This is a genomic window from Aristophania sp. ESL1100, from assembly GCF_058511235.1.
In genome coordinates this window covers 2,501-60,171 of the sequence record NZ_CP196394.1, presented here as the reverse complement: position 1 = coordinate 60,171, position 57,671 = coordinate 2,501, and the positions used below count along the sequence as shown (strand labels likewise).

At 50.5% G+C, this 57,671-nt stretch carries 42 protein-coding genes, 1 tRNA gene, 2 rRNA genes and 1 riboswitch (2 of these 46 running past the window's edge); of the genes, 19 read left to right on the top strand and 26 right to left on the bottom strand.

All coding sequences use genetic code 11. The features are described 5' to 3' along the window. Nucleotides 1–511, top strand: partial view of a tyrosine--tRNA ligase gene (gene tyrS / locus ACSYSY_RS00240; RefSeq protein ID WP_491707345.1) — the end only. 746 nt of this gene lie to the left of the window's left edge; 511 of the gene's 1,257 nt are visible here — the last part of the coding sequence; its start codon lies beyond the left edge, outside the window; its stop codon occupies nucleotides 509–511. A 55-nt stretch (nucleotides 512–566) separates the two neighbouring features. On the opposite strand, the gene ACSYSY_RS00235 is transcribed toward tyrS, so the two are convergent. Next, complete coding sequence (locus tag ACSYSY_RS00235; protein ID WP_491707344.1) at nucleotides 567–2,177, bottom strand: heparinase II/III family protein; 1,611 nt, start codon at nucleotides 2,175–2,177, stop codon at nucleotides 567–569. A gap of 6 nt (nucleotides 2,178–2,183) precedes the next feature. Then, entirely contained in the window at nucleotides 2,184–2,885 is a 702-nt protein-coding gene (gene rpe / locus ACSYSY_RS00230; protein ID WP_491707343.1) for a ribulose-phosphate 3-epimerase, read from the bottom strand. Nucleotides 2,886–2,960: 75 nt separating this feature from the next. After that, nucleotides 2,961–3,069, top strand: a riboswitch (TPP riboswitch). A gap of 74 nt (nucleotides 3,070–3,143) precedes the next feature. On the opposite strand from rpe, the gene ACSYSY_RS00225 reads away from it, so the two are divergent. From ACSYSY_RS00225 to pnuC, 3 genes are read left to right on the top strand one after another with little or no spacing between them, the layout of a single operon-like run. Further along, nucleotides 3,144–5,480: a TonB-dependent receptor gene (locus ACSYSY_RS00225; RefSeq protein WP_491707342.1), complete on the top strand. Its 2,337-nt coding sequence runs from the start codon at nucleotides 3,144–3,146 to the stop codon at nucleotides 5,478–5,480. A gap of 3 nt (nucleotides 5,481–5,483) precedes the next feature. Continuing rightward, a complete protein-coding gene (locus tag ACSYSY_RS00220; protein WP_491707341.1) occupies nucleotides 5,484–6,623 on the top strand; it encodes a phosphotransferase enzyme family protein in 1,140 nt (379 codons plus the stop codon). A gap of 21 nt (nucleotides 6,624–6,644) precedes the next feature. Further along, nucleotides 6,645–7,232, top strand: coding sequence for a nicotinamide riboside transporter PnuC (gene pnuC / locus ACSYSY_RS00215; protein ID WP_491707340.1), 588 nt, complete (start codon nucleotides 6,645–6,647; stop codon nucleotides 7,230–7,232). On the opposite strand, the gene ACSYSY_RS00210 is transcribed toward pnuC, so the two are convergent. Genes ACSYSY_RS00210 through ACSYSY_RS00195 form a run of 4 tightly spaced genes read right to left on the bottom strand, consistent with a single transcriptional unit; the run spans nucleotide 7,229 to nucleotide 13,409 of the window. Continuing rightward, nucleotides 7,229–7,594 carry a hypothetical protein gene (locus ACSYSY_RS00210; protein WP_491707339.1) on the bottom strand — a complete coding sequence of 122 codons (366 nt, stop codon included), beginning with the start codon at nucleotides 7,592–7,594 and terminating at the stop codon, nucleotides 7,229–7,231. The genes pnuC and ACSYSY_RS00210 overlap by 4 nt on opposite strands. 21 nt (nucleotides 7,595–7,615) lie before the next feature. Then, nucleotides 7,616–9,112 carry an efflux transporter outer membrane subunit gene (locus ACSYSY_RS00205; protein WP_491707338.1) on the bottom strand — a complete coding sequence of 499 codons (1,497 nt, stop codon included), beginning with the start codon at nucleotides 9,110–9,112 and terminating at the stop codon, nucleotides 7,616–7,618. Further along, nucleotides 9,102–12,278, bottom strand: coding sequence for an efflux RND transporter permease subunit (locus ACSYSY_RS00200; protein WP_491707337.1), 3,177 nt, complete (start codon nucleotides 12,276–12,278; stop codon nucleotides 9,102–9,104). Before ACSYSY_RS00200 ends, ACSYSY_RS00205 begins: the two co-directional genes overlap by 11 nt. A 6-nt stretch (nucleotides 12,279–12,284) precedes the next feature. Continuing rightward, the gene (locus ACSYSY_RS00195) at nucleotides 12,285–13,409 is read right to left on the bottom strand and encodes an efflux RND transporter periplasmic adaptor subunit (protein WP_491707336.1); all 1,125 of its coding nucleotides are present in this window, start codon (nucleotides 13,407–13,409) and stop codon (nucleotides 12,285–12,287) included. 169 nt (nucleotides 13,410–13,578) lie between these two features. On the opposite strand from ACSYSY_RS00195, the gene ACSYSY_RS00190 reads away from it, so the two are divergent. Both ACSYSY_RS00190 and ACSYSY_RS00185 read left to right on the top strand, forming a co-directional pair. Then, a complete protein-coding gene (locus tag ACSYSY_RS00190; protein ID WP_491707335.1) occupies nucleotides 13,579–14,301 on the top strand; it encodes a TetR/AcrR family transcriptional regulator in 723 nt (240 codons plus the stop codon). A gap of 183 nt (nucleotides 14,302–14,484) precedes the next feature. Then, nucleotides 14,485–15,906 carry an amino acid permease gene (locus tag ACSYSY_RS00185; RefSeq protein WP_491707334.1) on the top strand — a complete coding sequence of 474 codons (1,422 nt, stop codon included), beginning with the start codon at nucleotides 14,485–14,487 and terminating at the stop codon, nucleotides 15,904–15,906. Between the two features lie 109 nt (nucleotides 15,907–16,015). Here the strand turns inward: ACSYSY_RS00185 and ACSYSY_RS00180 are convergent, their stop codons facing one another. The 5 genes from ACSYSY_RS00180 to pstC form a co-directional block, all read right to left on the bottom strand. Beyond that, nucleotides 16,016–16,591, bottom strand: coding sequence for a DJ-1/PfpI family protein (locus ACSYSY_RS00180; RefSeq protein ID WP_491707333.1), 576 nt, complete (start codon nucleotides 16,589–16,591; stop codon nucleotides 16,016–16,018). Nucleotides 16,592–16,703: 112 nt separating this feature from the next. Next, a complete protein-coding gene (gene phoU / locus ACSYSY_RS00175) occupies nucleotides 16,704–17,408 on the bottom strand; it encodes a phosphate signaling complex protein PhoU (RefSeq protein ID WP_491707332.1) in 705 nt (234 codons plus the stop codon). A gap of 3 nt (nucleotides 17,409–17,411) precedes the next feature. Further along, nucleotides 17,412–18,218 carry a phosphate ABC transporter ATP-binding protein PstB gene (gene pstB, locus ACSYSY_RS00170; RefSeq protein WP_491707331.1) on the bottom strand — a complete coding sequence of 269 codons (807 nt, stop codon included), beginning with the start codon at nucleotides 18,216–18,218 and terminating at the stop codon, nucleotides 17,412–17,414. A 27-nt stretch (nucleotides 18,219–18,245) separates the two neighbouring features. Next, complete coding sequence (gene pstA / locus ACSYSY_RS00165) at nucleotides 18,246–19,118, bottom strand: phosphate ABC transporter permease PstA (RefSeq protein WP_491707330.1); 873 nt, start codon at nucleotides 19,116–19,118, stop codon at nucleotides 18,246–18,248. Further along, nucleotides 19,115–20,059, bottom strand: a complete 945-nt coding sequence (gene pstC / locus ACSYSY_RS00160) for a phosphate ABC transporter permease subunit PstC (protein WP_491707329.1) — start codon at nucleotides 20,057–20,059, stop codon at nucleotides 19,115–19,117. Before pstC ends, pstA begins: the two co-directional genes overlap by 4 nt. Before the next feature lie 256 nt (nucleotides 20,060–20,315). Here pstC and ACSYSY_RS00155 point away from each other — a divergent pair, with 256 nt between their 5' ends. Beyond that, a complete protein-coding gene (locus ACSYSY_RS00155) occupies nucleotides 20,316–22,859 on the top strand; it encodes a glycosyltransferase family 2 protein (RefSeq protein ID WP_491707328.1) in 2,544 nt (847 codons plus the stop codon). Nucleotides 22,860–22,923: 64 nt separating this feature from the next. Further along, nucleotides 22,924–23,433 (top strand): DNA starvation/stationary phase protection protein Dps, encoded by a 510-nt coding sequence (gene dps, locus ACSYSY_RS00150; RefSeq protein WP_491707327.1) that lies wholly within the window; start codon nucleotides 22,924–22,926, stop codon nucleotides 23,431–23,433. 95 nt (nucleotides 23,434–23,528) lie between these two features. On the opposite strand, the gene ACSYSY_RS00145 is transcribed toward dps, so the two are convergent. From ACSYSY_RS00145 to ACSYSY_RS00090, 12 genes are all read right to left on the bottom strand, one after another. Continuing rightward, entirely contained in the window at nucleotides 23,529–23,981 is a 453-nt protein-coding gene (locus tag ACSYSY_RS00145) for a hypothetical protein (RefSeq protein ID WP_491707326.1), read from the bottom strand. A gap of 33 nt (nucleotides 23,982–24,014) precedes the next feature. Continuing rightward, nucleotides 24,015–25,235, bottom strand: a complete 1,221-nt coding sequence (locus ACSYSY_RS00140) for a glycosyltransferase (protein ID WP_491707325.1) — start codon at nucleotides 25,233–25,235, stop codon at nucleotides 24,015–24,017. 16 nt (nucleotides 25,236–25,251) lie between these two features. Next, on the bottom strand, nucleotides 25,252–26,178 hold the full coding sequence (locus tag ACSYSY_RS00135) for a hypothetical protein (protein WP_491707324.1): 927 nt from the start codon (nucleotides 26,176–26,178) through the stop codon (nucleotides 25,252–25,254). Between the two features lie 142 nt (nucleotides 26,179–26,320). Continuing rightward, nucleotides 26,321–29,260 carry a glycosyltransferase gene (locus tag ACSYSY_RS00130; protein ID WP_491707323.1) on the bottom strand — a complete coding sequence of 980 codons (2,940 nt, stop codon included), beginning with the start codon at nucleotides 29,258–29,260 and terminating at the stop codon, nucleotides 26,321–26,323. Further along, nucleotides 29,253–31,043 carry a tetratricopeptide repeat protein gene (locus ACSYSY_RS00125; RefSeq protein ID WP_491707322.1) on the bottom strand — a complete coding sequence of 597 codons (1,791 nt, stop codon included), beginning with the start codon at nucleotides 31,041–31,043 and terminating at the stop codon, nucleotides 29,253–29,255. The genes ACSYSY_RS00130 and ACSYSY_RS00125 overlap by 8 nt, the downstream gene beginning before the upstream one ends. A 14-nt stretch (nucleotides 31,044–31,057) precedes the next feature. Continuing rightward, on the bottom strand, nucleotides 31,058–32,539 hold the full coding sequence (locus ACSYSY_RS00120) for an HlyD family type I secretion periplasmic adaptor subunit (RefSeq protein WP_491707321.1): 1,482 nt from the start codon (nucleotides 32,537–32,539) through the stop codon (nucleotides 31,058–31,060). Further along, the gene (locus ACSYSY_RS00115; RefSeq protein WP_491708186.1) at nucleotides 32,536–34,749 is read right to left on the bottom strand and encodes a peptidase domain-containing ABC transporter; all 2,214 of its coding nucleotides are present in this window, start codon (nucleotides 34,747–34,749) and stop codon (nucleotides 32,536–32,538) included. The genes ACSYSY_RS00120 and ACSYSY_RS00115 overlap by 4 nt, the downstream gene beginning before the upstream one ends. Before the next feature lie 293 nt (nucleotides 34,750–35,042). Next, on the bottom strand, nucleotides 35,043–35,909 hold the full coding sequence (locus tag ACSYSY_RS00110) for a DMT family transporter (RefSeq protein ID WP_491707320.1): 867 nt from the start codon (nucleotides 35,907–35,909) through the stop codon (nucleotides 35,043–35,045). Between the two features lie 64 nt (nucleotides 35,910–35,973). Then, the gene (locus ACSYSY_RS00105) at nucleotides 35,974–36,534 is read right to left on the bottom strand and encodes an invasion associated locus B family protein (RefSeq protein WP_491707319.1); all 561 of its coding nucleotides are present in this window, start codon (nucleotides 36,532–36,534) and stop codon (nucleotides 35,974–35,976) included. Between the two features lie 36 nt (nucleotides 36,535–36,570). Beyond that, nucleotides 36,571–40,107 carry an autotransporter outer membrane beta-barrel domain-containing protein gene (locus tag ACSYSY_RS00100; protein WP_491707318.1) on the bottom strand — a complete coding sequence of 1,179 codons (3,537 nt, stop codon included), beginning with the start codon at nucleotides 40,105–40,107 and terminating at the stop codon, nucleotides 36,571–36,573. A gap of 327 nt (nucleotides 40,108–40,434) precedes the next feature. After that, nucleotides 40,435–40,920, bottom strand: a complete 486-nt coding sequence (locus tag ACSYSY_RS00095) for a DUF5384 family protein (protein WP_491707317.1) — start codon at nucleotides 40,918–40,920, stop codon at nucleotides 40,435–40,437. A gap of 95 nt (nucleotides 40,921–41,015) precedes the next feature. Further along, entirely contained in the window at nucleotides 41,016–41,537 is a 522-nt protein-coding gene (locus ACSYSY_RS00090; protein WP_491707316.1) for a hypothetical protein, read from the bottom strand. Nucleotides 41,538–41,729: 192 nt separating this feature from the next. Here ACSYSY_RS00090 and ACSYSY_RS00085 point away from each other — a divergent pair, with 192 nt between their 5' ends. The 11 genes from ACSYSY_RS00085 to ACSYSY_RS00035 all read left to right on the top strand — a co-directional run bounded on the left by ACSYSY_RS00085 (nucleotide 41,730) and on the right by ACSYSY_RS00035 (nucleotide 54,612). Further along, a complete protein-coding gene (locus tag ACSYSY_RS00085; RefSeq protein WP_491707315.1) occupies nucleotides 41,730–43,013 on the top strand; it encodes an adenosylmethionine--8-amino-7-oxononanoate transaminase in 1,284 nt (427 codons plus the stop codon). Beyond that, a complete protein-coding gene (locus tag ACSYSY_RS00080) occupies nucleotides 43,010–44,194 on the top strand; it encodes an aminotransferase class I/II-fold pyridoxal phosphate-dependent enzyme (RefSeq protein WP_491707314.1) in 1,185 nt (394 codons plus the stop codon). Before ACSYSY_RS00085 ends, ACSYSY_RS00080 begins: the two co-directional genes overlap by 4 nt. Continuing rightward, complete coding sequence (locus ACSYSY_RS00075; RefSeq protein ID WP_491707313.1) at nucleotides 44,191–44,856, top strand: alpha/beta fold hydrolase; 666 nt, start codon at nucleotides 44,191–44,193, stop codon at nucleotides 44,854–44,856. Before ACSYSY_RS00080 ends, ACSYSY_RS00075 begins: the two co-directional genes overlap by 4 nt. Next, nucleotides 44,853–45,644 carry a methyltransferase gene (locus ACSYSY_RS00070; protein WP_491707312.1) on the top strand — a complete coding sequence of 264 codons (792 nt, stop codon included), beginning with the start codon at nucleotides 44,853–44,855 and terminating at the stop codon, nucleotides 45,642–45,644. Before ACSYSY_RS00075 ends, ACSYSY_RS00070 begins: the two co-directional genes overlap by 4 nt. Beyond that, entirely contained in the window at nucleotides 45,641–46,300 is a 660-nt protein-coding gene (bioD, locus tag ACSYSY_RS00065) for a dethiobiotin synthase (protein ID WP_491707311.1), read from the top strand. The genes ACSYSY_RS00070 and bioD overlap by 4 nt, the downstream gene beginning before the upstream one ends. Before the next feature lie 121 nt (nucleotides 46,301–46,421). Next, complete coding sequence (locus ACSYSY_RS00060) at nucleotides 46,422–47,966, top strand: OpgD/OpgG family glucan biosynthesis protein (RefSeq protein WP_491707310.1); 1,545 nt, start codon at nucleotides 46,422–46,424, stop codon at nucleotides 47,964–47,966. Beyond that, nucleotides 47,963–50,104, top strand: coding sequence for a glucans biosynthesis glucosyltransferase MdoH (gene mdoH, locus ACSYSY_RS00055; RefSeq protein ID WP_491707309.1), 2,142 nt, complete (start codon nucleotides 47,963–47,965; stop codon nucleotides 50,102–50,104). Before ACSYSY_RS00060 ends, mdoH begins: the two co-directional genes overlap by 4 nt. Before the next feature lie 223 nt (nucleotides 50,105–50,327). After that, nucleotides 50,328–51,377 (top strand): NAD(P)-dependent alcohol dehydrogenase, encoded by a 1,050-nt coding sequence (locus tag ACSYSY_RS00050; protein WP_491707308.1) that lies wholly within the window; start codon nucleotides 50,328–50,330, stop codon nucleotides 51,375–51,377. A 119-nt stretch (nucleotides 51,378–51,496) separates the two neighbouring features. Next, complete coding sequence (locus ACSYSY_RS00045; protein ID WP_491707307.1) at nucleotides 51,497–51,919, top strand: organic hydroperoxide resistance protein; 423 nt, start codon at nucleotides 51,497–51,499, stop codon at nucleotides 51,917–51,919. Nucleotides 51,920–52,153: 234 nt separating this feature from the next. Continuing rightward, nucleotides 52,154–53,173, top strand: coding sequence for an alcohol dehydrogenase AdhP (gene adhP / locus ACSYSY_RS00040; RefSeq protein WP_491707306.1), 1,020 nt, complete (start codon nucleotides 52,154–52,156; stop codon nucleotides 53,171–53,173). 83 nt (nucleotides 53,174–53,256) lie between these two features. Further along, a complete protein-coding gene (locus ACSYSY_RS00035; RefSeq protein ID WP_491707305.1) occupies nucleotides 53,257–54,612 on the top strand; it encodes an amidohydrolase family protein in 1,356 nt (451 codons plus the stop codon). 114 nt (nucleotides 54,613–54,726) lie between these two features. Here ACSYSY_RS00035 and ACSYSY_RS00030 read toward each other — a convergent pair. The 3 genes from ACSYSY_RS00030 to ACSYSY_RS00020 form a co-directional block, all read right to left on the bottom strand. Next, nucleotides 54,727–54,803, bottom strand: a tRNA-Met gene (locus ACSYSY_RS00030). Between the two features lie 31 nt (nucleotides 54,804–54,834). Continuing rightward, nucleotides 54,835–54,949, bottom strand: a 5S ribosomal RNA gene (gene rrf / locus ACSYSY_RS00025). Between the two features lie 94 nt (nucleotides 54,950–55,043). Beyond that, nucleotides 55,044–57,671, bottom strand: a 23S ribosomal RNA gene (locus tag ACSYSY_RS00020); it runs 112 nt beyond the window's last position.

Sequence of the window (57,671 nt, the reverse complement as noted above, 5' to 3'; positions counted from 1 at the left end):
TCGTTCAGAAAAACTGCCGGTCTTTGATTACTGGCAGTTCTGGCGCAATACGGAAGATGCCGATGTTGAGCGTTTCCTCAAAATGTTTACGGATCTTCCTATTGAAGAATGTGAACGATTGGGCCGCCTTGAAGGTGCTGAAATCAACGAGGCCAAGAAGATTCTGGCCACTGAAGCGACTTCTATCTGCCATGGTCGCAAAGCAGCCGAAGAAGCGGCAGCCACGGCACAAACAGTTTTTGAACAGGGCTCAAACCGGGTTTCCCTCCCTGAAAAGGAACTTTCAAGCACTTTGCTTGAGGAAGGGCTTCCTGCTTTCCGCCTTCTGACAGAAACAGGCCTGACAGCCAGTGGTGGTGAAGCCAGACGCCTTATCCGCGGTGGCGGCGCAAGGCTGAATGATCAGGTTATTACTGATGAAAACCAGCTCATTACTGAAACTGATTTTCTCGATAACGGGCTGAAACTGTCTCTCGGAAAAAAGAAACATATTCTTGTCCGCCTGATTTAGGTCTTTGCTGAAAATAATAAAATTAAAAGGCAGGGCTGTGTAACGGCCCTGTTTTTCAATCCGGCACCCGTTCCAGAACCCAGATGATTTTCTGCCGATTCCGGGTTTTACCCTCTTCGTTTTTAACAGTGTCTCCCGGCTGCGTTGTCAGGACGATCTGCCTGGTTTTTTCTGATTTTCCCCGCCCCAGATAAAGATCATCCTCAACTCTGAGGCTGCCACCAGACTGACGGAAACGCCAGAGTGCGCCTTCTGTATGAAGAATGATCTCGTCATCTTCCTGCTCGACACGGACCGTAGGGTGGACATGAAAACGCAGGGTGCAGGAAAGGTCACGTTCCCCTTCAATCGTTTCCTGACCTCGCAGATCTTCTCCCTCATTGCCAAGATAAAGACTCCGTGACCACATGGCCCCAAGGGGCGCATGATAGCCATCGTGCGAAAGGTCGATCCAATGTTCCTCTGGCGTGCTTTTAAGATTATGGCTGACATGGGAAGGATGACGGGTAATATGACCGTCATCTCCGAACTCAATGCAGGATTCATCCTCCGCGGTCAGAGCGTTATGAGCAGCGCTCACTCTCAAGGCCTCTTTCCAGTTCCCTCCCCTTGCAGCGCCACAATTTACAAAAAGCCGCTGGGACCCGTAAGAGAACTCAAAGGATAAGGTGCCTGCATGTGTCCGGCCATCAAACCCCAAACCCGGTGGTTTGGCGGCATCAATCAATAAAAGAGACCGCCCCAGCGCAATCCTTGCAAACCCGCCTTGCGGCAGAATAGAGGGAAGAGCCCGATGCCGCCCCATATTTTCAAAAAGGGACTGAATCTCATCACGGGGGTGTTCAAGCGTCCCGTTAAACAAGGCCAACCGGCCATCCCCATGGCGGAAAAACTCAAGAACCGGGCCTGTTTTTTCCAGCGCCTGTGAAATCAGGAATGGGACAGAAACAGTCATGGCATTATACATTTCTGCAAAATTCTGGAGCTCTTCCACAGTTTGCAGCTGTGCCTCCGGGCTGCGTTCAGCCACGGTTCCATCTGCCAGAATCAGGCGTTCCAGCTCAGGTTTGAGATAACGCTGGAACCTCAGTAGAAAACCATGCTGCTCCGGCAGAACCATAAAAGCCGCCAGAAGCCCCCGCAAAGCGGCCAATCCCTCCCATCCATGAGGAGGAAGGGGGAGAAGGGCTGCGAGAATACGCCCTTCCCTGAGCATAACATCAAGAACGAGTTTCTGCGTGGCCTGCGTGGCCGTTTCAAGACAGAACTCATAATGTCCCAGCCAGTTTGCCAGGCGCTGCCCCATGATATAGCCGTCCTGAGCCAATGCATCTTCTGGAGGACGCTCACACCAGGCCTGAATAAAATTCCGGCCACATAACCGCGCCTCATTCGTGCCCAGAGCGCGAAGATCACGCAACCAGCCAAAGCTGTAAAGCCATCTCCTGAGCGCTACCGGCCAGACATTCTGCCATCCTTTATGCGAAGAAAACTCATAACTTTTCTGATCGAAAGAAACGCGCCCTCCCACAAGGCACACACCCTGCTCTTCGTCACCATTTCTGATATCCCTGAAGAGAAAGGTCGGGCTTGAGGATGCTTTATGGTGAATCGGCAAAGAAGCAAAAGCGAGTTTCAGTCGGCGCCAGAAGGTGTGATTATTCATTAGCTTCTATGAGTGACGGGATAGATTTACCAGACGTTCAATAGCCGCTTTACGGTCCGTCTTCCCAAAAATAGATGACCCTGCCACAAGTAATGTCGCTCCGGCTTCCACGACGCGAGGAGCCGTCTCCTCATCAATACCCCCATCGACCCCCAGTACAATGGAACGGCCACTTTGCCTGATCATCTCTGCCAAAGTGCGGATTTTGGGAAGCTGCCCTTCCAGAAAACTCTGCCCCCCAAACCCCGGATTGACGCTCATGACAAGGATAATATCCACAATATCCATTACCTGCGAAAGCGCTTCAGGCGGCGTGGCAGGACAGATCGCAACGCCTGCCTTGCATCCAAGGGCACGAATTGTCTGTAACGTCCTGTAAAGATGCGGATTTCCTTCGCAATGCACCGTAATATGATCTGCCCCGGCTTTTGCCACTTCCTCAAGGTAAGGATCAGCAGGCGTGATCATCAGATGGGCGTCAAATTTTGCCTTACTGAAAGGACGCAATGCCTTGATCACAGGCATTCCAAATGAAATATTGGGGACGAAATGCCCATCCATCACGTCAAGATGCAGCCACGGAGCGCTTGCAACATCTTCAAGCTCATGACGCAAATTGGAAAAATCCGCTGATAACAAACTAGGGGCAATAATCGGCATGCGAACCCGGCCTTTTTCTGCATTACAAGGTGACGAGGGTCCTTTCATCCTATTGTAACTTCATAACAGTTTACAAGATAAAAGCCTTCATGGACTCTGAATTATGGTTTCATTATAAGGCAGACATGTTCCGAGGGGTGTCTCTTGATCATAAAGAGGCTGAGATGGCACGGCCGGACCCTTTGAACCTGATCCGGCCCATACCGGCGAAGGGACGGGAAACATTGCCGGAAAGAACCCGCCGGCCCCTGAACTAACGTCACATACCGGATCTTTTCCATCGTTTGTTCGGGGAGAAGATTCCTTTTGCGCGCATCTTTTTATGTATATTTATGCAGTGTCACGACACTTTATTCCCTGGGTTCTTTCTCTGCACTGGCACAGGACACTACTGAAAAAAATATTTCCTCATCCAAAATAGAAGTCCTGACGGTCAAACGTTCCAGAGACATGCTGCTACGCGGCGGCGGGCTTATGACCCCTCAACACGGGACACAGGCACGCAGCGTTGTAGGGCGCCCTTTGATGGACGTTATGGCGCCGACTTCAACAGCCTTTCAGATCATCAGCACAATGCCCGGGGCCAATATAGCCCTGTCCGACCCCTTTGGTATGTCTCCCCAGACCACTATGAGCCTGCGTGGCCTCAATTCGGATGCCATGGGAGCGGTCCTTGAGGGCATGCCCATGAATGACCTCGCTTATTATGTGCTTTCACCCGGACAGTTTGCCGATTCAGAAAATTATAGCGAAGTTGCGCTTCAACAAGGATCAGCCGATCTGGACAGCCCCGTTATCAATGCCGCAGGGGGGCTTCTATCCATGCATTACCGGGATCCTTCCCTGAAACCGGGGGGAATGGCCTCGTTTTCATATGGGTCCTATAATATGAGGCGCGGTTTCATCCGTATGGAGACGGGCGAACTGGGACATACCGGCCTGCGCGGTTTTATTTCCTACTCCAATAGCCATACCGAAAACTGGCGAGGTGCGGGCGATGATTCACGCCATCACATAGATTTCAAATTCCTCAAGGAATGGGGAGACGGAAACCGGGTTGCCCTGCTGGGCTCATGGAACCATGCTCTCAACAGCTATTACCCTGAAGTGACGCTTACCAGCTGGCAGCAGAACGGTATTCACGGCGAAAATAATCTCGCCGCCCATTATGATAAGAACCACCCTCTTTCTAACGAAAATTACTGGAAATTCTGGCGTGACCCCATGGATACTTTCTATGTCGGCGCGCCTGTCCATGTCCGATTTGATGAGCGATTTTCCCTTGATGTGACGCCCTACGCACAACGTGCCTATGGCAGTGCTCCTTCGGGCATGGTGCTCAACGCGACTGGTAATGCCATGGGCAATGAAGCCCTCAGCCCGATTTCTCTGCCCGGCGGCGCAGACGCTGCCATGGCCCGGGCGGATTATACGCAGAAGAGTTACCGCTCCGGTTTTACCGCGGCCCTCCATGCCAAAGCGGGATGGAATAATTTTGTCATAGGCTATTGGTATGATTATTCAGACGATCATGAGCGCCAGACCTTTAATCTCGCAGATGAAAATGGGTATGCAGACTCTATCTGGGGGCAGACTCACCACCTCCATCTGGCTGACGGGCGGCTTCTGAAAGGGGCCGATTTCCATACAATGGCTCAGGTCAATGCCATTTTCATCGGGGACCATATTTCACTTTTCCATGACTCTCTGGCCATGGATATCGGCTTTAAGGAAGTGATGCTCACGCGCACAGGCAGTAATAACCTGCCAGGGCCGCAATACAGAATCGGCCATAACAGCGCGCAGCCGCTTCCGCGCTTCGGGCTCAGGTGGAATTTTACAAAAAAGGACCAGCTTTTTTTCAACGCAACGACGAATTTCCGTGCTCCCGCCGTTACCGCCTATTATGACAGCTATGAGATCAACTCCACCAGCGCCGTGGGAAAAGGATCCCCTGGTCTCAAGGATGAATATTCCATCGCGGAGGAAATTGGATACCGCCATAATGGTGATCTTATTACGGGAAGCATCACATTCTTTAACTATAATTTCACCAATCGCCAGATCATGACCATTCTCAGGCAAAACGGGTCTGAAGTCTCATCAACCATCAATGCGGGCGGCCAGACATCACGCGGGGTTGATCTTGAGGTCGGGACAAGGCCCTGGCACCATTTCAGCCCTTATCTGTCTTTTGAATATCTTAATGCCACAATTGATAACAATATCGCCGTCAGCGGAGACACGCTCCATACCGCCGGGAAAACGGCTGTTCGCAGTCCACATGTGCAGGGGGCTCTTGGCCTGCGTTATGACGATGGCCATTTGTTTGGACTTTTCACCGCCCGCTATACAGGCAGCCAATATTCGACATTCATGAATGATGAGAAAATGCCCTCTCACATCACGGCTGACTTAAATCTTGGTTATCGTTTCTCTGACTATGCCCGCCTGAAGGCCCCGACTCTGATGCTGAACTTCCTGAACATTACCAACCAGCATTACCTCTCGGGCATTTCGTCTCCCCAGCTCAACGCTCACTCAACAGTGGCCCAGCATGGGACTCTCATCGCCGGGAGTGCGCCACAATATTATATTGGCAGTGGATTTGCGGTTCTCTTCTCAGCCAGAACGGGATTTTGAACAATGTCAGATAAATCTTCCATAAGTGCCTTGGGCCTTGATGACAGGACACATACCAGAAACTGGGATTTACTGACTGAAAACACCATCCGCGATGTTCTAAGTCATTACGTAACAATCCATAACCCTATTGAGATTCTCTGGCACAGCCCGCGTGGATTTTCTTCTGCCGCTCTTGTCTCCATACCCGGGGGAGAGAAAATTTTTATCAAGAGGCACGATTCCCGACTCCGCCCCTCGGCCATATTGCAGGAAGAGCACAACTTTATCACGCACCTGAACCAGAAAGATTTTCCCGTCCTTATGCCTCTGATCAATAAGGCCGGTCAGAGCATCACGGTCACAGAAGCTGGTGTTTTTGAGCTTTACCCCCCCATGCCAGGGCAGGATCTCTATAGACAAACCCTGTCATGGGAACCCTACCATTCCCAACAGCACGCTTTTACAGCCGGGCAGCTCCTGGCACGCCTTCATAAGGCAAGCGCAGATTTCCCGGCGCCCCCGCGCCAGACGAGATTTCTGTCCTCTCCCCTTTTCCCTCTTCTTTCCTCGTCCCCGAAAGAAAGTCTGGAACACTGGATTTCAGAGCAACCCGGCCTGGAAACTGCTTTAAAAAGCTGGAACTGGAAAGAGGAACTCTTCCCGCGCCTGGAAATGTTTCACACCCCCCTGCGCCCTTATCTTGAAACAATTTCCCTTCAGTGGGGGCATGGGGACTGGCATGGTTCAAACCTTGTCTGGCGTGACAATAAAGCGGCCGCTGCCTTTGATTTCGGGCTCAGTGATAAAACCTGCCCGAGTTTCGATATTGCGATCGCCCTGGAGCGTAGTTTTATACTCTGGATGGATTGCCAGAATCATAATGCTGTTACTTTTGCCTTAATGCTGCCTTTTTTATGTGGATATCATAAAGAAAGTTCTATTCAGGAAACAGAAAGGAAGTTAATTTCCCTCTTTCTACCTTTGGCACATGTTACATTTGCGCTTTCCGAAATTGCTTATTACAGCATTCTGGCACAGGACAGAGTAACGGCCGAAATTGCATACAGGAAATATCTTATCGGTCATTTGGATTGGTTCTCTGGTCCTTATGGTCGCTTTTGTCTTTCGAGATTAAACACTATGCTCAAAACCCTTTCTTAAATATAAGAAAGCATCATCAACATGTTTGAATATTTTGGTGTCATTCTTAGTATCGTCGGCGTATTGCTGGCCACACAAAGGTCTCTTTGGGCAGGACCTTTTTATATTGTGGCCTGCATTCTCTATGGATTTATCTATTACCAGGAGAAACTATACGCGGACTCCATTCTTCAGGTCGTCTTCATGGTTATTGCCTTTTACGGGTGGGTCACCTGGATTGTGCAATATCTCTCTCAGAGAGCCCACCCCCGGGCACCTGCCTTACTCGTCGTGCATTCCCTCCCGCAAAACGCTCCCTATATTGCGATTGGCGTAACAATCGTCGGCACGCTTTTATGGGGTGGATTCCTTCAATGTCAAACGGAAGATCCATTCCCATTTCTGGATGCAGGGTTAAGTATTGCCAGTCTGGTAGGGTCTTACTGGACGGCAAAACGTTACAGAGCCTGCTGGCTGCTCTGGATCGTGATTGATACAATCTATTGCGGGATTTATTTCGACCGTGGGCTCTACCCTACCATGGGTCTTTATAGCAGCTTTGTCCTTCTTTCATTCTACGGCTACTGGTCCTGGAATGAGAAGGAAGAAGAGATGGAATCAGCTTCCTAGGGATCTTCCGACAATTTCTGAATCCGCACTAATTTGCCGGACGCATCATGATAAAAAATCACGTCCCCTTTTCGTTCGGCATAGCCATCGGGCATACCGCCTTTTTTAACGAAAAGAAGACGTAATTTGTCAGGCTGTTCCTTTACTGTGTCCCCTTTCGGCACGTAATGAAACATACTGAAATCTGTGTATTTATGGACAAGAGTCGAAGAGCGATAAAGCTGGTCGAGCGATGGTTTCTTTTTAATATCACCAAAAGTCGGCGCAGGGTCATCTGCCAGACAGACAACCGGGGCCATTGCGAAAGAAGAGAAGAGAAACAGATTTGTGACCGTTTTATACATCATTGATCTATTCAGCATAACTCTTCCTTCGCTCTATTATTATCCCTTATGACTCTCTTTAACCTGCTTTCCGGGATGAGCTGAGACCTTGCTGGCGGGCTGGGGTGTTTTACGACTCCATCCACCTCCCAGAGCACGATAGAGTGTCACCATATTCTGAAAACGGGCCGCTTGCACGACTATTTTTGACTGCCGGTCTGTATAGAGCTGACGCTCCTGCACCAGTGTTGTCAGATAATCATCAATCCCGGCTTTAAAACGCATATAGGCCAGATCATAGGCTTTCTGGGATTGCTGAACCAGATTAACCATATGCTGATCCTGCGTTTTGTAGGTTTCTCGCGCCGTTAATGCGTCTGATACTTCCTTGAACGCCGTCTGCACTGTTTTCTGATATTGGGTCACAGATTCAGCAGCCCGTGCCTTGGCGGAACGCAGATTGCCCGAATTCTGCCCCCAGGTCAGAAGGGGAATAGTGATATTAGGTGATACGCCCCATGTCTGAGCCATATTACTGAACAGCTTTCTGAATTGCAGGGAGCTTGTCCCTTCATTGGCTGTCAGAGTCACTTTCGGGAAAAAGGCAGCCCTGGCCGCGCCAATCATGGCGTTTGCACCTTTCAGGGTATGCTCAGCGGCCTGAATATCAGGGCGTTGTTCAAGAAGGTCAGAGGGCAGGCCTGCCGGCAGATCTGCAATCATGGTCTGCTGCCCCATAGGAGCCGGCGCCGGCAGGTTCGCCGGGAGGGGCGCCCCTACAATCAGTTGCAGATTATGCTCATCATCAGCCACAGCGCGAGTCTGCTGGGCAATGTCTGATTGTGCCTGTTCCAATTGCGAGGAGACCTGCGCCAACGTCAGCGCATCTGTCTGGCCATGATCATAATTAAGCTGCGTCAGCTCCATTGTGGCTTTGCGGGTTTTATAGGTCCGCTGAGCCAGATCCAGAAGCTGCTTGTCAGCAAGCCATTGAATATAGGTTTCTGCCAACTGCGAAATCGTCGTAATCCATAAATTACGCAAATTCTCAGCAGCATTAAGGGTCGCCTCTTTCTGGTTACGAGACAAATTGCGGATACGCCCCCACAGATCAATCTCGTAAGAAGAGAATCCGATCGAGGTCTGATAAAATTTCAGCGTGCTGATTTGCTCACCCGATCCTGGAGAGAAGGAGAAACCAGCCATGCTGGACGGGCCCTGATACATCCCGTTCCAACCCGCAGAAATCTGTGGGAAAAGCGCTGCATTCTGCACCTGATACTGGCCTCGTGCCTCAACCACGGCCGCTAACTGACCGGAAAGATCACGGTTATTGGCCAAAGTCAGTTCAATCAGCTTTTTCAGGCGCGGATCCGTAAAGAAATCCTCCCACCCCAGATCAGAAACTTTATAGGCACTTTTCTGGGATTTCACCCCTGTATCAGAAGGATATTGGGGCGAAATTTTTCCCTCAGGGCGGTGATAGGTCGGAGCCAGGTTGCAGGACGACAGTAATAACAACGCCCCCAACCCGAAAGATGACGTTTTACGAAGCATCTGCGGACTCTCCCTCTTCACGGGCTTTTTTAATGTTTTCTTCTTCAATAGCCCGCTTTTCCGACAGACGTTTCACACGGAAAAGACGGAGAATAACCACAAAGAACAGAGGCACGAAGTAAATCGCCAGCAATGTCGCTGTGAACATACCGCCGACCACGCATGTGCCAATCGCCACACGCGCTGCTGACCCCGCACCTGTTGCAATCGCCAGAGGAAACACCCCACAGACAAACGCAATAGAGGTCATCAAGATCGGCCGCAAACGCTCACGACCGGCTTTGAGAACCGCCTCTTCCAGAGTGTCACCTTCTTCATAGAAAGCTTTGGCAAACTCAACAATCAGGATCGCATTTTTCACAGAAAGACCAACTGTGGTCAGCAATCCGACCTGGAAATAGACGTCATTGCTCAGGCCACGACCCAACGTTGCAAAGATTGCTCCCAACACGCCCAGCGGCAACACAAGCAGAACCGAAATCGGAATCGCCCAGCTTTCATAAAGAGCGGCAAGGCAGAAGAGAATAACAATAACCGCCAGAGCGTACAATGGACCTGTGGCATTACCAGATGCCTGTTCCTCGTAAGAAAGACCGGTCCACTCATAGCCAACCCCTTTGGGAAGTTTGGCGATCAGCTTTTCGATCTCCTGCATGGCACGACCGGAACTCACACCTGCTGCCGGCTGTCCCTGAATTTCAAAAGCCTGGTTACCGTTATAGTTCTCCACTTTCTGAGGACCAACTTCCCAGTGACCATCAACAATCGTGTTAAAGGGCACAAGCAGGTTCTGATTATTACGCAGATACCACCGGCCAAAATCCTGCGGATGCATACGCGAGAACGGCTCTCCCTGGATATAGACCTGCTTCACACGCCCTGAACGGGTGAACTGATTGACGTAAATTGAACCAAAAGCACCCTGAATCGTTGTATTGATATCTTCGTTACTGATCCCCTGTGAGTTTGCTTTTTCACGGTCGAGATCAAGCACATATTGCGGCGCATCTTCCATCCCCATAGGACGGACCGCTGAAAGGAGCGGGTTTTTCGCCGCAGCTGCCAGAAGTTGCTGACGCGCCGCCATCAGACCTGCATGCCCGATATGACCACGATCTTCCAGATCAAAGTCAAAACCCGTTGCATTACCAAGTTCCAGCACGGCAGGAGGATTCAGAGCATAGATCAAGGCGACCGGGTCACCCATAAAATGCTTCATGATCTGTCTGGAAATATACATCGTCGTATGCGTATAGCCTGGTCGTTCATCCCACGGCTTCATACGGACGAAGAACGCACCTGCACTCTGCCCCTGACCAGCAAAGCTGAATCCATTCACAGAAAAGACGGACTCAACATCTTTGCCAAAAGTCTTGAAGATATAATCAGAGATTTTCTTGTTTACCGCTTCTGTCTGGGCATTGGTGGCACCCGGACGCATGGTGATCTGCCCGAAAATCAGTCCCTGATCTTCATCGGGCAGGAAGCCATGCGGCACGCGTGTGAAAAAGAATGCTGCAACACCGGTCATGACCAGAAAGACAATCATGCTGATTCTGCGGTGTTTAATGACATGTCCAACGCCATTAACGTAACGGTTGGTAAAACGCTCAAACCATTTATTGAACCAGCGGGCCGGACCAAACTTCACTTCATGATGGACCGGTTTCAGCATGGAACCGCAAAGAGCGGGCGTCATAATCATCGCCACAATCACGGAAAGCCACATAGCCGCAACAATTGTGATAGAAAACTGGCGGTAAATAACACCAGTCGACCCACCAAAAGCTGCCATCGGCAGGAACACGGCTGTCAGAACCAGCACGATACCGACCAGAGCACCTGAAATCTCATCCATGGAAACGCGTGATGCTTCTTTAGGAGAGAGCTTCTGCTCACTCATCACACGCTCAACGTTTTCAACCACAACAATGGCGTCATCGACCAGAAGGCCGACGGCCAGCACCATGGCCAACATGGTTAGAGTGTTAATGGAGAAACCCAGAGCTGCCAGAATACCGAAGGTTCCCAAAAGAACCACAGGCACGGCGATGGTCGGGATCAGGGTTGCCCTGAAATTCTGAAGGAAGACCAGCATCACGACAAAGACGAGGCCAATCGCTTCAATAAGAGTTTCAACAACCTCACTGATAGAATGGGTGATGAAAGGTTCTGTATCCAACGGATAAACCAGCTTCAATCCTGGTGGGAAGAAGGGAGCCATTTCCGTCAATTTTGCCCGAATGGCCGATTCCGTCGTCAGCTGGTTTTCACCCGGAGCCAGCTTGATCGCCATAGCAGAGGCAGGGTGCCCATTATAAAAGGCCGTGTTGGAGTAATTCTGTGCCCCGAGTTCCGTGCGTGCCACATCCTTCAGGCGGACCTGGCTTCCGTCCTTCTGGACCTTCAGAATAATCTCTTTAAACTGCTCAGGATCCGTTAAACGCGTTGGCCCGATGACCGTTGCATCAAAACCGATATTCTTTTTAGCCGGCAGTCCACCAAGCTCACCTGATGACACCTGAATATTCTGGTTCTCAATTGCCTGTTTTACGTCAGGAACCGTCAAGCCGTAATTATAGAGCTTATCAGGGTCCAGCCAGATACGCATGGCATATTCAGCACCAAAGATCTGGTGATCACCCACGCCGGAAACACGTGAAAGCGGGTCAGAAATATTGGACGCAATAAAGTCGGCAATATCATAGTTATTCATGCTTCCATCGGTAGAAATGAACGCAATAACAACCATGAAGTTCTTGACCGCTTTGGTCACGCTGATGCCCTGTGCCGTCACTTCCTGTGGCAGGCGGGGCTCAGCAAGCTGCAGCTTGTTCTGAACCTGCACCTGGGCAATATCCGGGTTTGTTCCCTGTGCAAACGTCAGGTCAATTTCCATATGGCCACTGCCATAAGACGACGCTGACAGATATTCCAGATGGTCGATACCGGTCATTTGCTGAAGGATTGGCTGCACGACCGTGTTATTGACCGTATCCGCTGACGCTCCGGGGTAATCAACCGTAATGGCAATCAAAGGTGGGGCAATACTGGGATATTGGGCGATAGGCAGTTTGAGAATACTCACCCCGCCTACCAGCATAATAATCAGTCCGATCACCCAGGCAAAAATCGGGCGATCAATAAAGAAACGAGACAGACCCATCCTAGATTACTCCGCCTCTGATTCTTTGAAATCAACCATATGAGGCGCCACTTTTTTCCCTGAAGAAATCTTCTGCAACCCGCTTATAACGATACGGTCCCCCACTTTGAGGCCAGATTTTACAAGCCAGGAAGCACCAATTGCCCGGTCAAGCTCGATCACTTTCTGGCTTGGTTTGTCATCTTTATCAAGGATCATGACATAAGGCTGTGCCTTTGTATTACGCTGGACAGAAACCTGCGGCACCAGAAGCGCTGAAGAATCGATCCCTTCCTTGATATGGGCATGCACAAACATTCCGGGAAGGAGGAAATGATCGGGATTTGGCATCACAGCACGCATAACCAGCGTTCCCGTTTCCGGGTCAACCGTCACTTCCGAAAGCTGCAACCGGCCGGCTTTTTCGTAAGAGGAGCCATCAGAGAGTTCCACTGTAACGGCCGCATCTTTTTCACCGACACGCTGGATCTGCCCTTTATCGAGCTCACGGCGGAGGCGGAGCATATCTTCCGCTGCGACATTCACATCCACATAAATCGGGTCAAGCCGTGTCACAATGGCAATAGGCTGGGCCTGATTGGCTGTAACGAGTGTGCCCTCTGTATAAAGTGTACGCCCAATACGGCCATCAATCGGTGAAAGGACATGGGTGTAGCTGACATCAACAGCCGCTTTATCAAGCGCTGCCTTGGCCTGCACCACCTGGGCCTCGGCTTCCCGTGCGGCTGCCAGGGTGTTATCATAATCCTGTTGGCTGACCGCACGCGGGCCAACCAGATAGCGGTATCGTTTTAACTGGGACTCAGCACGGGCGGCCGTTGCCTTGGCCTGCATCAGCACACCCTTGGCCTGATCATAAGCGGCCTGATAGGGAGGCAGATAAATCTGATAAAGCTGCTGCCCTGCCTTGATATCGGTCCCCTGTTCAAAATTGCGTGAAACGATCACTCCATTGACCTGCGGGCGAATCTCGGACTGCTCATAAGCATCAGTCCGCCCCGGAAGTGACGTCTCCAACGTAATTTTCTGCGGTTGGATGGTGATAACATCCACCGTTTGCGGGGGGATTACGGGAGCTGCCTTTTTTTGACATCCTGAAAGCAAGGCTGCCCCGGCGAGCAACACGAACACCTTATGATTCAGTATCTGATTTACTCTTGAAACTGATTTATGTGACACTTCAATATTAGCCATTGGGACAGTATGACTCTCAAAAAAAATCAAAAAAATTGGAAATTCTCTTTAGTTAGGTATGGAAACTATCCGGTTTCCTCGCTAAAGGTCAATCAGAATTTTAAACATGTCCGGGAATTTAATTTTGTCTTCACGTTCTGAAGCCCCCCATGACCCAGCATTACCTAAGACAGCGGAGCCATCAGGCGTATGCCGCTGCCAGAGTGAGTGCCTGAGTGAAGACAGCGAAAAAAGAGAGCGTATTCTCGAAGTCACGTCCACACTTCTTGAAGCACACGGGTTTCGTGATATTTCAATGGATAATATCGCCAAAAAAGCCGGAATGTCCAAAAAGACCCTTTATCTGTATTTCCCATCAAAGAAGGCTCTTCTTGAGCAATTGATACTTGAGAAACTATTTGGCCCCCTTGTGGTTCCCCCCAATCAGGATGAGGGAGATATTGAAGCGCAGCTCTCTCACTTTATCTTTAAGCTCGCAGACAAGCTCTTTCATGAAAAACGCCTCGGCCTGCTCCGGGCCATTATCGGTGAAACAAGCCGCTCTGCTTCAGTCCAGAAACTGATGAACGACCTTTTTCACCTTGCAAGCCCTAATCTGGGACTGCAAAAATGGCTCTCCCTTCAGCAGGAAAAAGGGACTTTGAAGATTCCCTCCCCTAAAGATGCCGCTGATTATCTGTTCGGCCTTACTTTATGCGTCCCGCTTCTCGGGCAACTGTCCCATTGTGGCCCCATGCGGGAAAAGGCCGATTTTGCCCGTTTTATCAGAGAAGGCATCCGCATATTTCTAAACGCCTATCAGGTCAAACCCGAGATACATCAGGATTGACGATTCCTGCCATTTTCAGAACAGGCAAATCTTCATCCCGGCGCACGGATTTTCGTTTTCACTTGCCTTGATAAAGTAGAAAACTTATAACTTATAGTGATATTCTCAAAAGACATAGCTGCTATGACCTCAACGAAGGACCAATGACCCAATGCGTTCAAGACCGCTTTTCGGAATGACACTATGACAGAATCGACTCAAGAGGCACAAAATTCCGATCAGGGTTCCGTTAGTCACGAAGGTTACAACAAACACTTAAGCAGACGTCATATCCAGATGATTGCCTTGGGCGGTGCCATCGGAACGGGTCTTTTCCTTGGTGCCGGCTCGCGCCTTCAGCATGCTGGTCCTTCCCTTGTGATTGTCTATGCCGTCTGTGGTCTCTGTGCCTATATGATTTTGCGCGCCATGGGTGAGCTTGTCATGTATCGCCCGACCAGTGGCAGCTTTGTCACTTATGCGCGGGAATTTCTTGGGGAATGGGCCGCCTATACATCGGGCTGGTTCTCTTTCCTCAATTGGTCCATGACGGGGATTGCTGATATTACGGCCATTGCCCTTTATATGCATTACTGGCCTATTTTCAGTGACATCCCCCAATGGGTGATTGCTTTGGGAGCCCTCGTCGTTGTCGGGGGGATCAATCTGGCAGGGGTTCGCCATTTTGGTGAAATAGAATTCTGGCTGTCTCTCATCAAAATTCTCACACTGATCGCCTTCCTGATTGTCGGCGGGACCATCCTCTTTATGGGCATTGAGGTCGGGCACCATAAACCCGGTCTTTCTCTGATTGCCAATTCAGGCGGGCTCTTCCCCCACGGCATTATTGCCCCTCTCATGCTCGTTCAGGGCGTGGTCTTTGCCTATGCCGGAACGGAAATCATCGGCGTTGCCGCGGGCGAATGTGATGACCCGCATAAAGTGATTCCACGCGCTGTGAACAGTGTTATCTGGCGGATTCTGTTATTTTATGTCGGTTCCATTGCCCTGCTTGTTCTGGTTCTCCCCTGGACCGAATATAAAGCGGGTGTCAGTCCTTTCGTGACCTTTTTCCAGAAGCTCGGCGTGCCTGGAATCGACAATATCATGAATTTTGTCGTTATGATGGCGGCTCTTTCGAGCTTGAACTCCGGTCTTTATTCCACCGGTCGTGTTCTGCGTGCCTTGTCTTTGGGTGGATCAGCCCCTCAGGCTCTGTCAAAGCTCAGCCGGCGTTCTGTCCCTTATCTGGGGATTCTGGCGACCTTGTTTATCTATCTGATCGGGGTCGGGCTTAATTATCTTATTCCTGCACAGGTTTTTGAAGTTGTCCTGAGCCTGTCTTCTCTCGGCATTCTGGGCACATGGGCTTCCATCGTACTCTGTCAGCTGCAACTTCATAAACGAATCCGCTCAGGGGAAATCCCTTCAACAGGCTTTGATATGCCCTGGGCTCCGTATAGCGGCTGGGTGACGATCGCGTTCCTGATTTTCATCGTCGCCATGATGGTTTTCGATTACCCGTCAGGCACCTTCGCCGTGTTCTCTATCCCTCTGCTTGCAGCCTTGTTCTGCGGGGGATGGGCACTGGTCAAACGCAAGAAACGCTCAGAAACGTTACAATAACCGTTTCACTTACAGTTTCGTCCCAAAAGAAAAATCCCCCAATTTTCACCGGGGGATTTTTTTTGCCTTCATTATGAAAGACCGTCTGCGAGGTAACGCGCTTATCCGGTCAATCTGACTTACTCAAAAGCACCAGAAACTGACGTATTAAAGCAGGATGAGCCGGCCAGGCTGGCCCTGTTACAAAATGCCGGTCTGTAATCGCGTCATCCAAAGAGATATTCTGATAATCAGCCCCCGCAAGGAGCATTTCTGCACGGCATGCCGGATAAGACGATATTTTATAGCCCGATATCACATTGGCAGCAGCCAGTAATTGCGGCCCATGACACACAGCAGCGATGGGCTTCCGAGCCTGAGAGAAATAACGGATCAGATCCAGGACACTGTCATTCTGGCTCAATTGCTCAGGACACCGTCCCCCCGGGAGAAAAAGGCCGTCATAATCTTCTTTTTTGATCTCAGAATAAGTCGCATTTAACGTGAAATTATGCCCCCGTTTCTCGGTATAGGTCTGGTAGCCTTCAAAATCATGAATAGCCGTCGCAAGGGTATCGCCTTTAGATTTATCGGGAGAGACAACATCAACCTGATAACCTACCATCAACAACATCTGGTAAGGCACCATCAGTTCATAATCTTCTACAAAATCTCCCGCTACGATCAAAATACGCTTTTGAACCATGATTATCCTCAGCAGTAAAAATCACATCATACTGGCCTGGGACATAAAGACTGATTGGCTCCAGGCACCAGACGAACTAACCGGAAAAGCTGCGCAGACAAGGATCTCCCGATCAGTGTCTGCTCTCGCCCTTGCCCCCTTTCGGGCGTTCTGTCGGGAGGTTATCCCCCGTTACGGCATAATAAATACGCTCGGCAATATTCGTTGCATGATCCCCGATACGTTCGAAATTCTTGGCAACGAACAGAAGTTCCGTGCAAGGGCGAATATTGCGTGGATCTTCCATCATATACGTCACCAGCTCCCGGAACAGGGTCGTATAATATTCGTCCACCCCTTTATCAGAATGCCAGACTTCCACAGCAAGGTCTGTATCCATATGGGTCAGGGCTTCGACTGTTCGGTGGAAATTCTCTTTTACCAGTTTTCCCATGCTGAGAAGACCGGAAAGAGAGACATTCCCTCCTTCTGAGTCAGCTTTTACGACCTTGCGAGCAATAGATGCTGCATAATCGCCAATCCGCTCCAGATCACCCGTATTTTTCAGCGCGGCCACAATCTCACGTAAATCACCCCCCATAGGGCTTCTCAGCGCAAGGAGACGGATGGCAAGCCCTTCAACCTCACGTTCAAGGGCATCCACTTTCGGGTCTTCGGCCACAGCTTTATGGGCTGCCTGCTCATCATGATTGGCGATTGCTTCAAGGGCGAGACTGACCTGTTCCTCAACCTGCCGTCCCATTTGCGTCATCAAGGCACGCAGGTGGTCCAGCTCATGCTCATAGCTTCTGACAATATGCGAACGATCAAGAGACATAATTTATCCAAACCTGCCCGTAATATAATCCTGGGTCTGCTTCTGCCTGGGATTGGTGAAAATACGATCAGCCTGATCAACCTCAATCAGGCGCCCCATATAGAAAAATGCAACCCGGTCAGCACAACGGGCGGCCTGTTGCATATTGTGTGTCACAATGGCGATTGTGAACTCTTCTTTCAATTCGTCAAGCAATTCTTCAATACGTGCCGTGGAAATCGGGTCCAGAGCTGACGTTGGTTCATCAAGCAGAAGCACCTCTGGCCGCGTAGCAATAGAGCGGGCAATACAGAGCCTCTGCTGCTGCCCCCCCGATAGGCCCGTCGCAGGCGCTTTCAGGCGGTCCTTGACCTCATTCCAAAGCGCAACACGCGTCAGAACGTCCTGTACACGGTCATCCATCTCGCTACGGCTGAGGCGTTCATGGAGGCGGACGCCAAAGAGGATATTATCGTAAATTGACATGGGAAAAGGCGTCGGTTTCTGAAAAACCATACCGATCCGCGTGCGCAGAATATCAAGATCAATTGATTTATCGAGGATGTTCCTACCGTCAAAAAGAACCTCTCCCGTCGCTTTCTGGCCGGGATAAAGGTCATACATACGGTTAAAAATCCGCAGGAGCGTCGATTTTCCACACCCGCTGGGGCCAATCATGGCCGTAACCTGCCGGGCCGGGAAATCAATCGAAATATCATGCAGTGCGTGACGGTCACCATAATAGAAATTAAGGTTCTTAACCGCCAAAGCCATTTCTACCGGAACATTCACGTCAGTTTCGACCAAAAACTCTACCGGGTCCTGAGTCATAAATTCACCTTACTGGTTACAGCTTTCTTACTGATGACGTGAAGAAACACGCACGATAATATTGATCATCAAGACACCCGCCGTCACAATCAAGGCGCCCGTCCAGGCGAGCTGCACCCAATCCTCGTACGAGGCTCCGGCATATTGATAAATAACAACAGGCAAACTCGCCATGGGTTTGGAAATATCCCATGACCAGCCCTGATTTCCCAAAGATGTGAAAAGCAACGGAGCCGTTTCCCCGCCCATACGGGCAAGGGCCAGTAAAATGCCCGTCAGAACACCCTGCCTGGCAGAACGAAGGCTTAAAAACATGATAACGCGCCATTTCGCAGCCCCGAGGGCAGCCCCGGCTTCTCTCATGGCCGTCGGCACAAGGCGCAGCATATCTTCAGTCGTACGGATAATGACAGGAACGGCCAGAACAGCCAGTGCCACAGACCCTGAAAAAGCCGAAAAATGCCCAAAGGGTGCGACGAGAATCTGGTAGATAAATAATCCGACAAGGATGGACGGCACTGACATCAATATATCGGCCACAAAGCGGACAATAGCGGCAAAACGATTGCCCTTTCCCCCATATTCAGAGAGATAGATCCCGCATAAAAGCCCAAGCGGGGCTGCAATCAGCAACGCCAGTCCTGTCTGGATCACACTTCCAAGAAGGGCATTTCCCAACCCGCTATGCGTGCCGGGCGGTCCCATGGATTTTGTAAAAACAGACAGAGACAGCCCTGCAAGACCTTTGCTTAATAACATCCATAAAATGGAGAGCAGGGTTACAACAAGCAGACTCCCTGCTGCAATGCTCAACCCTGTTGCACATTGGCTTTTAAAACGGCGATAGGCAGCCCGCCTGTCACCCTGCCAACGGGACTCTCTCATATCAGCCTGGGTCATTGCTGCTTCCCTTTCAAAAGGCGCGCACAGGCAAGGCTGAGGCAGGACAAAATCATCAACACAAACCCCAGGGCCATTAAGGAAGAAAGCCGCAATGAGCCTTCGGGGCTTTCAGGAAATTGCAGGGCAATCAGCGAGGCAACCGTACTGCGGGGGGAAAAAAGAGACCAGCCAATGGAGGTTACGTTCCCGATCACAAAAGTCACCGCCATGGTCTCACCCAGGGCACGCCCCATTCCCAACACGATGGCCCCAACCATGCCCGTTCGGGACCAGGGCACAATAACCTTGCTCATCACTTCCCATCTTGTCGCCCCTAACCCGTAAGCGCTTTCTTTCAACATAGGGGGCACAGCCTTGAAAACATCAATCATCACAGCGGTGATAAAGGGAGCGATCATCACAGCCAGCACGATGCCGGCCGTGACAAGGCCCGTGCCTATGGGGAGCCCTTTTAACAAAGGGCCTATCAGCCATAAATGCGCCGCATGATGGTTGAGAAACGGCTGAACGACGTTAGCCAGAAAAGGCACGATCGTAAAAAAGCCCCACATTCCGAAAATAATTGAAGGAACAGCCGCCAGTAACTGCACCGCCGTGCCCAGAAGGGAAGACAGGCGAAGTGGGGCAATGAATGTCAGCCAGAAAGCCGTACCAAATGCCAGAGGAACGGCAATCATCACCGCAATGACCGTGCTGACCACCGTCCCCAGAAGGGGGGCAAGCACAGCGTAATGATCTGTAACGGGGTTCCAGCTTGTATGGGTAAAAAACCCAAGACCGAAGGTGGAAAAAGCTTTCTCCCCACCCAGAGCCATCAAGGCAATCAGACCGCCAAGTACAAACAGTACAAGAACAGCGCAAAGCCATAATAATCCATGAAACAGCCTATCGGGATTGAGGAGGCTTTTTATAGACCGTGCCCTCGGTGCCATCTTCATCTTTCAGAACCCTATTACCAGCTAATATACGAACCATGCTCTGAAATTCGCGTATCCCTTTCATGTGCTTTAGCGCCCCTGCTCACGAAGGGCAACCATACACAGGCAGCCTTTACGCGCGCTTACTGAAAATAACAGAATAAAACACTTCTCAAAAAAAGATATGGTAATCGAAAACAGGATTTTCACATCATCGTCTGTTATAAAAGAAAAAGCGTTACACTATTCTGAAGACCTTATCCGGGGAGATCATTTTGTGACCTTGAAGCCATCTGACCAGTCTCTTCCAAGCCCTGCCAGACCTCGCGAGGGGAGCCCTTTCAGAGGCTACGTGGAAGGCTATAAAGCAGGATATTTCTATGGATGGGCGTTTGATATGCGCAATCCGTCCGCACCGGTCAGGCTTCATCTGCTCGTGGACCGCCAAGAGGTCGCACAATTCATATGCAATGTTCCCAGAGCGGATGTGATTGAAAATCTGGGCCTGCCCCTTTGCTCTGTAGGGTTTAATTTTGCTCTTCCTGAATTTTGTTTTGACCATAAACCCCATGAGATCGGGCTGCGCTTTCCTGACCGGACCATTCTGCCAATCCCTGACCCCCACCATGAAGGCCGTCAGATTGAAGCCCTGACCTTCTCCGGAGAGGCAGAGACCGACTATCGCAGCTATATTGACGGGGTCTTTAAGGGATGGCTGAGAGGGTGGGTCTGCAAACGCAAAACCCCTTACCAGAAATGGGAAGGAGGAATGACCGTTTCTGTCTCCGTGGATGGGGTGTCTCTGGCAACAGCGCGGGCAGACCATTACCGCAGCGACGTCTCAGAAGGGCTGGATTGCGACCCTTGTTGCGGTTTTGAGGTGTTTCTCCCGCTCTCACTGAGAAATCGCCAGATCCATCAATTTGATGTCACGATTGTTCCAGAAAACAAACCCTTACAAAACAGCCCGTTCAAAAGCTCGCTCGTGCAGGATGATCTGGAAACCAGGCTCATTGAACTTCAGGCCACAATTGGCAATCTGCACCGGCAACTGACCAGCTTACGCCGGGAGGTCAGGGACCTGATTCCCAGAAAGCCATTTAATCTGACCAATTACGATGAGTGGTTCCGGCACTATCAGAAAGCCCTTCTGGGGAAAACTGAACGACTGCGTGTTCTCAACCCCCTCCCCCATCAGCCACTGATCAGCATACTCTGTCCCGTCTGGAAGCCATTGCCGGAGGATTTTGAAGCCGCCATTCAATCGGTCATGAATCAGACCTATCAGAACTGGGAGCTGATTTTGGTTGATGACGGCAGCCAACATCCTGAAACGCATACCCTTATGCGCCGCTACAGCCACGAAGATCAGCGTATCAGATCTTTCTTTCTTGAAACGAATCATGGCATTGCCGGGGCCACAAATGCCGCCATTGAACAGGCCCGTGGTTCCTATATCGTCTTTTTCGATCATGATGACTGCCTGAGCCCTGTTGCCATTGAAGTCATGACACGGGCGGCTCTGTCTTCAAAGGCAAAGCTGCTTTATTCCGATGAGGATAAGATTGACGCATCCGGCTATTATCTTGAACCCAATCTGAAACCGGATTTCAATTATCGTTACCTGCTGGGGTGCAATTACATCTGTCACCTGACCATGATAGAGGCTGAGACGCTTCGTGCTGTCGGCCCGCTCTCAAAACGTTATGATGGTGCGCAGGATCATGACCTGATGCTCAGGGTTGTTGAACATCTGAACGGAGCCTCCATTTTCCACGTTAAAGAGATCCTTTATCATTGGCGCAAAACCCAGGGTTCCACCGCGGCGACGCTTTCCAATAAAAGTTATGCCATTGATGCAGGCATATCGGCCGTGCAGGACCATCTCGACCGTCAGCAGATAAAGGGGAAGGTCTCATCAATTGATAAGATGAGCATCTATAACGTCAACTGGACGACACGCGCTCAACCTTCCGTGACGATTATCATTCCGTTCCGTGATCAGCCGGACATGACAAGACGCTGTGTCGAGGCGCTTCTGAAACACCAGAATTACAAAAACATGTCGCTCATTCTGGTTGATAATTTCTCTGTAGAAACAAAGACACTGGAATTTTTGCAACAGATTGAACAAAAGCCCAATGTTACCGTGCTGCGGCTGGAGGAACCCTTCAATTTTGCACGCCTGAATAACAAGGCTGCCCGTCATGCCAGAAGTGATTATCTGTTCTTTTTGAATAATGATGTTGTGATCGAACAGAAAGATTTTCTCAAAACCATGATGCAGGAACTGCTTTCAATCCCTCAGGCCGCTATGGCAGGGGCGCGGCTTCTTTACCCCAATGGGTCCATTCAGCATGCCGGCGTTGCTGTAGGGCCTGACGTTATCGGGGCGCATATGCATAGAACAAGACCGGGCCATGATTATGGCTATAGCGGGCGGATCTGCCTCAGCCATGAAGTTACCGCCGTAACAGGGGCGGCCATGCTGGTCAAAAGAGATATTTTTGAAGATGTTGGCGGCTTTGACGAAGAGGGCCTTTCCGTCGCCTATAATGACGTGGATCTCTGCCTCAAGGTCCGCCAGAAGGGCTGGAAAATTATTTATTGTGCCGATGCCATCGCTGAACATTTTGAGAGTTTTTCGCGCAAAAGCGACGATCGTCCCGAACATGAAGAGCGCTTTTTTCATGAAAAAGAGCATATAAAAGAGCGTTGGAGAGGCAACCCCCTCTTTGAAAATGATCCTGCATACCCACGTTACTTTAGTGAGCTCGAAGAAACCTTCTTCGATTTTCGCGATTTGGAAACCATTTCATGAGATAAACGAGGGACGGTTTTCCTTTGTTTTTCTGCGAAGGAAAACCACGAGAAAGGATATTTTTATGACCAAAATGAATCACTTTCGCACAAAAAATAATACCCCTGATAATACCAAGGCCGTTTCCATTGAGCTCCTTAATGCCCGTCTGGCTGACTTGATTGACCTGGCCCTGATTACAAAGCAGGCACATTGGAATCTGAAAGGATCTCATTTCATTGGCATCCATTTAATGCTGGATGGTTTCCGTTCAGAAATTGATGGCTATAGCGATTCTGTCGCTGAACGCGCTGTTCAGCTTGGCGGAAGCGCCTTTGGGACGGTCCAGACTGTTGATAAGAAAACCAGCTGCAAACCTTACCCTACAGATATTTACGAAGTTCAGGACCATCTGAAAGCTCTGATCGACCGTTATGGGCATGTTGCCAATAATATGCGCCAGGCCATCAAAACCACAGATGAAGCCGGAGATGATGATACGTCCGATCTCTTTACGGAAGTCTCTCGTGGTCTTGATAAGAACCTCTGGTTCCTGGAAGCTCACCTTCAGGATAAAGAAGTCGTTAAAGGTTAATTTTTCTACGTGCCTATCAAACGAAAAAGGCGCGGGAACGATTAAGTCCCGCGCCCTTCTTTTTAAAAGATCCAGGCGAATCCTCGCTTAAAAGCTCATAAAGACCGGGCCAGATGTTCACGGGCAAAGAAGAAAGGATCCTCTTTGAGAACATCAGCTACACGGCGCCCATCGGGAAGAGTTTCATCTGTTTTCAGGCCGAAATCTGTCAGATCATCCAGAGATTTCTGACCTTCAGGGGTCGTGATTGGTTGGCGTGAAAAGCCTTCCAGAACCAATCTGACCAGCCCGCGAAAATCCTCTGCGCCCAGAGCGGTTGGTGCGCCACCTTTTTTACGTTGTACAAGCCAACCACGTGTCGCCACTTCAAGAGGCCCCCATGCACTGTTTTCAATGCCAAGAGCTCTCTGGCTCAAGGTCTCGATCGCAGCCATGGAGAGCTGGTTCAAATCGTCCGTCGATAATTTTCCAGGCGGAACGGAGGGGGCTTTTTTCACGACCCAATGCTCAACCAATAGTCTCAAAGCGGGCAGGAGTTCAACGGGCATAAAGGGCTTCCATTTACTGAAAAAATCTTAAAATCAACCAACCAGATGCGTAATCAGGTCATCATAACACTGCAAATAATTTCTGACATCAAGAACGGCACAGGCTTCTTTGCGCACTTTGCTTCCCAGGCGTTGCGCACGTTCCGGGTCATCAAGCAGATCCAGAATGGACTCTGCAATTTTTTCCGGCTCAAGCAAAGAGGTAAGACAGGCTGTGTCATCATGAACCAGAAATTCTTTTACAGGCGCTGTATCACTGGCAACAAGAGTACACCCTGCTGCCATAGCTTCCCGCAGGGACCAGGACAGCACAAAGGGATAAGTCAGGTATGTGTGCACGTCTGAACGCTGGAACAATCTTACCAGATCTTTATGACTGAGCCAGTCAAGGAAATGAATCCGCTCAAGATCGAGTTTTCCTTCCAGTTCAGATAACAAGGTCTGCCGCCACGTCCCCCCTCCACTGGGAGGCAAACCGTAACTGACGTCATCATGTCCGACAATCACGACCCTTAGATCAGAGCGTCTTTTCTGGAGTGATGGCAACGCTCTCATAAAACTGTGGAACCCCCGATAAGGTTCCAGACTACGCGCGGCATACGTCACAATCTTGTCCTGAGGAGATAAAACAAGCGTGCCGATTTTTACCTCACTCTTTTTACATTTCCTGTCAGGGCGGCAGTTTTTTAAATCCACTCCCTCACGTAAAAGCGTGATTTTCTGCTGGGCCCATTCAGGGTAGGTCTCTTTCTGGAAGCGCGTTGGAGTCTGCCCCCATCCCGGCAGCGTCAAGGCATTCAGATTAACGAGGTTTTTGGCCCTTACAAAAGGCGCTAATTCAGGGTTAAAGGGAAATTCGGGATCGAAATTAACATCCTGACCCGTCAGATGATAATAAAACTCAAAATACCCGAGGATCGGGACATCCGGAAAAACATCCCCCATCCGTAAAAGTTCACCCCATCCATGATGGCCAATAATAATATCAGGCTGATAACCCAGCATTTTAAGCGAGTTAGCGACAGTTGCCACGATATCGGCCCGCCATAATGCCTGGGAGAACTCCCTTGCATAAGGGTGTCCCCCTTCATCCTTCACAGACGGGATCGAATAAAGGACTTTTTTGACACCTTTTATTTCACGCTGAGCCTGGCTGGTAATAAAGACAATCTCATGCCCACCCTGTTTTACAAGATGTCTTAAAATATGGGCATATTGTGCCGGAAAGCTCTGGTGAATAAAGAGATACCGCAATCCGCTCTATCCCACCCTAGCTGACGGTTGTGCGTGTACGGCGTGTGGTTTTTTTCGTTCCTTTCGGTGCCTCTTTCTGACTGGAAGACGCTTTTTCTTTCTTAACCTTGACCGGTAGAACCTCTAATTGAAAGGCCTCAAGAGGCGCCAGGCTCTCACTTTCCAGCATAACTTCAGCCCCCTCGACGGGGCCTGTTTTTGTGCCATCGGTAAAGCAGCCTGTCAGACGCAATGTCCACTCTTTTGTCGCTTTTTCTTTAAGACGAATGCACATCCCCAGAATAGGGAGCGACATTCCTCTTGAGCCACAGAATTGGCCACCCTCACTCCAGGGAGAGAGCCACCCTTTCCCCAGCACGGCCTGATATTCGATATCCTGTGCCTTGATATGAGATTCCGGACTGACAGAAAAACCCTCGATCCACAAACCACTTCCCGGTTTGCCCATCCAGACTCCTACGGGCCTGACAACGTCCCCTTCTCTCTGGATATGAGCACTCACTTCCTGCAGATCATTCTCTGCTGCCAAAGCGATCTGCCCAGCTCCCCTGGCGTGTGAAACAGACGGCTCACCCTGCTTCTGCTCAGACCCCTCTCCTGCAAAAAGGCGCATCACCTGAAGACGGGGAGCCTCGTGCTTACTGCCCAGATCCTGATAGACTGTGACAAGAATTCCCGTACGGTCACGATTGACTCTGACCAGAGCCGCATTATGGGAAGCTCCCAGCCAGCCATCCTGGGAAAAGGTGCTGATCTCAACATCCTCTGCCGTTGATAACGGAGCCCGGGAGACACGCACGCCAGGCAACCCGGAAGCCGCAGCCTCTCTCTGGCCTGGAGCGTGTAAAACGCAATATAATCCTTTATCAAGAAAAATGACGTGCGCCCCGGTTTTCAGATCAACCACACGATCAGACTGGTGTTGGTCTTGCGTCTCAGACATCGCGCCTCACTACTAATAATAGTGTTTCCACAGTTTTACAAAATATCCAGAATAAAAAATTATCCCGGTAAAAAAGTCTCAAGGCATTTAATACCAGTATTAAACGCCACAACATAACGATAATGAAAGACGAAAGAAAGTCTTATAAGCGATTTTTTCTCGATATTACATGCTCAAGGATATAATCTGCCAGACGATCAACAGGCAGACCAAGCGGAAGAACTTTGCCCCCTCCCCTGCGCTGTATACGTTCACTCACGGCTCCTATATCAAAACAAATAACCTCCAACCCGGCTTTCCAGAGCCAGCTCAAGGCATAAGACCATGTTTCGGGAGCAACTGAAGGGATAAACCCAATATCAAGCTCTGCTTCTTCAAGCAGGAAAAGCACATCTTCATCATCGTACGTCCCCATTACCTGGATGCCAACATCCATCAGGGTCTTGTCATCTCTTGTACCTCCAACAAGAACCAGCTCAATTGGAAGAGCGTTCTGCTGAATATACTCTCCCAGTTTCCGTAAGACATCATAGCCTTTCCAGCGGCTTATACCCCCTAAAACCCCGACACGATAAGCCCTGTTTTCAGGATTCAGCGATTTAAGCGGCGGGAAGGACGATTCATCTTCCAGTGGCTCTATGATGATATTCCCAATATCCGGAAAATGCCGGGTCAATCTTTTCGCGGCATCAGAGACGGGAACAGTAATGGAACGTGCTGAGCGAAACTCCTCTTTTGAACGTTCAAGCAAATCTTCAATCGCTATGTCTTCTTCCAGCGGTGGAGGCTGGTTAAGACAGTCACGGCACGCCTGAATGCCTCGTTCCCCGCAATAATGACCCTCTGCATTCAAGAGCGTAATGCGCGGACAGTACCACACATGATCATGCACAAAGATATCAAGAGGAACATCAAGGAGTTTATGCAACCGTCGGACCCATGGTGCATGCCCGACAAGATGGTGCCACTCCACGAATGTGACACCAATTTTACGCAACCAGCTTAGCAGCAACATGGCATCTTCCGGCAGTGCAAACTGCAAATTGGGCCATAATGCCGGATCTTTGCCGAATTCGAGGCTGCATCCCTGTGGCGTAGGGCGCAGCCTGAAAGCCATAATGCCTTTTTGATCATAGGCTTCAACGCGCTTCTGGACAGCCCGGGCAACACCCCCGCCATAATTATGCTCTATCAGCAGCACAACCTCTTTTTTACGCACTGCTTTTGTCAGACGCATGAAATCCATCCTGCGCCTGGTCAGACGCAGAGGATCACGATGCATGAATTCCGCAATCATCATATCGTAACCGGGATGAAGGGCATTCAATAGTCTGAGGTTGCGCTCAATCAGAGGATGTTTGTTCTTTTTAAACGAACACCCCCCTTTATGCAGAACATAGACATTCACCGCCGCCAGGTGACGGAACCCCCGCGCTGTAGCCCGGAGGCAGAAATCATTTTCCTCCCCATAACCCTGGGAAAAAACGCTATTTCTGAAAAATCCCGTCTCTGCCAGACACTCAGCCGAAATGGCCATGCAGAACCCATTGGCCGTCGGTAATTCTATTTCCGTAGTCGCTCCGTTTTCCCGGCATAACGTGTCAATCAGCTGCGCTTCCCGTTTATCCGGTGCAGGATTTTCAACCTCTATGGAGGGATAGGATAATAACGTCGCATGATTGGAAAAAGGTGTTACCGTTCCAACGTCCCGGAGCGTCAGCCACTGCCTTAAGCGCTCAACCCATCCTTCAAATACGACCGTGTCACTATTCAGCAAAATAACGTCAGCATTCTGTGCGTAACGAAATCCCTTATTGACCGAAGCCGGAAAACCCAGATTCTCTTCATTTCTCAGAAGCGTTATTTTCTTTTCTGCCGCCAGACGATCCAGGGCACGGACAATCTCTTTTTCAGGAGAGGCATCATCAATAACGATGACCTCGACAGCCTCAGGCACGGTTTCCAGAACACTTTTCAGGCAATCCATCGTCGCAGCATAATCAGCATAGACGGGTATCAGGACGACGCAACGGGACGTCTTCGTCCCCCTTGCTTCAATCCGCACCGGGCGCGCCTGAACAGGAACCGGGTAATATTGGGCGGGATAGGGTTCTTTATGCTCAATAACCCGCCCTAACTTGGGATCAAGCGGGGCACCGGCCAGGAGCATTCCATGATCATTACGCACTTTGACGAGCGCCCGTTCCTGCCCGGTGATATCGTCAAGAGGAATCGTGAAAGACCTTGCAAACCCCAAAGGATTGAATTGATCAATGTCTTCGAATGTTTGCACCGCATACCAGGGGCCGTCATCAACCTGAATATGGGGCACAAAATCGGGTTCGGCAGGATACCAGATCCACCCCGCCAGTCTGGACGCTTCAGGCCAGATAAGTGATTTGCATTCCGTCAGTGATGCAATATCAAAGGGGCTGCCCAGAAGATGTTTGCCATCAGCCTTGACTGAAAGAGAACGGCCCTGCGCCCAGTCAGGACAGATTCCTTCCTGAAAGGCAGATCCAAGACACACTTCATCGCCCTCAAACGTGCCCAATTTGCGGCCATCGAGCGTGAGAGTAACAGAATGAGCCGTATAAAGCCGTAACAGACCACTATTGGAAATTGTGGCCCACCCTGGTTTTTCTTCCTGCGCAACGAGCGCCTCGATCAGGCCATAAAGCTCAACAGGGGGGACGTAAAGTGACAAAGCCTCCTTCAGAAGGGCCTGTGCTTCCTCTTTCCTTCCAGCCCCCCATAAACCTATAAATTGAGCGAAAACAATCTCTCTGGCATCAAGTTTATTGTCAAAATCTTTCAGACAAGCCAGCGCATGTTCAAATTGCCCGAGTTTCAGAAGGGACATCGCGTAGGCAAAGCCGACCTTCACGTCATTCGGCGCCAGCCGACTGGCACGCCCCAGCCAGAAACAGGCCTGATGAAATAATTCCTGCTGAGACGCCTCCTGCCCGTTTTCAAAGGCAAATTGCGCTTCCCGCAAGGATTTTTCCCGCCAGAGAGCCTCTGTTTCCTTATTTATAACGGAACCGTAATCCCCTATAAAACGTGCCTCTTTTTTACGCATGGGAAGTCTCCTCCCCTCCCTCCTGTTCAGGCGACTTGTCCAGCTCCTGTAACGTCTGTTGTGCTTCTTCAATACCTTGGGAAGCCGCACTCTCAAGCCACTTCATGCCTGCTTTCCGGTCAGTTTTGCCAGCCAGTCCGAAGACAAGATAACGCCCCAGCATAGCCTGGGCCAAAACATGCCCTTTCTGCGCAGCTATTTCGAAATAATGCTGTGCCTTTTCTTTATCTTCAGGGATTTCATGGCCGCCACCATACATGGCTCCCAGAGCAAAGCAGGCCTCGACATTTCCTGATTCAGCCGCTTTCAAATATAAATCAAGCGCCTTTTCATGATCTTTCGGGCAGCCTTCATGGCCTGTAATATACAAACGGGCTACCGCCACGCAGGCATCAGCCATTCCGGAATCAGCGGCTTTTTGCAGCCATTTCAACCCCTCAACCGGATCAGGATCACAGCCTTTTCCTTCAAACAGCATTCGGCCATACCAATATTGGGCATTAACAACACTGTTAAGGGCCTTGCTCATCCAATAAAGAGCCTGTTTTTCATCAAGCTGGCCGCCTACTTCCTGTGCCAGACAGACGCCCAGGTTAAAGGCACTTAACGGGTCCCCCTTTTCAGCGCGTTTCTGCCATCTTTTTCGTATGGCTATCTGCTCTTCCGGCGGCAATGAAACACCGGCAAGGATCAGATTCCCCAGATCAGCGTCTGCCTGACGATTTCCTGAAGATGAGGCTTTGTTAAACCACAAGGCTGCCTTCAGTTCGTCACGTTCAACGCCTGTGCCTGTCAGATAAAAAACACCCAGAGCACGCATCGCATTGGCATGCCCCATTTCGGCGGCCATTTTGTACCAACGGAAGGCTTCTGCTGCATTCGTGTTGAAATTTTCTCCACGGATATACAGATCACCCAGCATGGCTGCTGAATCGGCATGACCATTTTGTGCGGCACGGCGCAGCCAGGTCTCTGCCTGAACGATATTTTGTTTGACTCCTATGCCTTTCAGCAACATCAAACCATAACGTGCCTGGGCTGGAGCAATTTCATATTCTGCCGCCCGTGCAAAATAATGAGCTGCCTGAGCCAGGTCTCTCTCAACCCCGGCTCCTCCTTCATACATCCAGGCAACTGTTGCGTTTGCTGTGCCGACATTCAGATCGGCTGCCTCTTTAAGATATGTGAAGGCTTCCTTTTTCTGTTCGGGAGTTTCTGCTTCACGCAATAAAATCAGGCCATAGCCGAACAACCCCTGAGGGGTTTTCGCTTCAGCTGATTTTTCATACCAGTAACGGGCAAGTTTCTCGTCTTTAATATGCTCCGGCCCGTGCGCATAAAGGTGAGCGACCAGAGCCTTGGCCTGTGCGTCCCCTCCTTCAGCACCCTTTAAAGCCCAGTAGAGAGCTTTATCAAAATCAGGCTTTTTATCAGTATAGGCCGTCCCTTTATTCAGCACACTTGCCGGGGACGATGGATCGAATCCTTCCGGCAGACCCATGGCATATAAGGTGCCAAGACTGAAGCAGGCTTCAGCCAGGCCGGCCTGAGCCGCATGATAGAGCCATTTTGCCCCTTCCTCCAGGGAAGGCGGGGTGCCCTGACCCCGCAAATAACATTGGGCAACCTGGTATTGAGCCTCAGCCACACCTTTTTGTGCAAGCTCGGCAAACAGGGTAAAGGCCTCATAAGGCCTCTTTTCTTTCAAAAGACGAAGGCCCCGCTCCAGTTTGCGTCCTCTCAATCCCTGAGAGAACATCCCCATTGCTTTCTCTACGACCATGATGCCCTTTCAGCTTATGATGGCTCTCTCATGCCATCACTGACAGTTGGAACAATCCGGCTGAAAAGATATTTAAGAATTGTTCTTTTTCCCACATCTATATCCGCAGTAACCGGAACCCCGGGAGAAGGATGGAAAAAAGAAGGTTGCCCATGCAATGTATAACGATCAATCCGTAAACGAACACGGTAAAAGACAGGAGCTCCTTTTACCCCTGCCATGCTTTTAGGATCAATCCCTGCCTTGAGGTTACTTGTTGCAGCATCCGTTGGCATAAAGGAATCCGCACTGATCATACGAACTGTAGCATTCGCCCCACCATAGAGATCATAAGGGAACGTCACAAATTTGATAAGCGCGTGGTCTCCCTGCTTCACAAACCCGCTATCCTGCGCCCTCATAATGGCTTCGACCTCCATACCGGAACGTGTCGGCACCAGCGTCATGATACGCATGCCGGATTCTATCACGGAACCAATGGAGAAAGGCCCCGTCGTCAGGACGATTCCATCTTCTGGCGCACGCAATACAATCAGGCGTTGCCTCATTCTGGCTTTTCTGTAGTTGCTCCTGACCTCATCAAGCTTCCGCTCGGCCTTGGTCAGTTCTGCATAAACTTCAGTTTTCCAGTTCTGGGCGTAGCTTTCGCGTGTGGCTTTCAGCGCTGCCAACTTATTTGTCGTCGAATTGGCTGTCTGTTGAGCCGTAATCAGCTGGCGCTCTGTGTCCATAACAGCATCCTGAGCGCCCAGAGTGGAAAGGCGCGACCCTACCTGCTCTTCCTGCTCGCGCTTTCTCATCTCAAGAACAGCGTTCACAATACGCAATTTGCTGCTGAACATGGCCGTATTGGCGCGGGCACCCTGAAGGTCACTTTCCATCCCGGCAATACGCTGGCCGAAATCCTGCATATGGGCCTGATAGTCATTTTTGCGCCGCAGAAAGATTTTCCCCTGTTCAACAGAGGAAGGCACATTGATATCAGGCTCATAATTCTGCCCGTTCGCTTCTGTTTTCAAGCGGGCCACTTCTGTTTCCAGCGATTGAATCTGCTGAACCAGATTATCTATATCAGCCTGGCTGACCGTCGAATCCAGGCGGGCCAGCACCTGTCCCTTATGCACGAAATCACCCACATCCGCATCAATTGAGCGGATAATCGCCGATTCAAAAGGCTGAATCAGGACGGTCGGCTGCGTTGAAATCATACGCCCGGTAATAGAGACGACTTTATTAACCGGGAACAGCGCCATGCCCGCCAGACTGGCAAGTAACAGGCACCCGATGACCCAGACAATATATTGGGCCGAAGGCGTTGCCGGCATATTGACGAGCGCACGCGTTGGAGAGTGGAACTCCAGCAGAGCCAGCGGCATCCCATCAGGGGCAAAAGGATCTGTCGCTTTTTTGGGGACATTATGAACATCCGAAACGTCAGGGCGCGTTTCCTGCTCACCATCCTGTCGTGGATCGGGGATGAGATTATTATCGCTCATTCACTCTCTCCCCCGGGTAGCTGTCCTTTTTCTTCACCCGCTTCCTCTTCTTTTTCTTCATGAGAGGAGCCAGGATTGATATGACGGTTTTGCTGCAACCATAATGTCCGGTAAATTTCGCACCGCTCCAGCAAAACTTCATGAGGTGCGATATCGACGAGCTCACCATGATCCATCACGGCAATTTTGTCGCAATCAACAAGTGACGACAGCCTGTGTGAAACGATCACCATCGTGCGGCCTTTACCAATACGTTGCAGATTGGCGTTCACCAGCGCTTCAGACTCGGGATCAAGGGCTGAGGTTGCTTCATCAAGAATCATCAGTTTCGGATCGGAAATAACAGCACGCGCAATGGCAAGGCGTTGACGCTGGCCACCGGAGATATTTGTTGAACCTTCCTCAATCCAGGTTTCATAACCGGCTGGCATCCGTTCAATAAACTCTTCAGCCCCCGCCAGACGGGCAGCCCGCACAACGTCATCAATCGTATAGCCCGGACGACCTGCGGTAATATTATCCTGTATTGTGCCACGAAAGAGGAAGTTATCCTGCAAGACAACCCCAAAGGAACGGCGTAAATGATGCAGATTGATTTCTCTCAGATCAATGCCATCAAGGCGCAGATACCCTTCATAATTCCGGCTGACCCCCTGGAGCAGACGGGTGATGGTGGACTTCCCTGAGCCGGACCGCCCCACCAATCCGAGCATGGTCCCAGCCGGGATGGAGAAATTGACGTCGATAAGCGCCTTAGTTGTTGAACCGGGATAGGTAAAGTTTACATTCGTGAAACTGAGAGCCCCCTCAATTTTGGGGCGCATCCCGGTGGTCAGAGCTTTTGTTTCAGTAGGCTGGTTCAGCACCATTCCCGCTTCACCTAATGAAACAGTGACTTCGTTTACTGTTTCCATCAGGCGCGCCAGACTGACCAGAGGGGAAGCCACACGACCACCCAGCATCATAAAGGCCATCAAGGCACCGCCTTGCATACTGTCTGAGCCGGTCAGGATCAGATAAGCACCGACAAGAATGATCCCGCGATTGATAAAAAGGTTCAGTGGAGACACAAATGTATTGGCCCAGTTGGACATCCGTCCAGCCGCCAGACGCCACTGAACAACGTCAGCGGTCCGTTCATCCCATTCTGTACGGCGCGTATTTTCCAACGCCAATGTCTTGACCGTCCTTATCCCGGCGACCGTTTCATAAAGCGTTGCGTTACGGCGCATTTCAGTTCTGATCTGCTGCCCTGCCACCCGGCTCACAGCTGGGAGCATAATCACGACGATCAGACCGATACAGCCAGCGGCGGCCAATGTCAGCCATGCCATGGTCGGGCTCATATAAAAAAGCACCGGCATGACAACGAACAGGACAAACAGGTCCAGCATGGTCGTCAGAAGCTGACCCGTCATAAAGTCCCGAACACGGAACACTGAAGAAAACCGTCCCAGAATCTCACCTGTCTGCTGACGCTCATAAAACTCAAGCGGAAGTGACAGAAGGCGGTTGAACGCATGAAGCGAGATACGGGCATCTAACCTGGTACTGACCACCAGACTGAGCTCCTGGCGACCATAAGTCAGGAGAATTTCGTAAACACTGAGGATAATGACAAACCCTGTCAGAGACACCAGAGTTGCCATGGAGTGATAATTTACAACGCGATCAATCACCTGCATGACAATCAACGCAGGAAATATCTGAAGGATACTCAAGACCATTGAGGAAAAAATAACGTCCCGCAGGCCTTTTTTCTCACGCAGGACAAGCTTTGCAAACCAGAGGAGATCAAAACGGGATTCCGCTTCTGATTCATCCTGCCGGCGTTTAATCAGCAGGACGTCCCCGGTCCAGACCTGAGCGAGACGAAGCTGATCGACTGGAACTGGCGGATCACCTTCCCCCTTTAAGGGGTCCCGCAGCCAGACGATTCCACGCACGGGATCGGTCCCCACCATAAGACCGGCAGAACCATCTCTGAACATAAGAACAACAGGAGGCGTATTCCCCAGACGGACAAGATAATTCCATCGCAGACGCATCCCCTTAGCAACACCGCCCTGGGCACGGACCCAACGAGCCAGCGTTGCCGGAGAGGGGAATTTTTCATCCTTCTCGGTCGCAAAATCCTGTATATCGAGATTAATGCCATGGAAATGAGCCGCCGCTATAACCGCTCTCAAGCGGATATAGACAGGATTCAAAGGTGCAGAAGAGTCATCTTTAGGCGAAGAATGCTGCTCCACGGATTATCCTTCTTTTTTACCTAGGGGCATATCAACATTCCTTTTGACCGCTGCACACAAATTTTAATTAACTTCAGAATTTTATGACTATAATTTCACTATCAGACTTTTGATCTATATGACCAGATCCTCCGATAGAGAAGACCCAATATGTTTTTTTCTGCAAGAATTCATCTAATTCGTAATAACAGACACCTCTAGTAACTTAAACTCTTCAATTTCTCTTCTTGCACAACCCGGAAAAACCGGATTTATGCTTTTTTCTTTTTATGGGCCAAAGCAACGCCCGCCATTACGATAAGACCACCACACCATGTCGGCAAATCCGGCCAGCTCCCTTCAAGAATAAAAGCAAGAACAAACGTCAAAGGAGGCAGTAGATAAAGCAGGATTGCTCCTCTGGCAGCCCCCATAATCCCGATCACATGGCTCCATGAGCCATAACCGATTGCGGCAGGGAAAATGGCCAGCTCCAGAACAGAAACCCAGGCCCTCATGGGCGCATGAGACAATGTGATGGTTCCCTCACGCAACCAGGGCAACAAGAGAAAGGCACCAATCATCAGGACGCAGGCTGTAACAGGCAGCCCCCCATAACGTTGCACCAGCGGACGTTGCAGCACCACATAGCAGGCCGTGCAGAAGGCCGCTAGTAGCTCCAGCCCTGCTCCAGACCCAAATGACAGGCCCCCTTTCTGCCCTATAACGATCAGGGCAACACCCCCAAAACTGACGATGGAACCCAACCATCCGAAAAGAGACAGTGTTTCCCCAGCAAAAAAAACAGCCATAATGCCAGCCATAATCGGCGCTGACGCGATAATCAGGCTCGTTGCGCCTGAAGAGACGGTCTGCTCCCCCAGATTAAAGAGAATATTATAGGCTGTTATCCCAAGAGCCCCGCAGACAAACAGGCGTGGCCAATCCCTTAACCCTGGCAGAACCGGCCTTTTCCAGAGCAGCCATAAACCCGCCAGACAAGCCGCCACAAAATAACGCAAAGAGGCCAAAGGAATAGGAGCAATATCGCGCATGGCCAGACGCACGATCGGGTAAGCACTCGCCCAGGAAAGAATGGATAGTGCGACATAAAAAGGCAGAAGCCGTCTCTGATTCACAAAAACTCTCTCTTATTGCCTTGTATCATGACCTGTTTTCCTACCCCGAAAAGAGGCATGACGCCTACTTCATCAAAGCAGACGCACGCGTCAGGGCGTCAGCCAGTCCAGCTGTCGGAATCTGGAAATTCACGACTTTACCCTTAAGCGTCGTAAACGCAAATTTCGCCTTTTCCGTTTTAAGAAAATTTCTGAACTGGGCCTCATCAAGATCAAACGGAACTTCACACCCTGTCGGAACACAGGTGCTGAAGGCATAAACGTCGCCTACCAGCTCACCCTCTGTGGTGACGGTAACCCCGTCAACCAGGCTCAGCCCGAAAGGGGTTATCATAAGACCGTGTGGTTGGCCGGCATTTGTAGGGGTGAATTCCAGCTTGAAAAAGACCTGTTTTGACTGCCCTTCAAGAAGCTTCTGCGAGATCCTGCAATTAACGCCTGCCTCACCATTATGGCAATCAAGATGCCATTCCTGATACGATTCGTTAACAGCTGAAGCACCATGAGGCAGACTTCCGGCGGAGGCGGGAACGACAGAAACAAGAAGCCCCGCACACCAGATAAACAACACAGCTATAAGGCCAGATAAAAAATGATGCCTTCCATAATCCGATTCTGAGACCATTTTTTCCCCTTACACCCCACTCACACTATCAACACCTCAGAAACGGGCCTTCATATCCGCTTTTGCACCGCTTGCCGTCGTGCGGCCACCATATTGGCCAATATAAGAGACATTAATATCAATATCCTGCGTGACATCAACTTTCATGCCGAGATCCATGACAATCTCATCTTCAGAGAGGGCAAGCCCCCGGATATCCATCGTGCCACCACCATCAGTGAAGCTGTTTCTTGCCTTGGAACGTAAATTTCCGAAGCCATGCCGATAAGCCACCATGGCATGGGGTGTTATCATTACATCATCTACCATGACCTTGGTAGAGGCCCGGACGCCAGCCATTGTATAAACGACACTATCGTCCCTGCTCTTGCCAATCAACGCGCCATAATTTCCTGTTTCACGGAATTTATCAGTATGCATATTGATATAGGATGCATCCACAAATGGCTCGACCTCACTGACGCGCCCTATGTGGAGAGGATAGGCAAGATCAGCATAGATCTGCGCAGTGCCGCCATTATAATGAGCATGCAGGCTGTCACCATAACCGGCGATGGAGAAACGACGGTTCGTGGTGATCATATTCCAGGTATAATCAGCCCCGACAGCCAGACGGAAATTATCAATTTTCCCGCCTGTATAGGCCCCGATAGAAACATTATTGCTGTTTCCTGATGAATTTTCACCAGAGAGGTCGAACATGCTTCGGCCGTAACTGACAACACCCCCTACGCGCCAGTCATCATTCCCCCTGAGAGAGGCATCCACCCCCATAATGAAACCAGCCGTGGAATGATGCATGGCAGAGGCATTACTATTACCGGAGACATGCCCCATACTGCCATAAGCCTGCCCCCAGAGAACGGGACGACCTTTGATACAACGGCCATCGTCGCGTCTATGCGTTCTCAGATCGGCTGTATGGATATTCGTGCCGACCATAGTGTCATCACACACTGACTGGGCAACCCGGTCCACAACGGCTTCCCTGAGGTAATAGCTGTCCTGAATCAATGCCGTACGTAAAGAGGCATGCAACTCACCTGAGAGTGACTTCTGGGCGGCTCTGGCCTCATCTGCTGTGGTAACCTGGGCAACGGCCTGCGCAATATCAGAATCAGAGGTCAGATGATCCAGGATCCGGCCAACTTCATGCTGGTTATGGGTCCCTGAAACACTTTCAAATTTCTTGTCATTACGGTCCAGTCTGTAATCAAGCCCCTTTGAATCCTCTCCAGGCGCTGCATCCACAAAATAGAAATTCGATGTCAGAAAATAGTAATGTGGTGTTTTGGAATTTTTATTAATCTGACCAATATCACCGGTAATTCCCCCTTTTGCCGAAATAATCCGGTAAGCGTGGTCATAGCGGATTGAATTACCTCTTTTCACCTCAATAATTGCATTGGGCTGTAACGTTGCATGTCCTTGCACCGTAACACTGTCACTATTGAGATAATTGCCACCGGTCTGATGGCCGACCTGATCCACAACAGCGAGCTGTCTCTCACCTTTATTCGTCACGAGGACCAGCTGTGACGCGTTATGAAGGTCAAGATCGCCCTTGATCGTTAATATATTATTAGGGTTACTGGACTGATTTCCGGCACCTGGCTCCAATTTGCCACCACCATTAACAAGGACATCACCCCCTATTGTGCCACTACCGGCCAGGGTCCCATGTTCTTCAACGGTTGTCTGCCCATCGGCTGCATCCTCGTAATTATAGGTTTTGCTGCCCCCCTGATTACCGTCAATGCGCAAGGTGCCATCATAAATATGCGTCTCACCTTTATAACTGTTCGTTCCGTTCAGAACGGTCAGCCCGGCACCCTGCTGCACGATACCGCCATCACTATCATCATCCGCTTTGGAATCATGGACGATATCCTGATTTAAAATAGTGGTATTATCCTTATCGATAATCAGAGATCCATGGTTGATAAGCTGGCTGTCATTATCATCTGTTACTTTTCTGGACCCCAGAAGGATACGACCTGTGCCCGTATTGCCGTTATCCACCAGTCTTATATCGCCCTGATTAATAATGGTGGCTCCCGTGTAACTATTGGCAGACGCCAATTGGATCTCACCAGCAGCACCGCTCCTGTTATCATTGACGTCGAGATTGCCACTGCCCGTCATATTGCCTGAAAAATGAGCTGTCCCGTTATTTGTCTGGATATTGGCATTGCCATCCAGATGCATGTTCACATCCGTTGTTAACGTCGAATGCTCATTAAGCAGCTGTAAGGTTCCACCATCATTAATATTAAGGGCATAATCCTTTTCATTACTGACGATACCACTATAGAGTGTGCCCCCTTCAGAATGGGCATCAGCAACCTGAAGGACACCACCCTGATTGATATTCACCTCACCATGGCCTGTATTGCTGTCAAAAGCCGCCCTGGCATCACCAAAGCGCAATTGGCCCTGAACGGCCACAACACCATGCTGATAAATATTAAGGGTGCCATTACCGGCAGAATTTACATATAATCCTGAGTCAGACGTGATTTTTAATGAATTATTATCACTTGTCGTAAAAGCGCCACCGGCATTCAGTGTGGATGTCTCTCCACTACTTCCGGGGACACAAGTCGAGCAGCCTACATTAATGGTGCCTATCCCGTTTTTATAGTTACCCATAATGACACGGTCCGCATAAACCTGGCCTCCATTGGTTACGTTCAACGTCCCCTTGGCTACGCCGGAACCATAATTCTGGTCACCATTCCCAACTGTGATCGCACCATTGGGGCCATAAGCAAGCAAAATGGAATGAGTTTCGCCGTCCCTGTTTATTCCATCAACTGTGACACTTCCTTCACTGCCCCCACCCAGGCCGATCAACACGCTACTGGGCACTTTTGAAGGACCATTTTCAGGCGAGCCGACAATATACCCGGCACCATTCTCAACCGTCAGTTCTGCGTTTGATCCTTCGCCCCGCCCTATAATCGTGTAACTATTTGTTCCGATAATATTGCCGCCGACTTTATTGGGATCTCCATTTCCATCAACAATCAGATGTCCGCCTTCAATGGAAGCAGCCCCGATTGGAGGGGGCGAGGTAGGATCCACCGGGAAATTCGTATTGATCCCTTCCTGCGCATATAACTCAGTATCACCCGTAAGAACGAGCGTCCCATCGCCTTTGAATGTCAGATAGCCTGCCACATAACGATCATTTGTGTCTGTAACCGGCGTGCCTGCTGGAGCCGCGAGCTCCAGGTTGGCGTTATTCCATGAATGAGGCGGCGCATCATATGTGCTGGTTTCTGCCAATGGTGCCTGCCCCGCATCAGAGACACTCTTCTGAGGCTGGGAAAGGTTAGTGTCAGATGAAGCCGGGAAATAATTAGTCATGCGCTCTGAGGGGGCACTGCTTTCAGAACCACCTGAAGAGTCATCACCCTCTCCGGCGTAATTAACAGGTAATGATGCAGCGTCATGATCACTTTGGGGCATATAATGATCAGGAAGTCCGCTTAATTGATCATAGTCATCGGCTCTGGCACATGTTCCGGACATTGCCAAAAAACTGGCAGCGCAGAATAAACCTGCCATAAAATTACCGCTTTTAGAGCGGATATTACTTTTCAGTTTTCGATCACTTAATAGAAAAATACTAAAAAGCTGCACAGAGCCTCACTATCATAAGCATCCAGATGAACCAGAAATAATACAATCGAAAAAAAAGGAGGTCCACCCTGTTCCTGGGTCGGTCAGGCCTTCTTTTCAGGATTTCTTAAGAAACAGACCAAAAAAAATCCCGGGGAAACTTCCGGGATTTTTCATATCTTCACAACGAAGACGTTCTTTATGAGAGCGACTCTGAGATCAGACTCCGGCACTGCAACGCCCATTCCAGCGGAAATGACAGTGCCAGAAAATTCAGTCCTTATAAAATTCCCACCAATGACGCTGTTTCATTTTTTCAGCTTTACCTGAATCTTCCATTAAATGCTGCTCACCATTGGCCAGAGTGCGCGTGGCATCACTTTTGGCAGAAACAGCATCGGTATCAGCATGTTTCTGGTTAAGTTCTGCCTGCACATAATCCTCAGCATGTTTGGCCTTGGCCTCTTCAAGCTGTAATTGTGCTTTTTGTTTTTGTATATCAATTTCGCGCAAAGCATGAAGGTAAGCGCGGTCATCAGCCTCTTTTGCGCGCCGCTCTTCGGCCAGGGCACTTGCCCGCCTTTCTCTGGCAACGGCGCGAGCCCTGGCTGCACGCATTTCCGCCATCTGGGCTTGCTGCGCAGCCTGAGCCTGGGCCCTCTGCTGTGCAACGCGCTGGGAATCCTGTTGGTCCTGTAGCCGGCCCAGCGCTTCAAGCTGGCCGGGATCAGTCTGTGCTGAAGCAAGAGGTAACGCCATCCCCCACAGTAAGGCACCGCAGAAACCGCCGTTTATCACCACTTTTATTGAGAGTTTCCTGGACATCACATCTCGCTCCCTACAAAATTTCCTAACTATCTTCTAGGACACACGGCATTAGGTTGCACGCGTGTTTCATTATTCCCTGCTGTAACAAGCTGCGCCGTTCCCGGAGCATATTCACAAGGGCGACCAACCTGCGTACTGGTGAAAGGTTCCCCACCGGCACGATCCTGATAGGTCACTGAAACACCTTGCACGATCGTCTTTTTACCTGCCACAGCATTGCCAATAAGGGCACCACCGGCCGCACCACCGGCACCAGCCGCAAGGCCACCACCCCATCCGCTATGACCGGCCCCTGCAGCCAGGCCAGCGCCGAGGGCTGCCCCAAGAATACCACCGGCAACAGTCGCTGTCTGCTGATTGGCTGTATTATCCACATTGATACGGGCCGGGGAGACTGAAATAATTGTTATAACGCGAGTACGCTGCAATGTATTGACCTGAGACTGGTCATAAACGTCAGGGCGTGACTCTTCTCCCGGCGTCTGGCAGGCAGCAAGTGCCAGTAATGATGCCAATCCCGCAACTGTCAGTCGTGATTTCTTGAACACTCTAATAGGCTCCTGTCCTTAATTACAGCGATACTCTGTTTATAATAATTTATTAACTTAATCCGCTAAATGATAGCAGGACGTTTTAACAACAGTAAAAATTAAAATGCAATTATATATTTTGTCACAAATTGGCAATTTTAAACCCCCAAAACTGTTGCTGGGAACCTCAGATTAAGCATAATTAACATTATGTCTCCTGATCATAATTTTCCGCTTCCGACCCACGCCTCTTCCCTTTCTCATCTCTGGCTTCCTTATTGCCAGATGAAAACAGCCCCTTACCCGGTTAAGGCGGTTGAGACGCTGAAGAGTACAATCACACTCGATGATGGCCGGAAGCTGATTGATGGCATTGCCTCCTGGTGGACCGCCTGTCACGGATATAATCACCCTGCCCTGCAAAAAGCCCTTACCGGCCAGGCAGAAACCATGCCTCACATCATGTTTGGAGGCATGATCCACGACCCGGCTCTGAAACTGGCTGAACGATTGGCGAAACTCCTTCCTGGCGATCTCGATCATGTCTTCTTCACGGATTCCGGCTCTGTCGCGATGGAGGTCGCTGCCAAGATAGCCCTCCAATATCACCTTAATAACGGCCACTCTGAACGTTCAAAGCTCCTTTCCTTCAGAGGGGGGTATCATGGGGACACACTCATGATGATGTCGATCTGTGACCCTGAAGAGGGCATGCACACACTTTTTGGCAAATGCCTGCCCCGCCATTACCTCGCTGACGTCCCGGACACAGCTGATAAACGTGAACAGCTGAGACAATTGCTGGAAGAAAATAGTCATCAGATCGCCGCCATGATTATAGAGCCTCTCGTTCAGGGGGCCGGAGGCATGGTGTTTCATGCCCCCTCAGTGCTCAAAGAACTGCGCCAGCTTTGCGATCACTACGGAATAGTGCTGATCCTCGATGAGGTTTTTACCGGATTTGGTCGCACAGGAAGCATGTTTGCCTGCGAACAGGCCGGGATTGTTCCCGATATCATCGCCCTTTCAAAAGCACTGACAGGGGGAACCATGCCCCTCGCTGCGACTATAGCCAGAACCCGTATTTTCAACGCTTTTCTTTCAGATAATCCGCTTCATGCCCTTATGCACGGCCCTACCTTCATGGCAAACCCGCTTGCCTGCGCCGTTGCCAATGCCTCACTGGATCTGTTTGAGCAGGAGCCCCGCCTCCAACAGGTTCAGATGATTGAAAGCCAGCTTGCCGAGCAACTCGCTCCCTGCCGCACTTTGCCTAACGTCAAGGATGTTCGCGTTAAAGGGGCCATCGGCGTTGTTGAACTGAACGAACTGCACGATGCCGCAGCCCTTAACAAGGCATTTCTTGAAAAGAATGTCTGGATCCGTGCTTTCAGAAATATTGTTTATCTTACCCCTGCTTTTACAATCACATCTTCTGAACTGGAGGTGTTGACCTCTACCATTCATGAGGTTCTGAAAGAGCAATTTGCGTGACATCTCCCCTACAGGACTGCCTGAAACAGGCTTTGACAAAACGGAAGGCTGAGCATCTTTTACGCTCGCCTTCTCCCATAAAACGCCAGGGGAACACCCTTTTTCAGGACGGTAAATGGCTGATTGATGTTGCGTCCAATGACTATCTGGGGCTTTCACAACATCCTTTCCTTCGCCAAAGAGCCTCCGAATGGGCAGAGCTCTACGGCACAGGAAGCTGCGCCTCCCGCCTCGTCAATGGCACACTTACCCTTCACGACCATCTGGAAGAAAAGCTGGCACGTTTCAAACGCAGTGAAGCGGCTTTGTTATTTGCAACTGGCTGGCAGGCAAATGCCTCTCTTATCCCTGCCCTGAATTATCTTTCCCGGCAGGAAACCGGCCATGACGCTCTGATCTTCAGTGACCGCCTCAATCACGCAAGCCTGCACATCGGGTGCAACGCAGCGGGGATCAGACAACATCGCTTCCGCCATAATGACCTCAACCATCTTGAGACTCTCCTGAGCCAGAATGATGCACAATCAGGGTTGAAATTTATTATCACGGAAAGTGTCTTCTCCATGGATGGAGACCGTGCCGATATTGCCGCCCTGCGGACCCTGGCAGACCGTTTTGATGCTGCTCTCTATATTGATGAGGCCCATGCTACCGGTGTCCTCGGCCCTGAAGGGCGGGGACTAGGCAATGGTCTGGCAGATATCACCATGAGCACTGCCAGTAAGGCCCTTGGTGGTATGGGCGCTTTTATAACCGGGTCAAAAGAGCTTTGCGATTTCATAGCCAATTTTGCTTCCGGCTTTATTTACAGCACGGCCCTGCCTCCTTCTGTTCTTGGCGCTCTGGATGCCGCTCTTGAGCTGGTGCCGTCTCTGGAAGCTGAGCGCCAGTCACTGGAAGAAAAATCATCATTTTTTCGCCTGGAGATGGATAAAATCGGGCTGGAAACCGCTCCTTCAACAACCCAGATTATTCCCATCATGATTGGCGAGACGACGAAAGCTCTGGCTCTGGCACAGTCTCTACGGGACCACGGATTTTTCTGCACCGCCATCCGCCCTCCAACGGTTCCGCCTCATACAGCACGCCTGCGTCTGGCTCTTCACAGCACTCTTTCCATGGAGGATCTGAACCGCCTGATTTCGGCCTTGTCTCAGGGACAGGGAGCGATCCCATCGTGACCCCTCTGGCGCTCTATTTTATCCATGGCTGGGGCTATGACCGTTCCTTCTGGCATTTGCTCTGTAAAAATCTTCCTGAAATCCCCTGCTTTTTCTATGAAGCCGGTTATTTTGGAGCCTCTCCTGATATAACCCCTCCGCAGCGTCCTTATCTGGCCGTGGGCCACTCAGCTGGGGTGATGACAGCCCTTTCGCATAATGACGATTTCTGCCGTGGATTGATCGCTTTCAATGGCTTTTCCCGTTTCACGCATTCACCTTCATTCCCGCAGGGCGTTCCCGAGAGAATTCTTCAAAGGATGATTCTTCGACTGGGACAATCTCCCGAAACAACACTCAGGCAGTTTCGCACCCTTTGTGGGGAAAATGACCCGACTCTGCCCTCTATTTTCGAAAAAACCCGTCTTCAGGCCGGGCTGGAATTTCTGCGCGATGGTGATAGCACGGCCTCCCTCGCCCAATGGTCAAAACCGCTTATCAATATTACAGGATCACAGGATCCCCTCTCTCCGGCACAGGCGGGACTTTTACAGCCTGCGACGTCGCCCTTATGGGAAAATTTCTGCTGGGACGGAGGGCACCTTCTTCCCATCACACATCTCATAGCGTCGGCCCGCCTTATCGGCGATATCCACTCCCGTATCGGAGCCTCTTCCCTATGAGTCTGTTACGGAATCAGGCGATTGCTCATCAGTTCGACAAGGCCACAAACTATGATTCCGTTTCTTTTATACAAAAGGACACGGCCCGGATGCTGGCAGGTCTCATTGCCCGGCAAGAAGCTTTGTCATCTCCATCCGCCATTCTGGAGATAGGGTGCGGCACTGGCCACCTGACGGAAAGGTTGCTCGATTTATATCCTTCCACTTTTTACGTGGCCTCGGACCTTTCGCTGCAAATGCTGAGGCGCACTGAGCAGAAAATAAGGCAAGGGGAGTTTTCTGCTTCCAATATCCTGTTCCACCAGATGGATGGCGAGACGTTGCAGCCTCCTCCCCCTGTCTCCGAAGTCTCCCTTATTGCCTCCAATCTCTGTGTACAGTGGTTTCCTGATCTGCCTGCAGCCTTGGAGCACTTTGCTGCCTATCTGTCTCCGGGGGGGATGATCTGCCTTACCACTCTGGCCAGAGACAGTTTTCAGGAATGGCGCACCATTTGCAACAAAGCCTCAATTTCCTGCGGGATTCCTGATTATCCTTCCCTTTCCACATTGGAGACATACTGGCCCGCATGTGGAAAAGGACAATGGTTTATGGAAGACCTCCGGGAAGACGTACCGTCAGCGCGTATTTTTCTACAGAATCTGAAAAAAATAGGGGCTTCCCTATCCCGTCCCGGACACAGACCTCTCAGCATTTCTGCCTTGAAAAAAGCCATGGCCCTGTTTGATAAACGCTATAACGCCGTTACCTATCAGGTGGCATTCGGACTCTTTCGCAAGGATTCATGATGAGCAGCTTTAAAGGTGTGTTTATAACCGGAACAGACACAGGCATAGGGAAGACCCTGGTCAGCGCTGCACTTGCAACCGCATGGAATGGGACGTACTGGAAACCTTTTCAGACAGGACTGTCTGACGAAGCCGGCGACACGGAAACCGTCAAAAGACTAGCCCGCCTGCCCCCAGAACGCATCATCCCCCCTTATTGTGAACTCCAGGCTCCTCTCTCCCCTTTCATGGCGGCCCGGAAGGAAAATCTTTCTCCCACACTGCCGCCCTCCTTACCTCCCAGTAATCATCCCCTGATCGTTGAAGGGGCGGGGGGACTTATGGTTCCTCTCACTTCTGACTGCCTGATGATCGATTTTATTGCCCGATTGGGGCTGCCCGTTATTCTCGTCGCACGCCCAGGCCTTGGAACCGTCAATCACACACTTCTCAGCCTTGAAGCCCTTTCACGACGTTGTGTCCCTGTTTGCGGATTTATTTTTAATGGAGGGGATAATCCGGATAATCATTACCTGATTGAAAGGTATAGTGGCATAAAATATTTGTTTCATTTACCTTTTTGTGATGATTTATCTCCTGAAGCCGTTGCCATCATGGCACAAAATATCCCTTCTCTTCAGGGACTGGCTATAGAAGACTCGGGAACATTTCGCTAATATCTCCCCGAAAAAATTCAGATTTATGGATTTTCTGTCCTTTCTCCTTATTATGGCAACAATTTTACCATAATAGACCATGAACATATTTTATCGAGATTACTGAGAGTCCGGGGTTCTTATGAAGTTATTCAGACGCGATCTTATGAAAACCAGCCTCGGGGCGGGAGCCGGGCTGGCTGCGCTGGGGCTTTGCCGTTCCGGAGCATCAGCGGCTGCTCCTTCGTCTCAGGGTCCTCATAATTTTGATGAAAACACGGTCAGGCTTCTGGCCAAATCTCTTGCGGGCAAGGACTACGTCGCCCCTCAGCATAATCTGCCTGAAGCGCTGTCCCATATGGGGTTCGACGAGTTTACCTCCATTCAGTATGTGTCCGATAAAGCCCTCTGGCACGCTGATAAACTGCCCTTTGATGTAGAGTTTTTTCCACGCGGCTATCTCTACAAACTGCGCGTGCATATGTATGAAGTCGTAGAGGGCAAGGCAACCGAGATTTCCTATAACCCGGATCTTTATAATTATAACGACCCCTCCCTTAAAGTGACAGAAGATATAGGCTTTTCAGGCCTGCGTATTCGTTACGCCATAAATACGCCCGGCGTTATGGAAGAATGCGCTGTCTTTCTGGGGGCCTCCTATTTCCGTTCTTTTGCCAAAGGTCAGATTTACGGCCTGTCGGCCCGTGGCTTTGCAAAAGATACCGGCACCCTGAAAGGAGAGGAATTTCCTTTCTTCAAAGCCTTCTGGCTGGAAAAGCCATCACCCGATACCCAGTCTCTCGTTGTGCATGCCCTGATGGACAGCCCCTCTCTTACCGGTGCTTTCCGCTTCACGATCCGCCCGGGAGAGACGACCTTATTTGACGTGCAATCAACCTTTTTCCCCCGTCAGGAAATCACCAATGGGGGCATCGCCCCTTTAACAGGCATGTTCTATTTTGATGCCAACAACCATAATCACGTCGATGACTGGCGCCCCGCTGCTCATGATAGTGAAGCCCTGCAAATCTGGACGGGCGCCAAACAGCAGCTTTATCGCCCACTGAATAATCCGACCGATCTTCAGGTATCCGCTTTCACTGATACAGGCCTCTATGGGTACGGCCTGATGCAACGTGAAAGGGCGTTTCATGATTATGAGGATCTGGCCCTGCACTATGAAAAACGCCCCTCTCTCTGGATTGAACCCGTCGGAAACTGGGGCGAAGGGGCTGTTGAGCTTGTCGAAATCCCGACTCCCAGCGAAGTCAATGATAACATCGTCTCTTTCTGGCACCCTAAAGAGCCGATGTTAAAGGGACATGTCTATAACTTCACCTACCGGATGTACTGGGGGTGGGACACACCATGGCCGACCCATCTGGCCCGGATTGCGGCAACCCGGGTGGGGGGCGTTGTTGACCACCCTGAGGCACATTTCTTTGTCATTGATTTTACAGGTGAGCCATTCCAGACACTCCCCAAAGATACGAATTTCCACCTCATTACGGGGGCAAATCCCGGGACAATCCGTAATATTGTCATTGAACAGAACCCCTATATTCAGGGAATGAGAGCGACATTCGAGTTCGTTCCCGGTGATGCAAAATTATGCGAATTACGAGCACAGCTCGCAACGGATCAGGGACCGATTTCGGAAACCTGGCTCTATCGTTGGACACCATGAGCGATTTATCCACCCCTGCTTTTGCGGCCTTTTTGCCTCCAGAAGCCCCTCTGGACATGCCAACGCAGAATCTGCGCCAGAAGCCGGACCGTCACGGCCGCCCTTTCTGGCGTCTGCCGACGACGCCTTCATGGCTCTGGTTGCGGCGTCTCGGCGTTTTTGGCGGAGCCCTTTTGCTGACCGCCTATAGTCTTGAAAAAATCAATAAAGTCTTCAATTCATTTGGTTATTCCGCGCTCGGCATCATCATTCTCGTTCTTTTCGCCATTCTGAGTTTCTGGATCAGTCTGTCTTTTATCTCAGCCCTTGGCGGTTTTGCCTCACTATTACGTCATGGCGGCCTTGGACTCGGCATCACACGGGAGGGGCCTCTTCCACAATTACGGGAACGCACAGCGATCCTGATGCCAACCTATAATGAACCGCCAGAACGGGTTATCACCAATATCCGCGCCATCTTCAGAAGTCTGGAGGAAACAGGACAGGCGGGTTCATTTGACGTTTTTATCCTTTCTGATACGACCGACCCGGATATCTGGCTTCAGGAAGAACAGACATTCCTGGCTTTGCAGAAGCAGCCTTATGCCAAAGGGCGCGTTTATTATCGCCGTCGTTTCCAGAATACTGACCGTAAGGCCGGCAATATAGGGGACTGGGTCAGACGTTTCGGGGGACGTTACCCCCATATGCTGGTACTTGATGCTGACAGCGTTATGGATGGTGCCCTGATCGTCCGTCTGACTGCCGCTATGGAAGCCCACCCGGGCGTCGGCCTGATCCAGAGTTTGCCAACCATTGTCGGTGGCCATACCCTTTTTGCCCGGATGCAACAATTTGCAGGCCGCATTTACGGCCCCCTGATTGCCCACGGCATTGCCTGGTGGCATGGCTCTGAAGGCAATTTCTGGGGGCATAATGCCATTATCCGCACGCAGGCCTTCGCTGAACAGGCCGGCCTTCCCCATCTGAAAGGCAAACCTCCCTTTGGAGGGCATATTCTAAGCCATGATTTCATTGAAGCCGCTCTTATGCGGCGCGGAAGCTGGGCGATCCATATGGTGCCCGGGCTTTTCGGATCGTATGAGGAAAGCCCCCCCTCCCTGACCGATATTGCCATCCGTGACCGGCGCTGGTGCCAGGGAAACCTGCAACATAGCCGCATTCTCTTTGCCAGAGGGCTTCATTGGATCAGTCGTTCCCACATGCTGGTCGGGATGGGCGCCTATGTCATGTCCCCCTTATGGCTTTTATTCCTCCTGTGCGGGATTCTCATCTCGCTTCAGGCACATTTTTATCACCCTGAATATTTCAGCACGGAACGCTCTCTCTACCCTCACTGGCCTCACGTCGACCCCATTCAGGCACGGAATGTCTTTATCGGGACCATGGTGATTCTGTTGGCGCCCAAATTTCTGGCCCTATTTGCAACCTGCCTTGATTCAAAGACAGCCCTGCGCGCAGGGGGGCGTGTGCGTCTGACACTCTCTGTAGTGCTGGAAACCCTGATTGGCGGCCTGATTGCCCCGATCGCCATGCTGATACAGACCTCTGCCATTATTTCAATTTTTCTTGGACGTGACTCTGGCTGGAAGGCACAAAACAGGGTGGAAGGACGTGTTTCACTCAAAGAAGTGACCCATGGCTATTGGCTCTATAGTGCTATCGGCATCGCACTCAGTCTGGCTGCCTGGTCTGTGTCACTGCCTCTCTTTCTCTGGATGCTTCCTGTCCTGATCGGGCTTGTGCTGGCCATTCCGCTCGTTGCCTTGACCGCAAGCAAAACAGTGGGGGAACTTGCCAGAAAATATAAACTTCTCCTGATTCCTGAAGAAAGCACACCCCCTGAAGTCCTGAAACTGGTTGAAGAAGAATTGCCTCCCCTCACAAAGGAAGAGCACCTTGAGGCTTTTCAGGCCCTGCATAACAACCCTGTGCTGAGAGATGCTCATCTCCTGACCCTGCCTCCCCCTCGCAAACCGGGAGAACCCATTAATGTGCCCCTTCTGACGGGCATGATAAAATTGCAGGAAAGTCCCACAATCAGGCAGGCACTGGAAACTCTGTCACGTCAGGAAAAAGCCGCTGTTCTCAGCTGTGCCGCAGCACTTTCCATATTACGTGAAAAACCTGTCTCCTAAGTGAAATAATCGTCAGTTCCTCTCCTTATTCAGGAGGGGAACGCGTAATATCGTAACTATATTTAATAAGATTATCTTATAGCGCTACATTATTTCTTTTATAAGAAAAATTTGTAATTCTCCATTTCATAAGAACTATGAAGCTAGTCCTCTTTAAAAAATAAGAGAATATTATTATGTTAGTTCCATATTTTTCATACTTTTAAAAGGATCATGATCCCTTATGAAAACCACAGGATATGCAGCGACCTCCTGCGAGGCCCCTCTAAAACCTTTCACTTTTGAACGGCGCGATCCACGCCCTGATGATGTCGTTCTGGAAATTCTTTATTGCGGCGTCTGCCATTCAGACCTTCATCAGGTTCGTAATGACTGGCATGGCACGGTTTATCCCATCGTTCCGGGTCACGAAATTATCGGGCGTGTCATCGCCACAGGGTCTGATGTTACAAAATTCAAGGAAGGTGACCTCGCAGCCATCGGATGCATGGTCGATTCCTGCCAGCATTGTGACCAATGTGACAAAGGTAATGAGCAATATTGCCGGGAAGGCAATACGCAGACCTATAACAGCCCGGACCGAATTGATGGCAAAAATACGTTTGGCGGCTATTCAAAACACATTATCGCCCGTCAGGAATTTGTCCTTCACGTTCCTCAGACATTAGACCTTTCCCGTGCCGCTCCTCTCCTTTGCGCAGGTATTACCGTCTATTCCCCTTTACGCGCCTGGAACGTTGGTCCCGGCAAAAGAGTCGGTGTAATCGGGCTGGGAGGCCTTGGCCATATGGCGGTCAAGCTGGCTGCCGGGATGGGAGCAGAAGTCACCGTGATCAGTCGCTCAGACCGAAAAAAAGCGGATGCCCTGAAACTCGGAGCACACCATTATCTGGTTTCTTCTGACGAAGCCGCCATGAAACAGGCGGCCGATCATTTTGATGTCATTATTGATACAGTCCCTTACAGGCATGACCTGGACCCCTATATGCCGTTACTTGATGTTGACGGCACGCTTGTGATTGTCGGTCAGATCGGCCCGCTTTCAGAAACGTCATCGATCCCAATGGTTATGGGGCGCCGAAGCATTGCCGGCTCCCTTATCGGTGGCATTGCCGAAACGCAGGAAATGCTCAATTTATGCGCTGAGAAGAATATTCTGCCAGAATGTGAAATGATCCGCATTGATGAGATCAATCACGCGTTTGAACGCCTTGAGAAAGGCGACGTGCATTACCGCTTTGTGATTGATATGTCCTCTCTTCCTGGAGCATAATTCCAGAAGGATACATGGTGAGGTTATTTTGTCTGACGAAAAATAACCTCACTGTTAAATAATTTACAACCAGTTCCGCGCATTAATAAAATACTCTCCAAAGTGGAAAGGAGTTTCCCATGTCAGTGAATGTTTTATATCGCACAACAGCCCACGCAACCGGCGGCCGTGATGGTCATGCAGAAACGTTGGATGGGCGTTTCAAAGTCGATCTTGGTACCCCTAAAGAGCTGGGTGGAAATGACCAGGGCAATAATCCTGAACAGCTTTTTGCCGCTGGTTATGCAGCCTGTTTTCTCGGCGCCATGAAATATGTTGCCCAACAGGAAAAGATCACCCTGCCATCACAAGCCAGTGTCGAAGTCAGCGTAGGACTCGGCCCCCGCTCAGATGGCGGTTTTGGTCTTGAAGTCGGGATCAAAGCGTCCCTTCCCGGAATGGACGAAACAAAAGCCAAAGAGCTGCTCCAGAAAACAGAGCATGTCTGCCCTTATGCTCATGCGACCAGAAATAATATTAAAACCAAAATTGAATTAAGCTGAATGACCATTTAAGCTTAAATGCCGCAGAGCCGCTTTACCTGAAAGTGAACCGGCTCTGTTTACAGAGGGCTTATTTTCATAGTTAAGTTCCGGTTAATATTTCGTCTATTCACACACCATTGTGATAACCGGGTTTCGCTAATAAGCCTATAATCAACCCATAGTTTTAAACCCATATAGCAGCCGGCTCTCCCGCACTATAGGCCGAAGATCCGGTAACATGAGAGAATTTCTATGAAAGCTGCTGTTGCAACGAAAGACCATAAAGTCGCAATCGTTGATAAAACACTCCGCCCCCTGCGTCACGGTGAAGCCCTTCTTGATATGGAATGTTGCGGCGTATGCCACACAGACCTGCACGTCAAAAATGCTGATTATGGCGATAAAACGGGTGTTATTCTCGGTCATGAAGGGATCGGCATCGTTAAGGAAGTCGGCCCTGGTGTGACCTCCCTGAAAGTTGGTGACAGAGCCAGCGTTGCCTGGTTCTTTAGAGGGTGCGGCCATTGTGAATATTGCGTTTCTGGAAATGAAACCCTCTGCCGTAGCGTTGAGAATGCTGGCTACACCGTTGATGGTGGCATGGCTGAGCAATGCATCGTCGTTGCAGACTATGCTGTGAAAGTCCCTGAAGGCCTTGGTTCTGCTGAAGCCAGCAGCATCACCTGTGCCGGTGTTACAACCTATAAAGGCGTGAAGATGTCCGGTGTCCGCCCCGGGCAGTGGCTTGTCGTCTTCGGTGCTGGTGGTCTTGGCAACCTTGCCATGCAGTATGCGAAAAACGTTTTCAATGCCAAAGTTATCGTCGTTGATGTGGTTGATGGTCAGCTAGAACTCGCCAAATCCATGGGTGCTGATTACGTCATCAACTCCAGAAATGAAGATGCCGCTAAAGTAATTCAGGAGAAATTTGGTGGAGCGCACGCCGCTGTCGTAACCGCTGTTGCAAAAGCCGCCTTTAATGCGGCTGTTGAGTCAGTGCGGGCTGGTGGATGCGTCGTCGCGATCGGGCTGCCACCTGATGCCATGAGCCTGAGCATTCCCCGTCTCGTATTTGATGGGATCAAACTCGTCGGATCTCTGGTTGGCACACGCGAAGACCTCGTTGAAGCCTTCAAATTCGGCGCCGAAGGAAAAGTCGTTCCAAAAGTGACCATGCGTCCTCTTGAAGATATCAATGATATTTTCGAAGAAATGGAACAAGGGAAAATCCGCGGCCGTATGGTCATTGATTTCGGGCCAAAAGCCGCCTGATCCTTCGATAGAAGACCTTTTTATAAAGGCTCTCGTTTCTCACGAGGGCCTTTATCATTTAAGACTGATAGGAGCTTAAGCATATGGTAACCTCTAAGAACATCCTGGCAGGCATCCTTTTAGGCACAAGCCTTCTATCAGGGACAGCATTAGCAGATACAACGCCTGATATCGCGTTGACGCATATTCGCATCATCGATGGAACAGGAAAAGCGCCCCTTGAAGATGCGACTCTCTTATTTCAAAAAGACAAAATTATTGCCGTCGGTAAAAATATCGCATTACCGCCTCATACAAAAATTATAGATCGAACCGGGGACACTGTGTTGCCCGGTCTGATCTCAGACCATTCTCATATTGGCCTGGTAAAGGATATTGAAACCGGGCCCCAACTTTATACACAAAACAATATCGAACAGACCCTTGCGCAATATAGGCGTTATGGCGTTACAACCGTTAACGCCCTAGGGCTGAACAATCCCGCAATATTCAATCCCATTCGCCAGAAAGCCCATGAAGGGGCGCTTCCGGCTGATCTTTATGGTGTGGATAAGGGAATCGGCGTTCCTGAGGGAGCACCTCCTCTTAATATTGGCCCTAACCAGATCATCCGCCCATCAACGCCTGAAGACGCCCGCAAGGCGGTCGATGAAATGGCATCTGAAGGGACGGACCTCGTTAAAATATGGGTCGATACCTTCTATGGCTCCGTGCCAAATAAAATGTCTCCTGCTGTGATCAAAGCTGCGATCAAAGAAGCACATAAGAAGCACCTGCGTGTTGCTGCTCATATTCATGACCTGGCCGATGCGAAAGAAGTCATCAATGACGGGGTCGATATTATTGCCCATGGCGTCAGGGATCAGATAATCCCCGGTGATGTCATTGAGGAAATGAAAAAGCGGAAAATCTGGTACATCCCGACACTGGAACTTGATGAATCAACAACAGCCTGGGCAGAAAAACAACCCTGGACGACGCAAGCCTTTTATAAATCTGGGATAGGTGATGGTTTTTCGAAAGAGGTTGATGATCCTGAGTGGTCTGTAAAACATAGTCAGGGGAAAGATGCTGACCATGCGCATGAGTCACTTGCGATCAATATCAAAAATCTTCAGCTTGCCTATCAAGCCAATGTGCAGATAGGTTTTGGGACCGATAGTGGTGCCTTCCCTACGCGCGTTCCTGGTGTTGCGGAACAACGGGAACTGGCACTCTATGAACAAAGCGGCATCCCGCCCCTGGCAGCGATTCACCTGGCGACAGAGAATGCGGCTCGTCTGTTAAAGTTAGATGACCGTGGCGTCCTTGCGCCTGGTAAAAAGGCGGATCTGTTAGTCGTAAAAGGGAACCCTGTCAGCGATTTTGGAGATTTAAATAAAATTCTTGAAGTCTGGCACAATGGGTCAAGCGTTCCAGGACCAGTCAGGCTCCCCTGACACATAAAGCAACGACAAAGGCGTTTCATATGGAGCGGCGGGTGGTGGTGACAATCGCTACAAGAAGTCGTTTTTAATAATCTTTGGGTATTATTTTTAGGTGGGGGGATGAATTGGAAGCGGGGGCAGGATTTGAACCTGCGGCCTTCAGGTTATGAGCCTGACGAGCTACCGGGCTGCTCCACCCCGCAGCGGTGGTGGGTAAAGAGAGTGAGCGAGGGGACCTGGCGGCGACCGACTTTTCCGCACCTTAAGGTGCAGTATCATAGGCGCTAGGGTGTTTTACGGCCGAGTTCGGGATGGGATCGGGTTTAATCCCCCTGCCATAGCCACCAGGTCTTCCCGCTCACTCTGTAAAGAGAGAGTAAGAAGTGTTAGTGCGTATTTTTATGAGAAGTGTTTTTGAGTAGGAGATGACTGTGCATGTGTTTATGTGTGAGAGATATGAGCGATTAGTATCAGTTAGCTAAGAGAGTTACCTCCCTTACACACCTGACCTATCAACGTCCTGGTCTTGAACGGCTCTATGAGACCTAGTTTTGAGGCTGGTTTCCCGCTTAGATGCTTTCAGCGGTTATCCATTCCGAACTTAGCTACCCGGCTGTGCCACTGGCGTGACAACCGGTGCACCAGAGGTTCGTTCATCCCGGTCCTCTCGTACTAGGGACAAATCCTCTCAAGTCTCTTACACCCACGGCAGATAGGGACCGAACTGTCTCACGACGTTCTAAACCCAGCTCACGTACCACTTTAATCGGCGAACAGCCGAACCCTTGGGACCTGCTCCAGCCCCAGGATGTGATGAGCCGACATCGAGGTGCCAAACCTCCCCGTCGATGTGGACTCTTGGGGGAGATCAGCCTGTTATCCCTAGAGTACCTTTTATCCGTTGAGCGATGGCCCGTCCACGTGGAACCACCGGATCACTATGGCCGACTTTCGTCTCTGCTCGAGCTGTCACTCTCGCAGTCAGGCGGGCTTATGCCATTGCACTCGACAGTCGGTTTCCGACCGACCTGAGCCCACCATCGCGCGCCTCCGTTATCCTTTAGGAGGCGACCGCCCCAGTCAAACTGCCTGCCATGCAGGGTCCCGGACCCAGCTAATGGGCCTCGGTTAGACATCAGAAAAAGTCAGGGTGGTATTTCAAGGACGGCTCCACAGGAACTGGCGCCCCTGCTTCGATGCCTCCCACCTATCCTACACAGAATTTTCCTGATGCCACTGCAAAGCTGCAGTAAAGGTTCATAGGGTCTTTCCGTCTGACCGCGGGTACCCCGCATCTTCACGGGGAATTCAATTTCGCTGAGCCGATGCTGGAGACAGCGGGGAAGTCGTTACGCCATTCGTGCAGGTCGGAACTTACCCGACAAGGAATTTCGCTACCTTAGGACCGTTATAGTTACGGCCGCCGTTTACCGGGGCTTCAATTCAATGCTCTCACATCTCCTCTTAACCTTCCGGCACCGGGCAGGCGTCAGGCCCTATACGTCATCTTTCGATTTCGCAGAGCCCTGTGTTTTTACTAAACAGTCGCTACCCCCTGGTCTGTGCCACCCATACATGGTTGCCCACATATGGGTCTCGTTTATCCCGAAGTTACACGAGCAATTTGCCTAGTTCCTTCAGCATCGTTCTCTCAAGCGCCTTGGTATTCTCTACCAGTCCACCTGTGTCGGTTTCGGGTACGGTCTATATGCCAGAGCTATTTCCTGGAATGGTCCAAAAGCATGCTCAATCCGTTAAGAGCATACAACATTTCTCATTCGTCACTTCTGGCAGGCCTGGGAATATTTACCCAGTTCCCATCGACTACGGCTTTCGCCCTCGCCTTAGGGGCCGGCTCACCCTGCGGGGATTAACCTTGCGCAGGAACCCTTGGACTTTCGGCGACAGTGTTTCTCGCACTGTTTGTCGCTACTTATGTCAGCATTCTCGCTTCTGATACCTCCAGAGAGGGTCACCCCGTCTCCTTCGCAGGCTTACAGAACGCTCCGCTACCGCGTATGATAAATCATACACCCACAGCTTCGGCACGTGGCTTGAGCCCCGTTACATTTTCGGCGCAGGGTTTCTATTAGACCAGTGAGCTATTACGCTTTCTTTAAAGGATGGCTGCTTCTAAGCCAACCTCCTGGTTGTTTTGGAATCCCCACATCCTTTCCCACTTAGCCACGATTTAGGGGCCTTAGCTGGTGGTCTGGGCTGTTTCCCTCTCGACAATGGACCTTAGCACCCACTGTCTGTCTGCTGCGCTCTACTCCTTCGGTATTCGGAGTTTGGTTAGGTTTGGTAAGGCTTTGGGCCCCCCTAGCCCATCCAGTGCTCTACCCCCGAGGGTAATACGCAACGTTCTACCTCAATAGATTTCGCGGAGAACCAGCTATCTCCGAGTTTGATTGGCCTTTCACCCCTAGCCACAGCTCATCCCCGACTTTTTCAACAGGCGTGGGTTCGGCCCTCCAGTACGTGTTACCGCACCTTCAGCCTGGCCATGGCTAGATCACTCGGTTTCGGGTCTTCTACCAGTAACTAATTCGCCCTATTCAGACTCGCTTTCGCTGCGCCTACACCTATCGGCTTAAGCTCGCTACGGACAGAAACTCGCTGACCCATTATACAAAAGGTACGCCGTCACCCCATTTGAGGCTCCGACTGCTTGTAGGCATTTGGTTTCAGGTCTCTTTCACTCCCCTTATCGGGGTGCTTTTCACCTTTCCCTCACGGTACTTGTTCACTATCGGTCACCAGGGAGTATTTAGGCTTGGAGGGTGGTCCCCCCATGTTCAGACAGGGTTTCACGTGCCCCGCCCTACTCAAGTCCTTCAATACGATATTCAAATACGGGGCTATCACCCTCTTTGGCCGGACTTTCCATTCCGTTCTTCTACTTCATATCGAAGGCACTGGCCTACTCCGCTTTCGCTCGCCACTACTCGCAGAATCTCTGTTGATGTCTTTTCCTCCAGGTACTGAGATGTTTCAGTTCCCCGGGTTCGCCTCATGCAACTATGTATTCATTGCATGATCCTCTTACGAGGGGGTTGCCCCATTCGGAT

Excerpts from the sequence above, each read along its gene's own strand:
- ACSYSY_RS00235 (WP_491707344.1), bottom strand. The coding sequence starts at position 2,177 with ATGAATAATCACACCTTCTGGCGCCGACTGAAACTCGCTTTTGCTTCT.
- rpe (WP_491707343.1), bottom strand. The coding sequence starts at position 2,885 with ATGAAAGGACCCTCGTCACCTTGTAATGCAGAAAAAGGCCGGGTTCGC.
- ACSYSY_RS00220 (WP_491707341.1), top strand. The coding sequence starts at position 5,484 with ATGTCAGATAAATCTTCCATAAGTGCCTTGGGCCTTGATGACAGGACA.
- pnuC (WP_491707340.1), top strand. The coding sequence starts at position 6,645 with ATGTTTGAATATTTTGGTGTCATTCTTAGTATCGTCGGCGTATTGCTG.
- ACSYSY_RS00210 (WP_491707339.1), bottom strand. The coding sequence starts at position 7,594 with ATGCTGAATAGATCAATGATGTATAAAACGGTCACAAATCTGTTTCTC.
- ACSYSY_RS00205 (WP_491707338.1), bottom strand. The coding sequence starts at position 9,112 with ATGCTTCGTAAAACGTCATCTTTCGGGTTGGGGGCGTTGTTATTACTG.
- ACSYSY_RS00200 (WP_491707337.1), bottom strand. The coding sequence starts at position 12,278 with ATGGGTCTGTCTCGTTTCTTTATTGATCGCCCGATTTTTGCCTGGGTG.
- ACSYSY_RS00190 (WP_491707335.1), top strand. The coding sequence starts at position 13,579 with ATGTCCGGGAATTTAATTTTGTCTTCACGTTCTGAAGCCCCCCATGAC.
- ACSYSY_RS00185 (WP_491707334.1), top strand. The coding sequence starts at position 14,485 with ATGACAGAATCGACTCAAGAGGCACAAAATTCCGATCAGGGTTCCGTT.
- ACSYSY_RS00180 (WP_491707333.1), bottom strand. The coding sequence starts at position 16,591 with ATGGTTCAAAAGCGTATTTTGATCGTAGCGGGAGATTTTGTAGAAGAT.
- phoU (WP_491707332.1), bottom strand. The coding sequence starts at position 17,408 with ATGTCTCTTGATCGTTCGCATATTGTCAGAAGCTATGAGCATGAGCTG.
- pstB (WP_491707331.1), bottom strand. The coding sequence starts at position 18,218 with ATGACTCAGGACCCGGTAGAGTTTTTGGTCGAAACTGACGTGAATGTT.
- pstA (WP_491707330.1), bottom strand. The coding sequence starts at position 19,118 with ATGACCCAGGCTGATATGAGAGAGTCCCGTTGGCAGGGTGACAGGCGG.
- pstC (WP_491707329.1), bottom strand. The coding sequence starts at position 20,059 with ATGAAGATGGCACCGAGGGCACGGTCTATAAAAAGCCTCCTCAATCCC.
- dps (WP_491707327.1), top strand. The coding sequence starts at position 22,924 with ATGACCAAAATGAATCACTTTCGCACAAAAAATAATACCCCTGATAAT.
- ACSYSY_RS00145 (WP_491707326.1), bottom strand. The coding sequence starts at position 23,981 with ATGCCCGTTGAACTCCTGCCCGCTTTGAGACTATTGGTTGAGCATTGG.
- ACSYSY_RS00135 (WP_491707324.1), bottom strand. The coding sequence starts at position 26,178 with ATGTCTGAGACGCAAGACCAACACCAGTCTGATCGTGTGGTTGATCTG.
- ACSYSY_RS00130 (WP_491707323.1), bottom strand. The coding sequence starts at position 29,260 with ATGCGTAAAAAAGAGGCACGTTTTATAGGGGATTACGGTTCCGTTATA.
- ACSYSY_RS00125 (WP_491707322.1), bottom strand. The coding sequence starts at position 31,043 with ATGGTCGTAGAGAAAGCAATGGGGATGTTCTCTCAGGGATTGAGAGGA.
- ACSYSY_RS00120 (WP_491707321.1), bottom strand. The coding sequence starts at position 32,539 with ATGAGCGATAATAATCTCATCCCCGATCCACGACAGGATGGTGAGCAG.
- ACSYSY_RS00105 (WP_491707319.1), bottom strand. The coding sequence starts at position 36,534 with ATGGTCTCAGAATCGGATTATGGAAGGCATCATTTTTTATCTGGCCTT.
- ACSYSY_RS00100 (WP_491707318.1), bottom strand. The coding sequence starts at position 40,107 with ATGGCAGGTTTATTCTGCGCTGCCAGTTTTTTGGCAATGTCCGGAACA.
- ACSYSY_RS00095 (WP_491707317.1), bottom strand. The coding sequence starts at position 40,920 with ATGGCGTTACCTCTTGCTTCAGCACAGACTGATCCCGGCCAGCTTGAA.
- ACSYSY_RS00085 (WP_491707315.1), top strand. The coding sequence starts at position 41,730 with ATGTCTCCTGATCATAATTTTCCGCTTCCGACCCACGCCTCTTCCCTT.
- ACSYSY_RS00070 (WP_491707312.1), top strand. The coding sequence starts at position 44,853 with ATGAGTCTGTTACGGAATCAGGCGATTGCTCATCAGTTCGACAAGGCC.
- bioD (WP_491707311.1), top strand. The coding sequence starts at position 45,641 with ATGATGAGCAGCTTTAAAGGTGTGTTTATAACCGGAACAGACACAGGC.
- ACSYSY_RS00060 (WP_491707310.1), top strand. The coding sequence starts at position 46,422 with ATGAAGTTATTCAGACGCGATCTTATGAAAACCAGCCTCGGGGCGGGA.
- mdoH (WP_491707309.1), top strand. The coding sequence starts at position 47,963 with ATGAGCGATTTATCCACCCCTGCTTTTGCGGCCTTTTTGCCTCCAGAA.
- ACSYSY_RS00050 (WP_491707308.1), top strand. The coding sequence starts at position 50,328 with ATGAAAACCACAGGATATGCAGCGACCTCCTGCGAGGCCCCTCTAAAA.
- ACSYSY_RS00045 (WP_491707307.1), top strand. The coding sequence starts at position 51,497 with ATGTCAGTGAATGTTTTATATCGCACAACAGCCCACGCAACCGGCGGC.
- adhP (WP_491707306.1), top strand. The coding sequence starts at position 52,154 with ATGAAAGCTGCTGTTGCAACGAAAGACCATAAAGTCGCAATCGTTGAT.
- ACSYSY_RS00035 (WP_491707305.1), top strand. The coding sequence starts at position 53,257 with ATGGTAACCTCTAAGAACATCCTGGCAGGCATCCTTTTAGGCACAAGC.